Annotated in this window: 53 protein-coding genes, 1 tRNA gene and 1 pseudogene (2 of these 55 only partly in view); 32 read left to right on the plus strand and 23 right to left on the minus strand. The window is 74.4% G+C overall.

Annotated features, from left to right (window positions below):
* Positions 1-118, plus strand: the 3' end of a protein-coding gene (locus ACWG52_RS09040) for a M14 family zinc carboxypeptidase (protein WP_389809920.1). Its footprint begins 1,178 nt before the window's first position; the window shows 118 of its 1,296 coding nt (coding positions 1,179-1,296); the start codon falls outside the window, past its left edge; the stop codon is at positions 116-118.
* A 16-nt stretch (positions 119-134) separates the two neighbouring features.
* Here the strand turns inward: ACWG52_RS09040 and ACWG52_RS09045 are convergent, their stop codons facing one another.
* Complete coding sequence (locus tag ACWG52_RS09045; RefSeq protein WP_389809197.1) at positions 135-788, minus strand: 2OG-Fe(II) oxygenase; 654 nt, start codon at positions 786-788, stop codon at positions 135-137.
* A gap of 25 nt (positions 789-813) precedes the next feature.
* On the opposite strand from ACWG52_RS09045, the pseudogene ACWG52_RS09050 reads away from it, so the two are divergent.
* Positions 814-1,137, plus strand: a pseudogene (locus ACWG52_RS09050) (MerR family transcriptional regulator); the annotation flags it as partial.
* Here the strand turns inward: ACWG52_RS09050 and ACWG52_RS09055 are convergent.
* On the minus strand, positions 1,127-1,606 hold the full coding sequence (locus tag ACWG52_RS09055; protein WP_389809200.1) for a GNAT family N-acetyltransferase: 480 nt from the start codon (positions 1,604-1,606) through the stop codon (positions 1,127-1,129). The pseudogene ACWG52_RS09050 and the gene ACWG52_RS09055 sit on opposite strands and share 11 nt — an antisense overlap.
* 74 nt (positions 1,607-1,680) lie before the next feature.
* Positions 1,681-2,244, minus strand: a complete 564-nt coding sequence (locus tag ACWG52_RS09060) for an FHA domain-containing protein (protein WP_390168470.1) — start codon at positions 2,242-2,244, stop codon at positions 1,681-1,683.
* A gap of 110 nt (positions 2,245-2,354) precedes the next feature.
* On the opposite strand from ACWG52_RS09060, the gene treZ reads away from it, so the two are divergent.
* Positions 2,355-4,112, plus strand: coding sequence for a malto-oligosyltrehalose trehalohydrolase (gene treZ, locus ACWG52_RS09065; RefSeq protein WP_453128395.1), 1,758 nt, complete (start codon positions 2,355-2,357; stop codon positions 4,110-4,112).
* Between the two features lie 3 nt (positions 4,113-4,115).
* On the opposite strand, the gene ACWG52_RS09070 is transcribed toward treZ, so the two are convergent.
* The gene (locus tag ACWG52_RS09070; protein ID WP_389809209.1) at positions 4,116-5,240 is read right to left on the minus strand and encodes an aminopeptidase P family protein; all 1,125 of its coding nucleotides are present in this window, start codon (positions 5,238-5,240) and stop codon (positions 4,116-4,118) included.
* A 192-nt stretch (positions 5,241-5,432) separates the two neighbouring features.
* On the opposite strand from ACWG52_RS09070, the gene ACWG52_RS09075 reads away from it, so the two are divergent.
* A tRNA-His gene (locus tag ACWG52_RS09075) sits at positions 5,433-5,505 on the plus strand.
* Between the two features lie 76 nt (positions 5,506-5,581).
* Here ACWG52_RS09075 and ACWG52_RS09080 read toward each other — a convergent pair.
* Positions 5,582-6,337: an alpha/beta fold hydrolase gene (locus ACWG52_RS09080; protein WP_389809212.1), complete on the minus strand. Its 756-nt coding sequence runs from the start codon at positions 6,335-6,337 to the stop codon at positions 5,582-5,584.
* 71 nt (positions 6,338-6,408) lie between these two features.
* Here ACWG52_RS09080 and ACWG52_RS09085 point away from each other — a divergent pair, with 71 nt between their 5' ends.
* The gene (locus ACWG52_RS09085; RefSeq protein WP_389809215.1) at positions 6,409-7,143 is read left to right on the plus strand and encodes a hypothetical protein; all 735 of its coding nucleotides are present in this window, start codon (positions 6,409-6,411) and stop codon (positions 7,141-7,143) included.
* On the opposite strand, the gene ACWG52_RS09090 is transcribed toward ACWG52_RS09085, so the two are convergent.
* Entirely contained in the window at positions 7,130-9,190 is a 2,061-nt protein-coding gene (locus tag ACWG52_RS09090; protein WP_389809218.1) for a phosphocholine-specific phospholipase C, read from the minus strand. The genes ACWG52_RS09085 and ACWG52_RS09090 overlap by 14 nt on opposite strands.
* Positions 9,191-9,375: 185 nt before the next feature.
* Here ACWG52_RS09090 and ACWG52_RS09095 point away from each other — a divergent pair, with 185 nt between their 5' ends.
* The 8 genes from ACWG52_RS09095 to ACWG52_RS09130 are packed head-to-tail and all read left to right on the plus strand — an operon-like array spanning position 9,376 to position 20,317.
* Positions 9,376-11,775 (plus strand): hypothetical protein, encoded by a 2,400-nt coding sequence (locus ACWG52_RS09095; RefSeq protein WP_389809221.1) that lies wholly within the window; start codon positions 9,376-9,378, stop codon positions 11,773-11,775.
* Between the two features lies 1 nt (position 11,776).
* Entirely contained in the window at positions 11,777-13,069 is a 1,293-nt protein-coding gene (locus tag ACWG52_RS09100; RefSeq protein ID WP_390140286.1) for a TRAFAC clade GTPase domain-containing protein, read from the plus strand.
* Complete coding sequence (locus ACWG52_RS09105) at positions 13,066-15,516, plus strand: GTPase-associated protein 1-related protein (RefSeq protein ID WP_453128398.1); 2,451 nt, start codon at positions 13,066-13,068, stop codon at positions 15,514-15,516. Before ACWG52_RS09100 ends, ACWG52_RS09105 begins: the two co-directional genes overlap by 4 nt.
* Position 15,517: 1 nt before the next feature.
* Positions 15,518-17,218: a TRAFAC clade GTPase domain-containing protein gene (locus ACWG52_RS09110; protein ID WP_453128400.1), complete on the plus strand. Its 1,701-nt coding sequence runs from the start codon at positions 15,518-15,520 to the stop codon at positions 17,216-17,218.
* A complete protein-coding gene (locus ACWG52_RS09115) occupies positions 17,215-17,343 on the plus strand; it encodes a hypothetical protein (protein WP_326749264.1) in 129 nt (42 codons plus the stop codon). Before ACWG52_RS09110 ends, ACWG52_RS09115 begins: the two co-directional genes overlap by 4 nt.
* Before the next feature lie 36 nt (positions 17,344-17,379).
* Positions 17,380-18,042, plus strand: coding sequence for a vWA domain-containing protein (locus ACWG52_RS09120; RefSeq protein WP_386093154.1), 663 nt, complete (start codon positions 17,380-17,382; stop codon positions 18,040-18,042).
* The gene (locus ACWG52_RS09125) at positions 18,036-18,989 is read left to right on the plus strand and encodes a PP2C family serine/threonine-protein phosphatase (RefSeq protein ID WP_389809233.1); all 954 of its coding nucleotides are present in this window, start codon (positions 18,036-18,038) and stop codon (positions 18,987-18,989) included. The genes ACWG52_RS09120 and ACWG52_RS09125 overlap by 7 nt, the downstream gene beginning before the upstream one ends.
* Entirely contained in the window at positions 18,986-20,317 is a 1,332-nt protein-coding gene (locus tag ACWG52_RS09130) for a protein kinase domain-containing protein (RefSeq protein WP_390140292.1), read from the plus strand. The genes ACWG52_RS09125 and ACWG52_RS09130 overlap by 4 nt, the downstream gene beginning before the upstream one ends.
* A gap of 71 nt (positions 20,318-20,388) precedes the next feature.
* On the opposite strand, the gene ACWG52_RS09135 is transcribed toward ACWG52_RS09130, so the two are convergent.
* Positions 20,389-20,715 (minus strand): hypothetical protein, encoded by a 327-nt coding sequence (locus ACWG52_RS09135; protein ID WP_389809240.1) that lies wholly within the window; start codon positions 20,713-20,715, stop codon positions 20,389-20,391.
* Positions 20,716-20,740: 25 nt separating this feature from the next.
* Entirely contained in the window at positions 20,741-22,222 is a 1,482-nt protein-coding gene (locus tag ACWG52_RS09140; protein ID WP_453128403.1) for a hypothetical protein, read from the minus strand.
* A 192-nt stretch (positions 22,223-22,414) separates the two neighbouring features.
* Between ACWG52_RS09140 and ACWG52_RS09145 the strand changes: the two genes are divergently transcribed.
* Genes ACWG52_RS09145 through ACWG52_RS09165 form a run of 5 tightly spaced genes read left to right on the plus strand, consistent with a single transcriptional unit; the run spans position 22,415 to position 27,720 of the window.
* On the plus strand, positions 22,415-23,437 hold the full coding sequence (locus tag ACWG52_RS09145; RefSeq protein ID WP_389809246.1) for a 3-oxoacyl-ACP synthase III family protein: 1,023 nt from the start codon (positions 22,415-22,417) through the stop codon (positions 23,435-23,437).
* Entirely contained in the window at positions 23,434-24,189 is a 756-nt protein-coding gene (locus ACWG52_RS09150) for a glycosyltransferase family A protein (protein WP_389809249.1), read from the plus strand. Before ACWG52_RS09145 ends, ACWG52_RS09150 begins: the two co-directional genes overlap by 4 nt.
* Positions 24,189-25,685: an AMP-binding protein gene (locus ACWG52_RS09155; RefSeq protein WP_389809252.1), complete on the plus strand. Its 1,497-nt coding sequence runs from the start codon at positions 24,189-24,191 to the stop codon at positions 25,683-25,685. The genes ACWG52_RS09150 and ACWG52_RS09155 overlap by 1 nt, the downstream gene beginning before the upstream one ends.
* Positions 25,682-26,803, plus strand: a complete 1,122-nt coding sequence (locus tag ACWG52_RS09160) for a cytochrome P450 (protein WP_389809255.1) — start codon at positions 25,682-25,684, stop codon at positions 26,801-26,803. The genes ACWG52_RS09155 and ACWG52_RS09160 overlap by 4 nt, the downstream gene beginning before the upstream one ends.
* Entirely contained in the window at positions 26,800-27,720 is a 921-nt protein-coding gene (locus ACWG52_RS09165) for an NAD-dependent epimerase/dehydratase family protein (RefSeq protein WP_389809258.1), read from the plus strand. Before ACWG52_RS09160 ends, ACWG52_RS09165 begins: the two co-directional genes overlap by 4 nt.
* On the opposite strand, the gene ACWG52_RS09170 is transcribed toward ACWG52_RS09165, so the two are convergent.
* Genes ACWG52_RS09170 through ACWG52_RS09185 form a run of 4 tightly spaced genes read right to left on the minus strand, consistent with a single transcriptional unit; the run spans position 27,710 to position 31,494 of the window.
* Entirely contained in the window at positions 27,710-28,321 is a 612-nt protein-coding gene (locus ACWG52_RS09170) for a GTP-binding protein (protein ID WP_033217746.1), read from the minus strand. The two genes, ACWG52_RS09165 and ACWG52_RS09170, sit on opposite strands and share 11 nt — an antisense overlap.
* Positions 28,308-28,682: a DUF742 domain-containing protein gene (locus tag ACWG52_RS09175; RefSeq protein ID WP_369475488.1), complete on the minus strand. Its 375-nt coding sequence runs from the start codon at positions 28,680-28,682 to the stop codon at positions 28,308-28,310. The genes ACWG52_RS09170 and ACWG52_RS09175 overlap by 14 nt, the downstream gene beginning before the upstream one ends.
* Complete coding sequence (locus tag ACWG52_RS09180; RefSeq protein ID WP_202199133.1) at positions 28,682-29,098, minus strand: roadblock/LC7 domain-containing protein; 417 nt, start codon at positions 29,096-29,098, stop codon at positions 28,682-28,684. The genes ACWG52_RS09175 and ACWG52_RS09180 overlap by 1 nt, the downstream gene beginning before the upstream one ends.
* Positions 29,095-31,494, minus strand: a complete 2,400-nt coding sequence (locus ACWG52_RS09185) for a sensor histidine kinase (RefSeq protein ID WP_453128408.1) — start codon at positions 31,492-31,494, stop codon at positions 29,095-29,097. The genes ACWG52_RS09180 and ACWG52_RS09185 overlap by 4 nt, the downstream gene beginning before the upstream one ends.
* Positions 31,495-31,685: 191 nt before the next feature.
* Here ACWG52_RS09185 and ACWG52_RS09190 point away from each other — a divergent pair, with 191 nt between their 5' ends.
* Positions 31,686-31,889 (plus strand): hypothetical protein, encoded by a 204-nt coding sequence (locus ACWG52_RS09190; protein WP_390140361.1) that lies wholly within the window; start codon positions 31,686-31,688, stop codon positions 31,887-31,889.
* A gap of 120 nt (positions 31,890-32,009) precedes the next feature.
* Here the strand turns inward: ACWG52_RS09190 and msrB are convergent, their stop codons facing one another.
* The 4 genes from msrB to ACWG52_RS09210 form a co-directional block, all read right to left on the minus strand.
* Positions 32,010-32,417, minus strand: a complete 408-nt coding sequence (gene msrB / locus ACWG52_RS09195; RefSeq protein ID WP_030719873.1) for a peptide-methionine (R)-S-oxide reductase MsrB — start codon at positions 32,415-32,417, stop codon at positions 32,010-32,012.
* Between the two features lie 23 nt (positions 32,418-32,440).
* Positions 32,441-33,838, minus strand: a complete 1,398-nt coding sequence (gene murC, locus ACWG52_RS09200; RefSeq protein WP_389809269.1) for a UDP-N-acetylmuramate--L-alanine ligase — start codon at positions 33,836-33,838, stop codon at positions 32,441-32,443.
* 61 nt (positions 33,839-33,899) lie between these two features.
* Positions 33,900-34,367: an indole-3-glycerol phosphate synthase gene (locus ACWG52_RS09205; RefSeq protein ID WP_389809272.1), complete on the minus strand. Its 468-nt coding sequence runs from the start codon at positions 34,365-34,367 to the stop codon at positions 33,900-33,902.
* Between the two features lie 148 nt (positions 34,368-34,515).
* Positions 34,516-35,298, minus strand: coding sequence for a pyrimidine reductase family protein (locus ACWG52_RS09210; RefSeq protein ID WP_386015100.1), 783 nt, complete (start codon positions 35,296-35,298; stop codon positions 34,516-34,518).
* Positions 35,299-35,382: 84 nt separating this feature from the next.
* Between ACWG52_RS09210 and zapE the strand changes: the two genes are divergently transcribed.
* Positions 35,383-36,438, plus strand: coding sequence for a cell division protein ZapE (gene zapE, locus ACWG52_RS09215; RefSeq protein ID WP_390168489.1), 1,056 nt, complete (start codon positions 35,383-35,385; stop codon positions 36,436-36,438).
* Between the two features lie 62 nt (positions 36,439-36,500).
* Positions 36,501-36,926, plus strand: a complete 426-nt coding sequence (locus ACWG52_RS09220) for an OsmC family protein (protein WP_030719855.1) — start codon at positions 36,501-36,503, stop codon at positions 36,924-36,926.
* A gap of 51 nt (positions 36,927-36,977) precedes the next feature.
* Here the strand turns inward: ACWG52_RS09220 and ACWG52_RS09225 are convergent, their stop codons facing one another.
* On the minus strand, positions 36,978-38,144 hold the full coding sequence (locus ACWG52_RS09225) for an amidohydrolase family protein (protein WP_389809275.1): 1,167 nt from the start codon (positions 38,142-38,144) through the stop codon (positions 36,978-36,980).
* 39 nt (positions 38,145-38,183) lie between these two features.
* Positions 38,184-39,524, minus strand: a complete 1,341-nt coding sequence (locus tag ACWG52_RS09230) for a cytochrome P450 family protein (protein WP_389809276.1) — start codon at positions 39,522-39,524, stop codon at positions 38,184-38,186.
* Positions 39,525-39,771: 247 nt separating this feature from the next.
* Between ACWG52_RS09230 and ACWG52_RS09235 the strand changes: the two genes are divergently transcribed.
* From ACWG52_RS09235 to ACWG52_RS09250, 4 genes are all read left to right on the plus strand, one after another.
* Positions 39,772-40,332 (plus strand): hypothetical protein, encoded by a 561-nt coding sequence (locus tag ACWG52_RS09235; protein ID WP_389809278.1) that lies wholly within the window; start codon positions 39,772-39,774, stop codon positions 40,330-40,332.
* 20 nt (positions 40,333-40,352) lie between these two features.
* Positions 40,353-41,726 (plus strand): alkaline phosphatase PhoX, encoded by a 1,374-nt coding sequence (locus ACWG52_RS09240; protein ID WP_390140301.1) that lies wholly within the window; start codon positions 40,353-40,355, stop codon positions 41,724-41,726.
* 64 nt (positions 41,727-41,790) lie between these two features.
* A complete protein-coding gene (locus ACWG52_RS09245; protein WP_389809284.1) occupies positions 41,791-42,870 on the plus strand; it encodes a PPK2 family polyphosphate kinase in 1,080 nt (359 codons plus the stop codon).
* A gap of 59 nt (positions 42,871-42,929) precedes the next feature.
* Positions 42,930-43,847: a polysaccharide deacetylase family protein gene (locus ACWG52_RS09250; protein ID WP_390140305.1), complete on the plus strand. Its 918-nt coding sequence runs from the start codon at positions 42,930-42,932 to the stop codon at positions 43,845-43,847.
* 43 nt (positions 43,848-43,890) lie between these two features.
* Here the strand turns inward: ACWG52_RS09250 and ACWG52_RS09255 are convergent, their stop codons facing one another.
* Positions 43,891-44,088: a hypothetical protein gene (locus tag ACWG52_RS09255; protein ID WP_389809289.1), complete on the minus strand. Its 198-nt coding sequence runs from the start codon at positions 44,086-44,088 to the stop codon at positions 43,891-43,893.
* A 243-nt stretch (positions 44,089-44,331) separates the two neighbouring features.
* Here ACWG52_RS09255 and ACWG52_RS09260 point away from each other — a divergent pair, with 243 nt between their 5' ends.
* Genes ACWG52_RS09260 through ACWG52_RS09270 form a run of 3 tightly spaced genes read left to right on the plus strand, consistent with a single transcriptional unit; the run spans position 44,332 to position 47,944 of the window.
* Positions 44,332-45,693, plus strand: a complete 1,362-nt coding sequence (locus ACWG52_RS09260) for a discoidin domain-containing protein (RefSeq protein ID WP_453128415.1) — start codon at positions 44,332-44,334, stop codon at positions 45,691-45,693.
* Positions 45,693-46,961 carry an MFS transporter gene (locus ACWG52_RS09265; RefSeq protein WP_389809295.1) on the plus strand — a complete coding sequence of 423 codons (1,269 nt, stop codon included), beginning with the start codon at positions 45,693-45,695 and terminating at the stop codon, positions 46,959-46,961. The genes ACWG52_RS09260 and ACWG52_RS09265 overlap by 1 nt, the downstream gene beginning before the upstream one ends.
* Positions 46,958-47,944: a TolB family protein gene (locus ACWG52_RS09270; protein WP_389809298.1), complete on the plus strand. Its 987-nt coding sequence runs from the start codon at positions 46,958-46,960 to the stop codon at positions 47,942-47,944. The genes ACWG52_RS09265 and ACWG52_RS09270 overlap by 4 nt, the downstream gene beginning before the upstream one ends.
* Positions 47,945-47,991: 47 nt before the next feature.
* Here ACWG52_RS09270 and ACWG52_RS09275 read toward each other — a convergent pair whose 3' ends face one another.
* The 4 genes from ACWG52_RS09275 to ACWG52_RS09290 form a co-directional block, all read right to left on the minus strand.
* On the minus strand, positions 47,992-48,492 hold the full coding sequence (locus tag ACWG52_RS09275; protein ID WP_389809301.1) for a hypothetical protein: 501 nt from the start codon (positions 48,490-48,492) through the stop codon (positions 47,992-47,994).
* A gap of 141 nt (positions 48,493-48,633) precedes the next feature.
* Positions 48,634-49,284, minus strand: a complete 651-nt coding sequence (locus ACWG52_RS09280) for an ABC transporter (RefSeq protein ID WP_389809303.1) — start codon at positions 49,282-49,284, stop codon at positions 48,634-48,636.
* Positions 49,281-50,090 (minus strand): ATP-binding cassette domain-containing protein, encoded by an 810-nt coding sequence (locus ACWG52_RS09285; protein ID WP_453128418.1) that lies wholly within the window; start codon positions 50,088-50,090, stop codon positions 49,281-49,283. Before ACWG52_RS09285 ends, ACWG52_RS09280 begins: the two co-directional genes overlap by 4 nt.
* Positions 50,087-50,761: an AIM24 family protein gene (locus ACWG52_RS09290; protein ID WP_389809309.1), complete on the minus strand. Its 675-nt coding sequence runs from the start codon at positions 50,759-50,761 to the stop codon at positions 50,087-50,089. The genes ACWG52_RS09285 and ACWG52_RS09290 overlap by 4 nt, the downstream gene beginning before the upstream one ends.
* Before the next feature lie 71 nt (positions 50,762-50,832).
* Between ACWG52_RS09290 and ACWG52_RS09295 the strand changes: the two genes are divergently transcribed.
* From ACWG52_RS09295 to ACWG52_RS09310, 4 genes are all read left to right on the plus strand, one after another.
* Positions 50,833-51,585 (plus strand): aminoacyl-tRNA hydrolase, encoded by a 753-nt coding sequence (locus ACWG52_RS09295; RefSeq protein WP_389809312.1) that lies wholly within the window; start codon positions 50,833-50,835, stop codon positions 51,583-51,585.
* A gap of 177 nt (positions 51,586-51,762) precedes the next feature.
* Positions 51,763-53,121, plus strand: coding sequence for a DUF692 domain-containing protein (locus tag ACWG52_RS09300; protein ID WP_453128420.1), 1,359 nt, complete (start codon positions 51,763-51,765; stop codon positions 53,119-53,121).
* Positions 53,118-54,170: a TIGR04222 domain-containing membrane protein gene (locus ACWG52_RS09305; protein WP_453128422.1), complete on the plus strand. Its 1,053-nt coding sequence runs from the start codon at positions 53,118-53,120 to the stop codon at positions 54,168-54,170. The genes ACWG52_RS09300 and ACWG52_RS09305 overlap by 4 nt, the downstream gene beginning before the upstream one ends.
* Positions 54,171-54,303: 133 nt before the next feature.
* Positions 54,304-55,685, plus strand: the 5' portion of a protein-coding gene (locus ACWG52_RS09310; protein WP_390168486.1) for an alpha/beta hydrolase. It continues 283 nt past the right edge of the window; 1,382 of the gene's 1,665 nt are visible here — the first part of the coding sequence; it begins with the start codon at positions 54,304-54,306; its stop codon lies off the right edge, out of view.

A 55,685-nucleotide genomic window follows, 5' to 3' on the forward strand; every position in this document is an offset into this window, starting at 1 on the left:
GGACTTCGCGGACCGTTTCGAGGCCCGCTGGGTCCCGGTGGCCACCCAGGTGGAACACCAGTCCCGGACCGTCCTGGCCGCCTACGACCGTCTCGTGGCGGCCGGCCGGCCGGGCTGAGGCAGATCGGGTCAGGTCAGGTCGGGGGCCGCATGCCGCCCGGTCCCAGGCGGGTGTCGGGGCCGGGCGGCGGCAGGGCCACCGGCCTGGCTCCGTCGTGGTCCTCGGCCGCGTCGTGGAGGGGGCGGGTGCCTTCGGCCGCGTCCGCCAACCACCGCCAGACGTCCGGCCGGCGGGCGTCCGGCCGGCGCGCCTGCGGGACCGCGGCGGGCTCCCCGCCGGAGATCCATGTCGTGAGGGTGAACCGGTGGTCGGAGAAACGCCCGCTCGGGCAGGTGGACGGCACCACCTCGTGAAAGGCGCCGGAGGGGAAGAAGGCGATGGTGTCGTGCTCGGGCTCGACGGTGCGGTAGGACTCCCCCGGCCGCGCCCGGCCGTCTTCCACCACGGTGTCGTACAGGCGGAGTTGGCCGCCTCCGAAGCCGCGGGGCGTGCGGTGCAGGTAGTACACCGCGGACAGGGCCCGGCTCACGTCCCGCACGCGTGAGGCGTCCGTGTGGATGCCGAAGTGGCCGCCTTCGCCGTGCGCCGTCAGGACGGTCAAGGACTGCACGAGCTCGGCCCGGTGACCGAGGACCTCTTGGACGAGCGGCAGACAGTCCGCCAGGTGGGCGCTGAACACCTCACTGGTGACGGGAAGGACCAGCGAGTCCCGCCCCTTGCGGGACACCTGTCCGGTCAGGGGGTCCAGGACGGTCCCCGAGTTCGCCGGCGTCCTCGCGCGGTTCCCCTCGCTCGCCGCGATGGCCGACGCGATCGGCGCCCGTGCCGAGCCGGTGCCCGTCCCGTGGGACTGCGCCGACGGCCTGTTCGAGGCGTACTGGCGCCGACCGGAGGCCTATCTGGAGGAGCGGGTGCGCCGTGCGATGTCGGTGTGGACGAGGGTCGGTCCGCAGGCCGAGGGGCGGGCGGTGCGCAGCCTCGGGGACGACCTCGCCTCCGGCCGATGGGCCGAACGCAACGGCGACCTCGCCGACCTCGACGCGGCGGATCTGGGCCTGCGCCTGCTCACGGCGTGAACGGCGCGGCCTCCACCGCGAGGGCGTAGCGCAGTTTGGGCCTGCCGGTGGCTCCGAGGCGGTCGTAGAAGCGGATCGCGCCCTCGTTCCAGTCCGGGGTCTGCCACTGGACCTGGTCCAGGCCGAGGGCGCGGGCCAGGTCCGTCACGCCCTCCATCAGGGCGGCGCCGAGGCCGTGGCCGCGGGCCTCCTCCGCCAGGTAGAGGCAGTCCATGTGGAGGTGGTACCGGGCGTCCCAGAAGGCGAACTCGGCGGAGCAGGCCGCGTATCCGGCGACCGTGCCGTCCGGGGTCTCGGCGAGCAGCACCCACAGCCGGGCGTCCTCGGCGAACAGCTGCGGGCCGAGGCGTTCGGCGAGGCCCGGCGGGCGCGGCGCCGACTTCTCGTACGCCACGTGCTCGTGGACGAGTTCGACCAGGCGGGGCAGGTCCCCCACGCGTGCGCGGCGGATGACGGTGGTGTGTTCCATGACCGTCATCCTGCGCGCCCGCTCGCGGCGCCGGACCGGCGGGGGCACCGTAGGCGGACGCGGGGGCCTCGTCCTCAGCTCGACGAGAGCCGGAAGATCATGTTCCCGAAGCCGACCTGATCCCCGTCGCGGACCACCGCGGAGCCGGTCACCCGGTGCCCGTTGACCGTGGTCCCGTTGGTGGAGCCGAGGTCCTTGAGCACCCATACCCCGCCGCGCATGCTCAGCTCCGCGTGCGCCCGGGAGACCGTCTCGTGGCTGAGCCGCAGCCCGTTGCCGGGGTCGCGGCCGATCCGCAGGGCGGCCGCGCTCGGGTGCGGCAGCAGCAGCTTGGGCAGGCGCTCGGCGTTCCACGCGCGCCGTACGCCGAGCGAGACGGCCGAGGCCCGGCCGACCCAGCCGAACAGCCGACGGGTCCACGGGCTTTCGGTGGCGTCCCGGGTCCGGAGGTCGGCCGTGAGCACCGCCAGGTCCTCGGAGCGGCGTGCGACCAGGGCGAGTTCCATCCGGCGCAGGAACGTGTCATGGGACAGCTTGCCGAGGGCCGCGCCCTCCCGGAGCTGGCCCAGCGCCCGGTCGCGCTCGGCGTCGGACAGCCGCGGCGCGGGGAAGGCGGGAATCTCGAAACTGGACGTCACAGGGTGATTGTCGGCCCGTCGGGGGCGGAGTGTCCAGAACTCCCACGCCACGCCCGGAATGATGGGCACGATACGCATGCTGGACACCGCCGCCGACGAGGGGACCGTCCGTGCAGTTCGAGGTGTGGGCACCACTGACAGGGCACGTCGCCATGCTGCTCGACGGGGCGACGTACGACATGGCACGCGATCCGGACCGGGACGGCTGGTGGATCGCCGAGGCCCCGGCCGCCGACGGGAGTCGCTACGGATTCCTGCTCGACGGCGACGGCCCCGGCGCGGGCCCGCGCCCGGACCCGCGCGGACGGCGGCTGCCCGACGGCCCCGACGGCCTGTCGGCGGTGGTCGACCTGGAGGCCCTCGCCCCACGGCGGGCGCCGGCGTCGCGCACCCGCCTCCAGGACGCGGTCCTGTACGAGCTGCACATCGGCACGTTCACCCCCGAGGGCACCTTCGACGCGGCCGCCGCCCGGCTCGGGCACCTCACCGCCCTCGGCGTCACGCACGTGGAGCTGATGCCGGTCTGCTCGTTCGCCGGGCGGCACGGCTGGGGGTACGACGGGGTCGCGCCCTGGTCGGTGCACGAACCGTACGGCGGCCCGGCCGGCCTGGCCCGTTTCACGGCCGCCGCGCACGAGGCGGGACTGGGCGTGGTGCTGGACGTGGTCCACAACCACCTCGGCCCGTCCGGCAACCACCTGCCGGCCTTCGGCCCGTACTTCACCGACACCCACCACACCCCGTGGGGCTCCGCGGTGAACCTGGACGCGGCCGGCTCCGACGAGGTGCGCGCCTATCTGCTGGGCAGCGCCCTGGCCTGGCTGCGCGACTACGGGATCGACGGGCTGCGGCTCGACGCCGTGCACGCGCTGGCCGACGACCGGGCGCTGACCTTCCTGGAGGAACTGTCCGCGGCCGTGGACGAACTGGCCGCCGACACCGGCCGCCCGCTGTTCCTGATCGCCGAGTCCGACCGCTGCGACCCGCGCACCACCACCCCGCGCGCCGCCGGCGGCATCGGCCTGCACGCCCAGTGGAACGACGACTTCCACCACGCCCTGCACTGCGCGCTGACGGGCGAATCCCAGGCGTACTACGCCGACTTCGCCGCGGCCCCGCTCGGCGCCCTCGCCAAGACCATGACCCGGGTCTTCTTCCACGACGGGACCTGGTCCTCCTTCCGCGGCCGCACCCACGGCCGTCCGGTGGACCACCGCCGCACCCCGGCCCACCGCTTCCTCGGCTACACCCAGACCCACGACCAGATCGGCAACCGGGCGCTCGGCGACCGGCTCTCCGCCTCGCTCTCCCCCGGGCTGCTGGCGTGCGCCGCGACCGTGGCCCTGACGGGGCCGTTCGTTCCGATGCTGTTCATGGGTGAGGAGTGGGGCGCCCGCACGCCCTGGCAGTACTTCACCGACCATCCCGACCCGGACCTCGCCGAGGCGGTACGGTCCGGCCGCCGCCGGGAGTTCGCGGCGCACGGCTGGAAGGCCGAGGAGATCCCGGACCCGCAGGACCCGACCACCCGGGACCGCTCCCGCCTGGACTGGACGGAGCCCGAACAGGCCGTCCACGCCCGCCTGCTGGACTGGTACCGCACCCTGATCGCGCTCCGCCGTACCCATCACGACCTGCGCGACCCGGACCTGGCGGGGGTCCGGGTCGCCCACGACGAGGAGCGGCGCTGGCTCACCTTCCGGCGGGGCGACGTCCGGGTGGCCGTGAACCTCTCCCCGGACCCGGTGACCATCGCGCTGGGCCGCAACGGGGTACGGGTGCTGGCCGCCTGGGAGCCGGTCGCCCATCCGGGTCCCGACGGGCGGATCCACGTACCGGGCGAGACGGCGGTCGTCCTCGCCCCGTGAGGGTCACTCCACGACGGCCAGCTCGCGCGGGGCGTCGTTCAGGCGGCGCCCGCCGTCCTCGGTGACGGTCACGATGTCCTCGATGCGGACCCCGAACCGGCCCGGCAGGTAGATGCCCGGCTCCACGGAGAAGCACATGCCGGGGACCAGCGGCTGCTCCTCGCCCTCGACCATGTACGGGGGCTCGTGGGTGGTGACGCCGATGCCGTGCCCGGTGCGGTGGATGAAGCGGTCCCCGTAGCCGAACTCGGTGATCACCGCGCGGGCGGCCCGGTCGATCTCCTGGCAGGGCACCCCCGGCCGGACAGCGGCCACGCCGGCCTGCTGGGCCTCGCGGACGACGTCGTGGACCCGCTGCTCCTCGGCGGTGGGCTCGCCGACGTGCACGGTGCGGGAGATGTCGGAGCCGTAGCCGTACCGCAGGCCGCCGAAGTCGAGGACCACCATGTCGCCGCGGCGGATCACGCGGTCGCCGGCCTCGTGGTGCGGGTTGGCCCCGTTCGGGCCGGAGCCGACGACCGTGAAGTCGACCTGGGAGTGGCCGTGGGCGCGCAGCAGGCCGGCCAGGTCGGCGGCGACGTCGCTCTCCCGGCGGTCGGCGAAGGGGAGGTGGAGGACCTGCGCGTAGGCGGCGTCGGCGGCGGCCGCCGCCGCGGCGAGGCGCTCCAGCTCCCGCTCGTCCTTGACGGCGCGGAGCATGGGCAGGCAGTCGGTGAGCGGCGCGTAGGAGCTGTTCGGCAGTTCCCGCTGCAGGCCCAGCAGGTGCAGGGCCCAGGTGTTGTCACTCACCCCGAAGCGGCCGCGGAAGTCCAGCAGCGGGGCGGTGACGGCGTACGGGTCCTTCCCGTCGGCCCAGTCCCGCAGGGTCAGCGCGGTGGCGCCCGGGGCCCGCGCCGCGTCGGGGGCCTCCAGCGCGGGCACGACGAGCACCGGGTCCTGCCCGGCGGCCAGCACGAGCAGGGTCAGCCGCTCGGTCTCGGCGGTGGGCCGGTAGCCCGTGAGGTGCGTGAGGTCGGGGCCGGGGGAGATCAGCAGGCCGGCGAGTCCCGCGTCGGCTGCGGTCTGGGCGGCGGCGGCCATCCGGGCGGCGTAGTCATCGGCCGTGAAGGGTGCGGGTTCACGTGTCATACGGGTGATCCTGCCGTGAGCCGCGCGGCGAGGGCGGCGGCCACGCCGGTCGCCTCCCGGCCGGGGAAGCCCCGTACCCTGCGGCGGCCCGCCTCCCGGCGGGGGCCGAGGCCGATATCGCGTCGCGGGACCACCCCCCTGATCGGCTATGCTGTGCTTGCACATCGAACGGGCGGTCCGCCGCCCTTCGTGGTGGGTGTAGCTCAGTTGGTAGAGCACCTGGTTGTGGTCCAGGTGGCCGCGGGTTCAAGTCCCGTCACTCACCCTGTCGATCCCGTGGGGTACGAGATTCCTCGTACCCCACGGGATTTTTCGTGTGCCCGGCCGGACCGGCCGGGCCGCTAGATCCGGAGGAAGGCCTCCACCTCGGTGACGAAGGCCACGGGGGTCTCGTGCGGCGGGTAGTGGCCGGAGCCCGGGACCGTCACGACCCGACAGTCCGGGTACGAGGCCTGCCAGGTGTCCCGCATCACATCCGCGGTGATCGCGAGGTCGTACTCCCCGACGAGGACGAGCACCGGGACGGTGTTGCCCTTCACGGCGGCGGACAGGTCCAGCGGCTGCCAGCTCGCGAAGTAGCCGGCGAAGGCCTCGGGGCGGGAGACGGTGACGGAGTGGGCGACCATCCGGTCGAGCCAGTGGCGGCTCACGCGGTTGCCGGTGACCAGGTCGAGGATGACGCGGCGCTTCTCGGGGTCGGTGGCGGCGCCGTGGAAGAGGGCGTGGGTGGCGTCGTCCATCAGGTACGGCGCGGCCGGGACCGGGGCGAGCCCGATCAGCTTCTCCACCCGCTCGGGGGCTCGGACGAGGACCTGCTGGACCGCCTTGCCGCCCATGGAGTGGCCGAGGAGGGAGAAGGTGTCCCAGCCGAGCTGGTCGGCGAGTTCGAGGACGTCGTCGGCGATCTCGGCCAGGGTGTGGCGGCCGGGGACGTCGCGGCGGTCGCCGTAGCCGCGGTAGTCGAGGAAGACGTAACTGAAGCCCTCGGGGTCCAGGTGGTCCAGGACGGAACCCCAGTTCGCGGAGGTGCCGAACCAGTCGTGCAACACGATGACGCGGACGGGTCCGGTGCCGATCCTGCGGTGGGCGATGGCCATGCGTTCTCCCTCGGTGACGGGGGCGACGAAACGGACCCGTACGTTCTGCCCACCGGGTCTACGATCACACCGTGAAGCCGACATCGCGCACGGTGCGCATCGCCGTCACGGCCTCCCGGATCGCCGCCGACCGTCCGCACCACCCCCACCATCCGGACGCCGAGATCCTCGACCGGGCCGAGATCGCGGAGGTGCTCGCCCTGTGGCCGCGGGGCGAACCGCACGACGACTTCGCCTGCATGTGCCACGGGGACGGCGGGGTCTCGCTGTACGAAGCCGGCGGTGGGCGCATCAGGTCCGCCCCGCCGTCCGGTCCGCTCCGGCCCCTGTTCGATCCGCTGGACCCCGCCGGGCTCCCGGCCCGGCACCGGGACCGGTGGGCGGCGGCCGCCCCGGCGGGACTGCGTGAGTACGCCGCCGACCTGGCCCGCGGCACCGATCCCGGGCCCGCGCACGCGCCCGGGGTGCCGTCGGCCGTGGTGTTCGGCCGGCTGGGCGCCGTACGGGAGGAACCGCGCGACGCGGCGTGGCTCCTCGCGGACCGGGCCCCCGTCCGGCTGCCGGCCGGGAGGCCGACGGAGGAACTCGCCTGGGCGGTGCGGGAGACGGACCGCACCGGGCTGGAGGGGGCCGTGCGGTTCTTCGCGAGCGAGGAGTTCACGACCCGGCACCCGAAGCGGCGCCGGGTCCCCGACACCGCGCGGGATCTCCTGCTCCGGCACGCCCGCGGCCACCGTCCCACGGACCTCCCGGTCCTGGAACGGCGGCTGCTGCGCGCACCGGAGGACCGGATCAGACGGTCTTGATCGCAGGGTCGGAGACGCCCGGGGCGCCGGTCTCCACATGCCCGGCGAACCGGCGCAGGAAGGTGGCGTCGGCGTCGGAGACCACCTGCACGTCGTACCAGCGGCCCGAGGCGGTGAGGTCCACCGTGTGGGAGACCGTCGCACCGGCCGCCACCCGCAGGATCCGGGCGGCGCCGCCGTAGGTGTTGGTCACCGTGAGGTTGACGGCCGCCGTCCCGGAGTTGGTCAAGGTCAGGGCCAGGTTGCCGGTGGCCGCCAGGTGGCGGGCCGTGACCTCGGGACCGGCCTTCTTCGCCGGGCCCTTCCAGGTGCGCAGGAAGCCGTTCGGACCCCACACCGTGAGGTTGATCTGGTTGCCGGTCGAGCTGCTGGTGGACCAGGTGTCGACAAGGGTCTTGCCCGCCTCGACCGTGTAGGGCCAGGGGCCGTCCGTGCGGTTGCCCGAGGTGCTGTGGAAATGGGCGCCCAGGGTCGGTCCGGAGGCGAAGGTGAGGGTGAACTTGCCGGTGGATGTGGTGCGGGCACCGTCCACGTAGGGGCTGTAGCCGAGCGCGCGGGTCGGCTTGGAGCCGGCCTCCTGCCGGGGCAGGGTGCCGGTGGCCGGCGGGGTCGGGTGGTAGGAGGGGTGGCGGTCCTTGTCCGGCGGCACGTACCCGGCCGTGGACGGGAGCGCGGCGGGCGCGGCATCGGCCCGGGTGAAGTCGAAGGCCGAGGTCAGGTCGCCGCAGACCGCGCGGCGCCACGGGGAGATGTTGGGCTCCTGCACGCCGAAACGCTTCTCCATGAACCGGATGACCGAGGTGTGGTCGAAGGTCTCGGAGCAGACGTAGCCGCCCTTGCTCCAGGGGGAGACCACGATCATCGGGACGCGCGGGCCGAGCCCGTACGGTCCGGCCGCGTAGCCGCCGCCACCGGCGTAGAGGTCCTTCGACACGTCGGCGGTGGACAGGCCCCAGGCGGAGGAGGCCGGCGGGTACGGCGGGACCACGTGGTCGAAGAAGCCGTCGTTCTCGTCGTAGGTGATGAACAGGGCGGTCTTCGCCCAGACCGCCGGGTTCGCGGTCAGCGCGTCCAGGACCTGCGAGATGTACCAGGCGCCGAAGTTCGTCGGCCAGTTCGAGTGCTCGCTGAACGCCTCGGGGGCGGCGATCCAGGAGACCTGGGGCAGGGTGCCGCCCACGACGTCCGCGCGCAACCGGTCGAAGTAGCCGTCGCCCGCCTTGACGTTCGTGCCCGTGCGGGCCTTCTCGTACAGGGCGCTGCCGGGCTGGGCGCCCCGGTAGTTGTTGAAGTACAGCAGCGAGTTGTCGCCGTAGTTGCCGCGGAAGGCGTCGTTGATCCAGCCCCAGGAACCGGCGGCGTTCAGGCCGTCGCCGATGTCCTGGTAGACCTTCCACGAGACCCCGGCGGACTCCAGCCGCTCGGGGTAGGTCTTCCAGCCGTAACCGGCCTCCTGGTTGCCGAGGACCGGGCCGCCGCCGGTCCCGTCGTTGCCGGTGTGACCCGTCCACATGTAGTAGCGGTTCGGGTCCGTGGCTCCGATGAAGGAGCAGTGGTAGGCGTCGCACACCGTGAAGGCGTCGGCGAGGGCGTAGTGGAACGGTATGTCGTTCCGGGTCATGTACGACATGGTCGTGGCCGTCTTGGCCGGGACCCACTTGTCGTACTTGCCGTTGTTGTACGCCTGGTGGCCGCCCGCCCAGTCGTGGTTGAGCCCCTCCAGGAACTGCATGCCGAGGTCCTGGATCTGCGGGTTGAAGGGCAGGATGTCCTTCGTGCCGTTCGACTGGTGGAAGACCGACTTTCCGTTGTCCTGGAGGACCGGACGCGGGTCACCGAAGCCCCGGACACCCTTCATCGCCCCGAAGTAGTGGTCGAAGGACCGGTTCTCCTGCATCAGGACCACGACGTGCTCGATGTCCTGGATCGTTCCGGTGGTGCCCTGCGCCGAGATGGCGGCGGCCCGCGCGATGCTGTCGTTCAGCATCGTGAGGGCGGCGGTGCCACCGGCGATCTGCAGGAACCTGCGACGGTTGAGTTCTGCCATGGGGTGACGACCTCTGCGGGTGAGGGGGGAGTCGAGGGGCGCCCCAAGGACAGCGGTCCCGGGGTACCGGCCGGAGATCACTTCGTGACACTGCGCCGTACACCTGGAGAACGAAAAGAGCTCCCGAACGACCTGCGTATCTGCTGAAATGACCTCCCACACACTGCACGGGGGGCGCAGAACGGATGGCCGGGACCGATTTCGGGCATGCCATCGGGCTGCCCCGTGCGCTCTCCGGCCTGCCGCTGTCGCCGCTCGTGGGAGGGTACGGGGAACTCCTCTCCGCGCAACAGACCCTCGGATTAAGCCACTTGGGCGAGTTACTGACCCCGCCCGGCGGCCGCCTACGGCTCCTCGACGGGATCTTCGCCGTCACCGGGCCCGGTCGGCGCCGGCACGTGGGCCCCGAAGTGCTCCGGTCGCTGCGCCGGGACCGGCCGGAGCCGGCCGCGGCCTGGCTGCTGGAGCGGCTCGCCGCGATCCAGGACGCGGACCCCGCCGCCCTGCGCCGGATCCTGCTGTACCAGCTCACCCACCTGCTCCAGGACCATCCCCAGGGAGAGCTGCCCGCCACCGCGACCGGCTTCGGCGTGGACCGGGCCGAGGCCGCCGCGCTGGTCCGGGCGGCCGCCCGGCGGGCCCGGCTGGACGAGGGGCAACGGGCCGCCGCCGAATCCCTGCGCGACGACGTACTGGGGCACCGGATCCGCTCCGCGGCGCGCCGGGCCGCCCTGCTGCCGCCCGCGGGCGAGGACCGGCCGCTGGCGGCCCTCCTCGCCGAGCTGGCCGCCCGGACGGCCGCCGCCGACACCGTGCTCGCGGTGGCCCGGCGGGCCGAGGAGCAGGGGGATCCGGGGCGGGCCTGCCTGCACTACGAGGAGGCCGCGGCGCTGGCGGGCGACTGCCCGCGCGCGGTGCGCGGGCTGGTCCGCACCTACCGGCCCGAGCCCGGGGACCCCGGCCCGCCGGTGTCCGTCCTCGTCCCCGGCGGTGTCGAACTGCGGTGGCCGAGCGGAGACTTCGGGGACACGCGCTGGCGGGTGGTGCGGCTCACCCGCGGGGAGCCGGCCGGCGCCCCGCTCGCCGAGGTGCCGGGGCGGCCGGTCGGCGGAGTGCTCGTCGACGCCGACGCCGGGATCGGCGAGGAGATCCGCCATGTGGCGCTGCCGCTGCGGGCCGACGGCACCGTCGACGGACCGCCGCTGATCGCGGCCCCGCTGTCGGTCGCCCCGGCGGTCACCGAGCCGGCCGCCGTCGACGGCAACGGGTGGATCGGGGCCTCGTGGACCGCTCCGCCGGACGCGGTCCACTGCGAGGTGACGCTGACCGGGCCGCGAGGGCCCGTCCCGGTGCCGCCGGTGGCGCGGGCGGGCTCGCGCGAGACCTTGCGCGTGGAGGGACCGACGCCCGGGCGGTACGCGTGGGTGGTGCGGGCCCGGTACGCCCCGAAGGGCGGCGCCGAACAGGGTGCGCTGTCCGCGCCCGTGACCGTCCCGGTCACCGTGCACGCCTGGCCGGAACCCGTGCTCACCCTGACGGCGCGGCCCCGGGAGGCGGGCGGGGTGGAGTTCCGTCGGACCGGTGGCGACGGGGCCGAGGTGCGGCTGGTGCGGTGGCCCGGTACCACCCCCGCCGAGCGGGCCGAGCTGACGGCGGCCGAACTGCCGCCGCCGCTGGACTGGGCCGCCCCCGGATGGACGGACGCGGCCACGGACGACCCGACCACGAGCGTCGCCGGCACGAGCGTCCCTGGTGCGCGCGTCCCTGGCGCCGGCCTGCCCGGCACGGGTCGCCCGGCCGGGGACGGCCCGGCCTGTGTCGGGCACCCGCCCCCGGGATCGCAGACCGTCGTGTCCGCCGTGTCCGTGCTGGGCGCGCGGGCCGTGGCCGGACCCTCCGTCCTGGTCGAGGCTCCCCTGCCGGTGACCGGCCTCGTCCTGCGGCGGGCCGCGCCCGACGTGGTCGAGGTCGGCTTCGACTGGCCCGGCGCCGCCGGCACCGTCACCGCCGCCGTCACCCAGGACGGCCGGCGCACCGAACTCGCCGTGGCGCGCAGCGTGTTCCTGCGCGAGGGCCTGCGCCTGCCGGTCACCCCGGCCGCGTTGGCCGTCGAGGTCCACGCCGCACCGCGCAGCGCCCGTTCCGTACTCGCCTCCCCCGGCGCCGACGCGCGGGCCGAACTGCCCGCCGACGTGGCCATCTCCTACGAGCTGGTGCCCGGCGCCCGGCGCGGACTGCGCCGCGGGCCCGCTGTCCTACGGGTGACCGTACGGGCGCCGGGCGGCGCACCCGGACCCGACCACCCCGACCTCCCCGGCTTCGTCCTCGTGGCCCGGGGCGACGGCGGCCGCGATCCGCGGCGCCCGAGCGGCCCGGCCGACGGCCCGACCGTGTGCCGGGTGACCGGGGCCGAACTCGCGGCCGCGGCCGCGAGCACCGGGACGGGCACGGGCACGGTGGAGCGCCCGATCGACACCGCGGTCGCACCCGGCCGCCCGTACGCCCTCCGCGGTTTTCTCCTCGGCGGCGCAGCCGCCTCCGTCCGGCTCGAAGAGCCCCCTCTCCCCACCCTGGTGATCCACTGACATGACCTCCGTCGTCTGCCCCTACTGCTTCGACCGGTCCCCGGCGGCCCGGCTGCCCTACCGCTGTCAGATGTCCCCGACGGGGGTGCGCGGGGCCAAGCCCTGCGCCGCCGAACTCGACACCATATGGGCCGACTTCAAGGGGCCGAGCGTGCCGCCCGCGCTGAAGATGCGCGGCCCGGTCTTCGCCGCCGCGCGCGGCCTCGGGCGGCACCTGCCCCCGTACGGGGGCGGATCGCGCGCGGACTGCCCCGCCTGCGGCGGGTCCACCCCGGTACGGGTCTGCCGGCGCTGCCACAGCGACTTCCCGAGCGACTACTGCGACCAGGACACCCGGATCATCGCCCTGCTCGGCCCCAAGGCCTCCGGCAAGAGCACCTACGTCTCGGTCCTGCTCAACGAACTGCGCGGCAGGGTGGGCCGGGCCTACGGGGCCTCGGTGACCGCGATGGGCGGCGAGACCCAGCGCCGCGACCGCGAGCTGGCCGAGGACCTCTACGACCGGCTGCGGCTGCCGGAGGCCACCCGACCGGCGGCCCTCGGCTTCAACGACCCGCTGCTGTACCGGCTGAGCCTGCCGCTGCGGCGCCGGCTGCGCGGGGACGGCAGCCGGCACACCGCGCTGGTGTTCTTCGACGCGGCGGGCGAGGACCTCGCCGACGCCGAGGCGATGGACCGCTACACGCACTACCTGGCCGCCGCCGACGGGATCATCCTGCTCGTGGACCCGCTGCAGATGCGGGCGGTCCGCGACCGGCTGCCGGTGGACGAGGGGCCGCCGCTGCCCGTCATCGAGACCCCGCCGCAGCAGATCGCCGCCGACCTCGCCGCACAGCTGCGGGCCCACGGCCGGGGTTCCTCGCGTGGCCGGGTCACCACCCCGGTGGCGGTGGCCGTGACCAAGACGGACGCGCTGGCGCCGCTGCTGGAGCCGCATTCGCCGCTGCTGCGCAACGCCGACCACGGCGCCGGCGCGCTGGACGAGGAGGACCGGCGGGCGGTGCACGAGGAGCTGCGCACGCTCCTCGACGGCTGGGACTCGGGTTCGCTGCTGCGGCAGTTGGAGCGGGACTTCGCCCAGCTGTCGCTGTTCGGGCTGTCGGCGCTCGGCTCGGCGCCGCCCGCCGACGCGCCGGCCGACGCCCCGAAGTCGGGGCCGCGGCCGCTGCGCGTGGAGGATCCGCTGCTGTGGCTGCTGGGACTGGGCGGGCTGCTGCCGCGCACCGGTGGCGCCGCCGGCCCCGGTCGCACCGCCGGCACGGCCGGCCGTACCGGCTCCGAGGGGAACTCATGAATCTCGCGCAACTGCACTACACCTCGGCGCCGCCCGGTCCCGACGGCTCCGGTTTCCGGTTCACCGCCGTCAGCCCCGGGGTGCCGACCGCGCTGCTGCGCGAGGCGGAGCAGCTGATCGGCTACGAGCCGCCCCGGGACGCACCCTCGCGCCCCGGGCCGCAGGAGCTGGCCGCCTTCCCGCAGGCGCTCAGCCTGAACGTGCTGGCGGACGGCAGCCGGCTGCTGGCGCGCTCGGTGTACACGGGCGCGGACTACAGCGGCCGCTGGGGCAACTTCCACGCCCACGCGGTGCACCTGCCGCAGCCCGCCGGTTCCGGTCCGGCCGTGGGCGAGCTGCCGATCACCGCCTGGGGCTCACCGCAGTGGGCCACCGCGACCCCGCGGGACGGCGCTCCGGTTCTCGCGGCGGTGCCCGCGCCGGGCCGCCTCGACCGGGCCGCTCTGGCCTCCTTCGTCGCCGCCCGCGGCCCTTGGCTGGCCGGCTTCTTCGCCGACGTGCGCCGGCTCGGGGAGGACCCGGACGCCCCGCAGATCGTGCTCGTGGAGGCGGACAGCGAGGCCGTGGCCCGCTGGATCATGCTCGCGTGCAGTGTGCTGCCGCACCAGCGGGGGCAGTGGCTCACCTTCACCACCTACACCCGGCGGCCGCAGCTCGCCCGGCAGCAGATCATCGGGGTGATGCCCGAGGACGGGCCGGGCCTCGCCGGGCAGGAGCACCGCTACCGGGTCTACGACACCACCCGGTCCACCGCTCCCGCCGCCCTGGAGCCGGACGTGTGGGCGCAGACCGCCGCGCGGGTCTGGCAGGGGCAGCGCCAGGATCTGGTCGCCGAGGTGCGGCGGCTGGCCGCCGGGCCCTACGACGCGGGCCCGCTGGCCGCGCTCGCCCTGGCCGCGGACCTCCCCCTGCCCTCCCCCGGCCGGGCCGCTGCCGCCGACTGGGTCGCCGGGCACCGGGACGCGCTGGACCACGTACGGCTGCACACTCTGGCCCTGGCGCTGGGCCGCCCGGCCGAGGACCGGGACCCGGCGGAGGTCGCCGCGGCCGGGCGGCTGCTGGCCGCCCTGGACGGCTGGGCCCCGCCCGCGGTGTGCGAACCGCTGGTGGCCCTGACCCTGACCGAGGCGGTACGGACCGGCGCGCCGCCCGCGGACCTGCCCACCGCGGGCGCCCTGGGCGCGGCCGCGCGCGGCCGGCTCGCGACGGAGCTGGAACCGGGCCTGCGGGCGGCCCTGGACGGCCCCGCGGCCGAACCGGGGCATCCCGCCGGGCTGTTGCGGGTGGCGTCGGTGCTCGGGGTGGACGTGAGCGACCTGCTGCCCGGTGTCGCACGGCAGTTGGCGCTCGCGCTGCTCACCGATCCGGAGGGGACGTACGGGTCGGGGGTGCGGGCCGCACTGGCCGAACTGCCCGTGCTGCGGGCCCTCGTGCTCGACCGGCTGGATTCGCTGGCCGCAGGTGATCCGGCCGCGGGACGGCGGCTGTTCGAACGCACCGCGCTGCGGCCGACCGCGGCCGACGCGCGACCGCACCTGCGGATGTGCGCCGAGGCCGCGTCGGCGCCCGCGGGCGCCGCCGCGGACCGGGTCGGGGCGTTGAACGCCCTGCTGGCCGGGTCGGGCGTCTCGCTGTACGCGGAGCCGCTGGTGCTGCGGACCGCGATGCGACTGGTGTGGGACGGGGAGCCGCCGGGTGCGGGTGAAGCCGGGCTGGTGCTGATGGCGGCCGGGGCGCAGGTCCACCGGGAGGCCGGGACCTGGGAGCTGCTCGTGCGGGCGGCCGTGGGGGCCCCGGCCGGCGACGCCGAGGCGGCGGAGCTGGCTCCGGAACTCCTCGGGCAGTTCCAGGAGGAGATCCCGGCCGGGTTGCGGCCGTCGCTGCTGCTGCTGGAGCTCGCCCGGAACCTGCGGTCGGGCCCGGCGGGCGGGGGCTGGGTGCGCCAGGTGCTGGACCTGCGGTCGCTGGACCCGGAGCCGGGACCCCTTCGGAGCGCGTACGCGGCCCTGTGCGCGCGGCTGCTGGCCGGGGACCGCCCGGACAGCGAGCTGCGGGCGCTGATCGAGAGCAACGACGCGGAGCTGCTGGCCGCCTATCGGGCGCAGGCGCGTACACCGGCGGTCCGTGACCGGCTGCGGCTGGATCCGGACCACGCGGCGGACTGCTTCGCGGTGTGGTCCTCCCAGCCGCAGGCCGGCCCGGCCTGGCAGGAGACGCGTACGGATCTCCTCGACGGGGTGCTGCGGCCGGCCGTACGGAGCCTCACACCGGCCGAGCTGGCCGAGGTGGAGAAGTCGCTGGCCCACCTGGGCGGGCGCTGGGCGGACGAGTTCCGCGCCTGGCAGCGGCCGGGGGCCTTCGGTCGGCTGCGCGAACGCTTCGCGGGGCGCCGATCCGGCTCCGCCGGCGGCAGCGGCAGCGGCACGGCCGGTGGGGACGGGGTCTGACGTGACGGATCCGGAGCTGATCGCGCGGATCCTCGGCGCCCTCACCGGGGCGGTCGGGGTCGCCGTGTGCCTCGGGTACGGGCTGTGGCGGTTCCTGGTGCTCGCCCTGTCGGCCGCCTGGGCCGCCTTCCGGACGCGTCCGCCGGGCGGCGGCGACCCGCGGATCACCCCGTACACCGGTCCCGAGCCGGCGCGGCCCGCGTACTGGGCCGGGCAGATGTGGCTGGACGCCCGGTTCGCCGGGCAGGCCGCCGCGCTGACCGTCTGGTACCTGCTGACCCGGCACTGGCTGGGCCTGGTGGTGCGCCGCCGGCTGCTGCGCGGCCGGCACGGGCAGACCGGCGAGCTGGTCGACAACGCCTTCGGCCGGCTGCTGCTGCGCCTGTTGGCTCCCGGTACGGCGCTGGCCGCGCTGCTGTCGGCGCTGCTCGCCTCGGTCCTGCTGGCCGGTGTCGCCCTGTTCTTCGCCGCGGAGATCGCCTTGGTGGCGCTGGCCGCCCTGGCCGCCACCTGGGCGGGGCGGGCGGCGGAGCGGCTGTGGAAGCTGGCCCTGGGCATCCGGATGAAGTGCCCCTACCCGGGCTGCTACCGGCCGTTCCCGCTGGCCGTGCACCTGTGCCCGGGTTGCGACGCCGCCCACCGCGAGCTGCGGCCGGGCGCCTTCGGCGCGCTGCGGCACGTCTGCCGCTGCGGCAAGGCCCTGCCGAGCACGCTGATGACCGGGCGGCGGCGGCTCTCCGCCCGTTGCCCGCACTGCGACCGCGGCCTGCCGCCGTCCGTCGGCACCACCCGGGTCGTGCACCTGCCGCTGATCGGGGGCACCTCCGCCGGGAAGACGATGCTGCTGGCGGCCGTGCTCGACGGTCTGAGGTCCTGGTCGCACGATTCCCGGCTGACGGTGGAGTACGCCTCCCCCGACGACCTCCGCGAGGCCAACACCCTGGGGCAGCAGCTGAACGGGACCGGGTGGACCCTCAAGACCCAGGGCGGGCAGCCGCGCGCCCTGATGCTGCTGGTCGGGCACGGCCGTCGGCGCCGGCTGCTCTACCTGTACGACCCGATGGGCGAGTCCTTCCGCGACGCGGACACGACCCGCGGCCAGGGCTACCTCGCGCACGCCGACGGGGTCCTGCTGGTGACCGACGTGCTCGCCGCGCCGGTCGTACGCCGTGCCCTGCACGCGGGCGACACGGAGCGGGCGGAGGCCGCCCGGCCGGCCGACCTCGGGCCGGTGGAGACGTACGCGGGGTTCACCGGCGAGCTGCAGGGGCTCGGTGGCCGTCGCGGGCGCCTGCCCGTGGCCGCGGTGGTGACCAAGCGGGACGCGTTGGACCGGCTGGACTCGCTGCCGCGACCGGCGGAACCGGTGGAGGAGTGGCTGGCCGCGATCGGGCTGGACGAGCTGGTCCGGGCCCTCGGCCACGACTTCGCGGCGGCCCGGTACTGGGTGGTCAGCGCCCGCGCCGCGACCGGGGCGGGCGCCCTGGACAGCGAGCGGCGGCGGGCGGCGGAGCCGGTGCTGTGGCTGCTGTCCCGGACCGGACTGCGCGTCGGAGGGCTCGCCCGGGACGGGCGCGAGCGGCCGGACAGGCCCGTCGGGGCGGACACCCGGACCCACCCGGTCCCGCGACCCCGGCCGGACACGGAAGGCGCGCGGGACGCGCAGGTCGGGCACGGCGAGGAAAGGAGCAACACCCCATGATGACACCGCAGATCACTCGGGGCCGGCGGATGATGGCCGCCCTGTTCGTGTCGGCGGTCGTGATGACGGCGGCCGCCGCGGTGGCGGCGCTGGTGCGGTACATCCCGCAATGGAGCGGAAGTTGAAGGAGACACGCGGTGAGTGACATCCCCGGCGGGCCGATGGCGAACCGGCCCGTCCATTTCATCTGGCTGATCGACTGCTCGTATTCGATGCAGGGCGAGAAGATCGGCCAGCTCAACTACGCGATCAGAGAAGCGATCCCGGAGATGCTCTCCGTCGCGCAGGACAATCCGGCGGCGCAACTGCTGCTGCGCACGATGACGTTCTCCACGACGGCCCGCTGGCACCACAAAGACCCGGTGCCGGTGGAGCAGTTCACCTGGCAGGACGTCCAGGTGGACGGGATGACCAATCTCGGTGAGGCCCTCCAGCTCGCGGCGCGCGAACTGGACACCCCGCCGATGCCGCAGCGGGCGTTGAAGCCGGTGCTGGCGCTGGTCTCGGACGGGGTGCCGACCGACGACTGGAAGGCGGGGCTGCGGGCGGTGGACGCGACCCCGTGGGGCCGCAAGGCGGTCCGGGTGGCCATCGCGATCGGCGCGGACGCCGACCGCGGCGTGCTCCAGGAGTTCCTGGGCAATCCCGAGCTCCAGCCACTGGACGCGAACAGCCCCAAGCAGCTTGCGGCGGCGATCCGCTGGGCCTCGACGGCCGCGGTGAAGGCGGCCTCCCAGCCGGTGGCGGGCTTCGGGGACGCGACCGTGAAGCAGCCGCCGTACGCCCCGCCCGTGCTCGCCGACGACGATGACGACGTGTGGTGAGCGCGCCCCTGCGGATGACCCACGGGCCGCTGCCGCTCTGGGACACGCTCCAGGGCAGCGTCCAGGGCGTGAACAAGGCGCGCAACCAGGACCACCACGACGCGGAGGGCCTCGGCACCGCCGCGCAGCCCCTGATCATGGCGGTGGCCGACGGCCACGGATCGGCCGTGCACGCACGCAGTCATCTCGGGTCCCGGTTCGCCGTGGACCTGTTCGTCCAGCAGGCCCGGCAGTTCGCCGCGCTCGCCGAGCCCCGGGGCGGGACGCGGCCGCCCAGCCTGGCCTGGTTGATGAACTACGCCCAGTACACGCTGCCGCGCCAGCTGGTCAGCGCCTGGCAGGAGACGGCGCTCGGGCACTGGGAGCGCAGCAGCTCGCACGGCGAGCCCGGGCTGTCCCCGACGGACAAGCTGGTGCTGTACGGGAGCACGCTCGTCGGCGCCGTGCTCACCCCCCGGGTCTTCGCGGCCTGGCAGCTCGGTGACGGGGAGCTGGCCGTGGTGACCGAGGACGGGCAGGTGACCGTACCGCTCGCGCCGGACGAGGCGGATCTGGGCGACGAGACGGAGTCCCTGTGCTCCCCGCAGGCCTGGCTGCGGGTGCGTACGCACTGGGCGCCGGTGACGGCCCCGGGGCGGGCGCCGCGGCTGGTGTCGCTCTCCACCGACGGGCTGTCGAAGAGCTTCGCCTCGGACAGCGGCTTCCGGCAGTTCATGGCCGGACTCGACGACCGGCTGTCGGCGGAGGGTCCGCAGTGCGTCCGGGCCGTCCTGCCCCAGTGGCTGACCAAGGCCTCGCAGCACTCGGGGGACGACACCACGCTGGTGGCGGCCTGGCACACCGCGACGGCCCTGACCGAACCGGGCGGCGTGCCGCCCGCCGGCGGGGGCGCCGCCGATCCGGCCGATCCGGCCGACATGACCGACCCGTACAGGAGTGACGAATGAGCGGGATGCTCGACAGCGGTACCCGGCTGACGGCCGACAGCGGCCTGGGTGTGGAGGTCTTCGACCTGCTCGGCGCCGGCGGCCAGGGGGAGGTCTACCGGGTGCGCACCGCGGCCGGCGACCAGGCCCTCAAGTGGTACTACCCGGCCTGCGCGACACGGGAGCAGGAGGACATCGTCCGCCAGCTGGTGGACCGGGGCTTCGACGACGACCGCTTCCTGTGGCCCCGGGACTTCGTGGGCGACGGCCGCGGCGGCTTCGGCTATCTGATGGACATCCGCCCGGACCGGTTCAAGGGCCTGCCGTTGCTCTTCCGCCGCAAGCTGCGGACCACGGTCCGTGCCCTGCTCACCGCCTGCCTCTACACGGTCGAGGCGTACCAGGCGCTGCACTCGCGCGGGATCGCCTACCGGGACATCTCGTGGGGGAACCTGCTCTTCGACCCGACCACCGGCGAGGTACTGGTCTGCGACAACGACAACGCGGTGGTCGAGGGCGACAGCACGGGCATCTCGGGCACCATGGCGTTCATGGCGCCCGAGCTGGTGCGCGGCGAGCCCGGGGTCTCCCCCGGCACCCAGAGCGATCTGCACTCCCTGTCGGTGCTGCTGTTCATGCTGCTGATGAACCACCATCCGCTGATGGGCCGGCGCGAGTTGGCGATCCGCTGTTTCGACGAGGCCGCCGAGCGCAAGCTGTACGGGAAGGACCCGCTGTTCCTCTTCGACCCGCTGGACCGGTCGAACGCTCCCGATCCCGTGGAGCACGCCACGGTCCTGGCGACCTGGGCGGTGGTGCCCGACTCCCTGCGCGACCTGTTCACCAGGAACTTCACCCGGGGCCTGCACGACCCGGCCGGCCGGGTGCGGGAGTCGCAGTGGCGTGACGCGCTCCGGGCGGTCCTCGACGCGGTCGTGGACTGCGCCCACTGCGGGAAGCAGAACATGACGGAGCCGCGGTCCGCTTCCCCGGGCGCCTGCTGGAGCTGCGGGAACGCGCTGGTGCTGCCGCCCCGGCTGGTGTTGACCACGCCCCCGCCGCGCACCGAGCACCACATCCTGCTGCACCGGTCCTCACGGGTGCAGGCGCACCACCTGGCGCCGGAGCCGGCCCGGCACGACTACGGCGACGACACGCTGGTGGCGCAGCTGACCGAACATCCTCAGCGGCCGGGCAAGTTCGGGCTCGCCAACCGTTCGGGGTCGGCGTGGACGGGCACCCGCGCGGACGGCAGCACGCAGGAGATCGGCCCGGGGCAGACCGTGCCGCTGCGCTCGGGGCTGGAGCTGGACTTCGGCGGCGCGCGGGCGGTCGTACGGGCCAGGTGAGCCGGCCCGCCCGGGTGCGCCCGTCCCACCCGGGCGGGGTGCGCCGGGCCGCCCGGGCGGGATGAGCCGGGTCAGCCCAGGAGGCGGCCGAGTTCCTGGGCGAGGGCGAGACCGGTGCTGCCCGCGCCCAGCCCGAGCGTGATGGTCTCCAGCGACCGCCGGATCAGGCCCGGTTCGGCGGCGCGACCCTCCTGCCCGGCCCGGTCGAGCTCGCCGCGCAGGGCCTGGGCCGCGTCGAGCCGGTCCTGCGACGCCCCCTCCGCCCGGAGCCACCGGGCGAGTTCGGCGGCGAGGCTCAGGGTCTGCGCGGCCGTGTCCTGCTGCCCGATGTTGATGGTGCCGTGGTCCCCGATGTTGTTGGGACCGGAGACGTTCCCGTGGAAGTTGTAGGTGCTCACGCGTGTGCTCCTCGTGCTCGCTCGCTCAGGGTTGCCCGGCCGGGTTCCCCGAGCCGTGGGCCTGACCGGCCTGGTTGACGGTGCCGTGGGCGCCGATGTTGCTGGCGTGGATGTCGCCCTGGAAGGTGTAGGTGTGGGTGTTGATCACCTGCTGCGCCTGGTCGTAGGAGCTGGTGTCGACGTTGTGGTCCTTCAGGAACCGTTCGGTCGCGATCAGTACGCCCTGCTGCAGCCGCTGGAGGAAGTCCTGGGAGTCCGTCCGCTCGGAGAACCCCAGCTGCCGCCAGTCGGCGACCCGCTCGCGGAGGCTGTCCACGGCTCCGTAGTCGAAGCGCAGGTGCCGTCGGTCGATCTCGCGGCGCGTCCGCTCCAGCGACCTGGCCCGCTCGCTCCGGGCCGAGGCCCGCCGGACCAGCCGTCCGGGGGCGCCGAGCAGCGCCGATCCGGTGGTGGCGGTGGCGAAGGAGGTCAGGCTCCACCAGCGCTCCCAGCCGCCCTGGGGCAGGGTGTGCACCCGGTAGAAGCGTGCCTGGAGCGGCGGGATCCCGTACGCCGCCACCTCCCAGGTGAGGCTGGGGTGTTGGAGCCTGGCCCGGAGGTGCATGGAGACGATGACGCGGCCGCCCTCGCCGGTCCGTTCCAGGCTGAGGTAGGTGCGCATGCCGGCGCCCGGCTGTACGACCCCGGCCTGCACCAGTTGCTTGGGGATCCGGGCGCGCGGGCGGCGCTGCGCGTCGGGGAGCAGGTCGGGCCCGACGTAGGAGACGTGATCTCCTATCACGTAGAGCCGGTTGCCGGCCCGCAGGCCCTTGAGTCCGGCGATGTGCTCCATCTCGCGGGCGACGAAGCTGTGCAGGTCGACGGCGTCGAAGGGCTTGATGGTCAGTTTGCCGCCGCCGACCGGGTCTTCGGCGGGGCGGCTCACGTCGATGGGCTGCCAGACCATCTCCTTGATCTTCGAGCCGCTGCCGACGAACGGGCTGGTGCGCTCGGCGCTCGCCGTGTACGGGACGACGTTGGCCCGCTCCTGCTCCAGCAGCCGGTCCTCCGCCTCCGCCTCCACCGCGGGGGCGAGGTCCCCCGGCCGGTCGGTGCCGTGCTCGACGCCGAGCGCCCCCGTACGGGCCTCGTTCTCGGTGCGCCGGACCAGCGTCCAGGCGGTCGCGTACGTGAGGACGAGCACGGCGGCGGCTCCGAGGGCGAGCGCGGGCAGCCCCGCGACCAGCCCGTACAGCGCGACCGGTACCGCCGCCCACACGCCGACGGCGCAGAGCCCGGCGAGGCGCCGGTCGCGCAGGTCGGTCCGGCGTACGCAGGCCCGCGCGTGGCGGGCCAGGGCCACCAGGTCGATGCCGAGGGAGGGTCCGGCTGCGCGCAGTCGGTCCTCGGTGAGATCCACGTCCACCTGACGGGCGAAGTGCTCGTCGAGGTGTGCGCCCGCGCACAGCAGCCGGGTCACCGCGTCGTCCCGGTACTGCGCCAGCACCGGTAATCGGCGTGCTGCCATGTCCCACCCTCCCCCTTGGCCTGTGGTCTCACCCTATGTAAACGGGGTCCGGCTGTCCTGCAGTTGGGCAGGGACGGGCGGGTGGGCGCTCGTCCACCCGGCCGCCGTACTCAGCCGGCCTGTGCGGTGCGGGGTGCCGAACTGAGCACGCGTACTCAGGTTCCGGACCGGCCGGCTTGTCATCGTGTGGGCATGTTCATTCAGCCATGTGATCCGCTGCCGCGCGTCGGGATAACCGCCGTCGGCAGCCTGCTGCCCGACGAGGTGCGCTCCTCCGACGCGCTCCAGCGGGAGGTGGCGCGCCGCAGTGGGCTCACCCTGCCGCCGAGGCTGCTGACCCAGGCCACCGGGATCGTCTCCCGCCGGGTCGCGGGCGAGGGCGTGTACGCCTCCACCCTCGCGGTGGGCGCCGCCCGGCGGGCCCTGGACGCCGCCGGACTCGGCCCGCTCGACGTCGACCTGCTGCTGTTCGCCTCCGCCTCCCGCGATCTGGTCGAGCCGGCCACCGCGCACATCGTGCAGGCCGAACTGGGCTCGCGGGCCCACGCCGTGGACGTCACCAACGCCTGCAACAGCTTCGTCAACGGGATCGACCTCGCCCGCTCCATGATCCTGGCCGGGCGGGCGCGGCGAGCCCTGGTGGTCACGGGTGAGACGCCGAGCCGGGCGGTGCGCAGGGACCCCGCCGACCTCGCGGAGCTGCGCGACTGCTTCGCCGGATACACCTTCGGCGACGCGGGGGCGGCCGTGGTCGTGGAGGCGGTGGAGCGCGGCGGGATCATCGACGTGGACACCGAGACCCACTCGGAGCACTGGGAGGTCGGGGGCATCCCGGGCGGCGGGTCACGACACCCGCGCGGGGACGCGTACACCTACTTCCGCGGCGACGGGCACGAACTGCGGGGCGTCTTCGAGAAGGTGGGCACCGCCGTCATCGACCGGACGCTGCACCGGGTGGGGATGGACGTGGACGGCTTCGCCAAGGTGCTGGTGCACCAGGTGACGGTGCCGTATCTGGAGCGGTTCGCGGAGCTGACCGGGGTGCCGGCCGGGAAGCTGGTGGTGACGGTGCCCGAGCTCGGCAATGTCGCGAGCGCGAGCATCGGACTCCAGCTGGACCGGGTGTTCGGCGAACTGGATCCGGGGGAAAGGGTGTTGTTCGTCGGTCTGGGCGGCGGCATCAGCATCATGACGATGGTCTGGGAGAAGTCGTGACGGCCGCCGCCCCGCCGATGTGGGTGGTCGTGCCGGCTCACGAGGAGGAGGCCCGACTGGCCGACACCCTGCGGGCGCTCGCGGCGCAGCGGGACCGGGACTTCACCCTGCTGGTCGTCGACAACGCCTCGACGGACGGCACGGGCGCCGTGGCCCGCGCGTTCGCGGCCGGCGCGCCCTTCCCGGTGGAGGTGATCGAGGAGCCGGAGAAGGGGGTCGGCTCCGCCGTGGACACCGGCTTCCGGTACGCGATCGACCGCGGCGCGGCCCTGCTCGCCCGGACGGACGCCGACTGCCTGCCCGGGCCCGGCTGGACCGGGGCCGCACGCGGCGCGCTGATCCGTAGCCCCGGGCTGGTGTGCGGGCGGATCGTGGCCCGGCGCGACGAGCACGGACCGGTGGGTCGGGCCGGGTTCGGCGCGCTGGTGGCCCTCGCCGCGCTGTTCGGCCGGCTACGGCCCGAGCACGCCCGGCGCCGCGGCTACCGGGCGCCGTACCGCATGCACGCCGGGAACAACATGGCCATCACCGCCGAGCTGTACCTGACCGTCGGTGGCATGCCCCGGCGCCCGTCACCGACCGACCGGCTCTTCCTCAACGCCGTACGCCGCCACACCGACCGGATCACGCACTGCCGGGAGATGGTCGTGGAGAACTCGACGCGGCGCCTGCGGGCCTACGGGCTCGCCGGCACCGCCCGCTGGTACCTGGACCAGGGCAGCGGCACGCACGGAACGGACGACCCCCGCTGATGCTGGACCACCTCGACCACGCGCTGCGCGCCCGGCCCGAGCGGCCCGCCGTGCTCACCGCCACCCGGACCGGCGCACCCCGGGTACGGGTCACCCGCGGCGAACTCGCCGAGCTGGCGGACGCCTTCGCCGCGGCCCTGCACGCGCGCGGCCTGCGCACCGGGGACACCGTCGGCGTCGCCGTGCGCCCCGGTCCGCGCGCCCTGGCCGTGCTGCTCGCGCTGTGGCGGCTCGGGCTGCGGGGGGCCGTACTGGACCCGGGCGCCGGGCCCGACGTGCTGCGCGCCCGCCTGGCACTGGCCCGGCCCGCGCTGGTGCTGGCCGACGCGGCCGCGCAGGCGGTGGCGGGCTGGGCCCGGCCGCTGGCCCGCCGGGCCCACCTGGCGCTGCCGGACCTGGCCGAGCTGGGGCCGGTGGCCACGGTCGGGCCCCGGCTGCCGGGCTGCGCGCCCGCGCTGGACCTCGGCGCGTCCCGCCGGGGTGTGCCCGCGCCCGGCGCCGATCGGGACGGGGACGCCGATGCGGTGATCGTGTTCACCTCCGGGACCACCTCCCTGCCGCGGGCCGTCGTCCACACCCGGGCGAGTCTGGCCGCCGGCATGAGCACCGTCTCCGCCCTGTTCGACGCGCGCGGGGACCTGCCGGTGCTCGGCGGTACCTTCTTCGTCCTCGTCCCCTCGCTGGCCCGGGGCGCGGCCGTCGCCCTCCCGGCGGGCAACTCCCGCGTCCTGGCGCGCCAGTTGGACCGACTGCGTCCCCAGGACACCTATCTGACGCCGCCCCGGCTGCGGGACGCGCTGGGCGCGGGCGCCCGCTTCCACGGCCGGGTGTGGACGGGCTCGGCCCCGGCCGGCGCCGGGCTGCTGGAACGCGTCCGGGCGGCGGGTGCGGCCGAAGCCTGGGGGGTGTACGCGCTGACCGAACTGTTCCCCGCCGCCGCGGTCGAGGCACGGGAGAAGTCCGCGTTCGAGGCGGCCGGGGAGCCCGGCGACCTGGTCGGGGCGCCACTGCCCGGCGTACGCGCCGAGCCGGACGGCAGCGGGCAGCTGCTGCTGTCCGGCCCCGCCGCCCGCCACCGCTACCTCGGGGAGGAGCCCGACCCGTGGGTGCGGACGGGCGATCGGGCACGGCTGGACGGTGCGGGCCGCATCGTCCTCGAAGGCAGGACCAAGGACATGGTGCTGCGCCGGGCGGAGAACATCTACCCGGGGCTGTACGAGCCCGCCCTGCACGTCCCCGGGGTGGAGCTGGCCGTGCTCGTCGGGATCCCGGCGGGCGAAGGCGACGAACGGCTCGTGGCCGTCGTACAGCCGCGGCGCGGTACGGACGAACAGGCCCTGCGCGCCGCCCTGTCGGAGCCGGTCCGGCGGATGGGCACGGCCCGGCCCGACGCCCTGCTGCTCGCGCGGATCCCGCTGTCGGGGCGCTCGCGCAAACCGGACCGGGCGGCGACGGCCGCGCTGGCGGCCCGCCGGCTGGAGGTGTCCGGCCGATGACCGCCGTGTCCCAGACACGCGCCCGGCGGCGCGACCGCCGCGTCTATCTGCGCAGCCATCCGCTGCTGTTCGGGCTGCTGGCCGCCACCCGCGGGCGTCCGGTGCGCCGGCTCGGCCGGACCCTGCTCGTGCACGGCCCGCAGGCCTACCGGGAGGCCCTGACCCGGCTGCCGCTCGACCGGACGGCGGCCGGCACGACGGGCGCGGCCGCGCGGTCGGCCCTGGGCGACGGCGCGGCCGGGGCCGGGGGTGTGCTGTTCGACCAGGAGGGCGCCGGGCACCGGGCGGACCGGCGGGGTCTCGCCGGCTCCCTGGGCGGGGCAGGCGTCGAGGATCTGCGGTCGCTCTGGCGACCGTTGCTCGCACACGGGCTCGCGCCGCTGGATCGGGGCGGCGAGGTGGACCTCGTCGACCTCGCGCGGGAGCTGTCCGGTTCGGTGGTGTGCGCCCTGCTGGGGTCCGGCGCCGATCCGCGGGCGGTCGCGGAGGCGGCGGCGCGGGCCGCGGCCGCCTCCGTACGCAGCCATCTGCCGGGGCCGCGCCGCCCGCGCGCCGAGGCGGCCGCGGCTCACGCCGCCGACGGGCTCCGCCTGCTCCTCGGACCGTCCGGCGAAGCCCTGCCGGCGATGGTGGCGGTGGCCGCCGTCAACACCACCGTGGCCGCGCTGCCCCGGGCGGTGGCCTGGTGCGCGGACGCGGGGCTGTGGGAGCAGGCCGCGGACGAGGGCCTGCGGCCGGTGCTCGCGGACGAGCTGCTGCGGGTCACCGCGGCCTCGCCGCTGCTGCCCCGGGTGGCCGCGGCGGACGGGGTCGTGGGCGGCTGCCCGGTGCGCGGCGGCGACCGGCTGCTGCTGGTCGCCCGGCACGCGGCCGGGGCGCACCGGCGGGACCCGGACGCCCGGCGGCCCGCCGGCCCGGCCGTGGATCGGCTGGTGTTCGGCGCCGGACCGCACGCGTGCCCCGGGGCCCGGCTCGCCCGGGCCCAACTGGCCGACGTCCTGGGCGCGCTGGCCCCGTACCGGCCGGTGGTGACCCGGGCCCGGGTGGACCGGGGGGCGGCGCTGCCGGGCTGGCGCGTGCTGACCGTACGGGCCGGGCTCCGCGGGAGCCGGGCGTGATCGCGGTCACCGGCGCGAGCGGCTTCTGCGGCGGGCACGTCGCCCGGGCCGCCGCGGCGGCCGGCGCCGAGGTGGTGTGCCTGGGGCGCAGGCCGGGCCCGGTGGGCAGGCACCGCTCCTGGGACGCGGCCGCGGAGCAGCCGGACCTGACGGGCGTGGAGCTGGTGGTGCACTGCGCGGCGGCCGTCGGCGATCCGGCTCCCGGTTCGCGGGCCGCCGCGCTGATGCGCGCGGTGAACGTGGACGGCACACGGCGACTGCTCGGGGCTGCGGGCGGGCGGCCCGTGGTGTGGGTGAGCAGCGCCAGCGTCTACGACCCCCGGCACGACCGCGGCCTGGTCGACGAGGACCACCCGCGTGCCGGGCAGTTGAACGCCTACGGGCGGACGAAGGCGGAGGGCGAGGACCTGGCGCTGGCCGCCGGGGCGGTGGTGCTGCGGCCGCGGGCCGTGTACGGGCCGGGCGACACCACTTTGCTGCCCCGGCTGCTGTCCCGGGTCCGGGCCGGCACCCTGCTGTTGCCCGGCCCGGACGTACGGCTCAGTCTCACGGCGGTGGAGAACCTGGCCCGTGCGTCCTTGCGCGCGGCGGGCTGGGCGCCGGGCGCGTACAACATCGCCGACGCGGAGCCGTACGGCCGTGACGCGGCGGTCCGCGCGGTCCTGCGCGCCCACGGCGTCCGGGCCCGGATCCGGCACCTCCCGCTGCCGGTGGCCGGCGCGGCGGCCCGGATCGCGGAGGCGGTGGCGACGGTGTCCGGGACCGAACCGGCCCTCAGCCGCTACGCGGTGGACCAGTTGGCGCACCCGGTGGTCCTGGACCTCGGCCGGGCCCGGGCCCAGGGCTGGGCCCCGCACCGGAACCTGGCGGACCACCTGGCCTCGGTGACCGGATCCCGGCCGGAGCTCAGCCGCTGACGGTCGCCGGGGCCTGCGCCTTGGCGATGAGCAGGTCGAGCAGCGCGAGCAGGGAGCCGCGGACGTCCGTACGGGAGCGGGCGTCGAGCATCAGGACGGGCGTGTTCGGGTCCCGTAGGTGCAGCGCGGCCCCGATCTCCTCGGCGGTGTAGGGCTGTTCGCCGTGGAAGCAGTTCGCGCCGACCACGAAGGGCAGTCCGCGGCTCTCGAAGAAGTCCACCGCCGGGAAGCTGCGGTCCAGGCGGCGGGTGTCGACCAGCACGATCGCCCCGAGCGCCCCGTTCAGCAGGTCGTCCCACATGAACCAGAAGCGCTCCTGGCCGGGCGTGCCGAAAAGGTAGAGGACCACACCGGCGTCGGTGAGGGTGAGCCGGCCGAAGTCCATCGCCACGGTGGTCACCGTCTTGGACTCGATGCCGTCGAGGTCGTCGACGCCGATCCCGGCGGACGTCAGCCGCTCCTCCGTGCGCAGTGGCTCGATCTCGGAGATCGTCTCCACCAGGGTCGTCTTCCCGACCCCGAACCCACCGGCGACGAGGATCTTGACCGGGTCCGTTCGTCGTTCCTGATCCCGCGGGGCGGTCGTGTCATATCCGGGCAAGGCTGTCCCTGATTCTCTGGAGCAGGTGGACGTCGGTGGTCTCGGCGACCGCCAGGGGCGGCCGGTGGTGGATCAGCCCGCGGTCGGCGAGTTCGCCGAGGAGCAGCGTCATCGGGGTGAGGCGGATGTGCATCCGCGCCGCTATCTCGGCGACCGCCCGCCCGCCCGGCGGCGCGCACATGGCGAGGATCTCCTGCCACTCGGTGGGCAGGGTCCCGTCCACCTCGCCGTCGGCCGCCGCCGTGATGGTGGTGTCCATGGTGAGGACGGTGTGCGCGGCGGCCGTACGCCCGTCGGTCAGGGCGTACAGCCGCGTGCGGCGGCGGCCTGTCGGCTGCGACTGTGGCTCGTCCTGCGGCATTACGCGGACGGCTGGCCGCGCTCGGGGGTGCCCAGCCACTCGCCGAGCGCCTGGGCGGTCCGTACGGCCTCGCCGCCCAGCTCGCCGAGGCGCGCCTTGCGGGAGGTCACCACGATGAGCGTGCTGCCCTCGCCGCAGCCGACGATGCAGAGGTACCGGTCGTCCATCTCGACGAGTTGGCGGATGACACGTCCGCCGTCGATCTCCCGGGATATCGCCTTCATCGTGGACGCGATGCCGGAGGCCGCGGCCGCCATGCGCTCGGCCTGGGGCTCGTCCAGCAGGTAGGCGCTGAGCTTGATGCCGTCGTTGGAGAGCAGCACGGCTCCCTGGACGCCGGCGATCCTGCTCAGGTTGTTGTCGAGGACGCTGTAGATCGCGTCGTTGGCTGCCGTGGTGTTCGGTGAGGTGGTCATGGCTGATCCCGTCGGAGCTCTTCTTCCACTGTCTGGGTCCCCTGTTCGTAGTCCGCCCAGGCATCGGCCACCTCTTCGGGTGTCGCGGTGTCGGGCCGGACCACGCTTTCCTGCGCGCGGGGCTCGCGCAGCTGTTCGGCGATGTGGGTCTGCGGGACGCGCTCCGGGAGGGCCGGACGCGCCGCCGGTACGGGTACGGGTACGAGTGCCGGCGCGGGCGCGGGCACGGCCGCGGCGACCGCCACGGGTGCCTTCGTACGGCGGCTCGGCAGCCCGGCGCTCGTGTGCACGACCGGCTCGGGCTCGGGCTGGGCCTCGGGCTCGGGCTCGGGCTCGGGCTCGGGGGCATGCTCGGGGACGGGCTCGCGCACCGCGGGCACGCTCGACACGGAGGCGGCCGGGGCCCGGGTCGGGGCCGGGAGCAACTCCAGGACCCGGGGCTGCGGCTCGATCTCGCGCGGGGCCTGCGGGTCGGACGCCACCAGCAGGTGCCGGGGCAGGATCACCACCGCCGAGGTGCCCCCGTACACCGAACGGCGCAGGGTGACCGTCGCGCCGAGCTGGTCGGCGAGGTGACCGACCACGAAGAGGCCGAGCCGGTGCGCGTTCTGCGCCAGCACGGAGTACGGCGGAGCCTCGTGCAGGCGCCCGTTCATCTCCTCGTAGCGCTCCGGGCTCACCCGCGGCCCGCGGTCCTCGATCTCGACCGACAGGCCGTCCGTCACCAGTTCGGCGCGGATGACCACCTTGGACTTCGGCGGGGAGAACCGGGTGGCGTTGTCCAGCAGCTCCGCGAGCAGGTGGCTGATCTGGCTGATCGCGCTCGGTTCCACGCTGGTCTCGTCCAGGGCTTGGCGCTCGATGCGCCGGAAGTCCTCGACCTCCGCCGCCGCTTCGCGCAGCAGGTCGGCGACGCGCATGGGCTCGGTGTGCGGGTCGGGGACCTCGCCGCCCGCCAGGATGAGGAGGTTCTCGATCTGCCGCCGCATGCCGACCGTCAACTGGTCGGCCCGCATCAGCTCGGCGAGCAGCGCCTCGTCGTGGCCGAAGGTGTCCTGGAGGTCCTCGGTGAGGCTCAGCTGGCGGCTGACCAGGTTTCCGGTGCGCGAGGCGATACCCGAGGCGAAGAGACCGAATCCGTGCCGCTCGGCGGCGAGTCGGCGGTGTCCGTCGACGGAGACCTCGACGGCTCGGGCGAAGGCGTCGCTGATGCGTCCGACCTCGTCCCGGTCCCCGGTCACGGCCGGCAGGGCGTCCGGGTCCACGGACTGGCCGCGCTGGAGCCGGGCGACGACGTCGGGGAGGGTCTCCTCGGCGACGGTCACCGTGCGTTCGTGAAGGTCGTTCAGGCGGCGGAGCACCGACCGGGTGGTGAAGAAGACCACGACCACCACGGCGAGCAGCCCGCCGGCGCTGCCCCCGATCAGCCAGGCGACCTCGGTCTGCAGTTCCCCGGCCTTGGCCTCGCCGCGGGCGAGGACCGAGCGCGCCAGGTCGATGTTGAGCGTGGTCATCTGCACCGAGAAGTTGGCGTGCGCGGACGACCAGCCGCCGACCTCGGCGGGCAGCCTGATGCCCGTGACGATGTCCTTGTGGCCGGAGAGGACCGCGCTCTCGATGCGGGTCTTGGTCTGCCAGTCCGCGGAGCCCACGACCCGCTCGTAGAACCGCTGGTCCCGGGCCGTCAGGTGCGGCACGATCAGCGCCTCGTGCAGGTACCGCTGGGCGCCCAGGGCGCTGACGAACTGGTCGTAGCCGACGAAGGTCAGTTCCCCGGACGGCCCGGCCAGGGCCAGGACGGTGTCCTCGCGCGCCACCATCTCGGTGGCCTGGAGCATCGACACCACGGGGCGGCTCGCCTGGGCGAGTTCGGCGTCCTCGGCGTGGCTGAACTCCTGTTGGTACACCTGGATGACCTTGCCGATCACCTCGGAGTAGTAGGCCAGCGTGCTGTCGGCGGCGCCGCTGCGGGCATCGGCGCGCTGCCGGTACGCGGCCAGTTTCTCCAGTTGCCGGGTCACCTCGGAGAAGGACCGCGAGGGGTCGACCGCCAGTCGCCGGAACTCGGCCGCGGCCAGGTCCGTGGCCTCGCGCCGGACGCGCAGTTCACCCTCGGAGTTGTCGCTGCCCGCCCAACGGGCGGCGGTCGCCGTCCGCTCGGCCTGCATGTCGACCATGAGCGTGTAGAGCGGGGCGCCGACCTGCTCGGCGGCCGCCACGTCGGACCGGAGCTTCTCCGACTGGGCCAGCAACCGCTGTGCGGTCACCGTCACTTGGGTGCCCATCGCGACCGTGGGGACCACGGCCAGCCAGATGAGCAGGGTGCGCAGACGCACGGTGCGTCGCCGACGGGTCGTCGACTGCCGTCGTATGCCTTCGGGTTCTGTGGGAGACATCGGTCCTCGCGAGCGGGGGACGGCGGGAGGCCGATCATAACCAGACATGGCGGAGTTTCGGATAGGTGTCTTCCGAGCCCGAAGCGTGCTAGTTCCGGGAAATCATCGCAGGCCAGAGATCGGATCGGAATCGAACCGCGACGTACTCGACACCAAGGCCGCCCCGGCCGGTTCCGGCCGCCGGTCAACCGGTGGAGGAGACCGGCCTGGTTCACCTCGGAGGTGATCGTCGTGGCGGGCCCGAGCGCATCGCCGCGTTGTACGCCGAGCGCGGCGACCGGAAGCTCGACCGGCCGGAGGCCGAGCACGGTCGCGGCGCCACGCCGTGGATCCGGCACCACGTCCATGAGGACAGCCTGGCCGTCGCCCGGGCGTTCGCGGCCCCGGGCGGGTGAGGTGACCTCCCGAGGCGGGCGTACGGACGCCGCCGGGGTGCGCGAGAGCCCCGGAACCCGTCGGGGTCCGGGGCTCGTCGAGGCGGCCGGGGCGCGCGGCCCGGGGACCGCGCGTGCGCGTCAGCCCTCCGTCGGGGACAGCCGCAGGGAGATGCTGTTGATGCAGTACCGCTGGTCCGTCGGGGTCGGGTAGCCCTCGCCCTCGAAGACGTGGCCCAGGTGGGAGCCGCACTTCGCGCAGCGGACCTCCGTGCGGACCATCCCGTGCGAGGTGTCCGCGATCAGCTCGACCGCGTCGGTGTCCTTCGGGTCGTAGAAGGACGGCCAGCCGCAGTGCGACTCGAACTTCTCCGACGAGCGGAACAGCTCGGACCCGCAGCCGCGACAGGAGTAGACGCCCTCGGTCTTGGTGTCCGTGTATTCACCGCGGAAGGCCGGCTCGGTGCCCGCCAGGCGCAGTACCTGGTACTCGGACGGGGTCAGCTCCGCCTGCCACTGCTCGTCCGTCTTCTCGACCTCGTAGGACATGACTCTCCCGCTCCCTCGTACCTTCAGCTCGACAGCCGGGCGAGGATGGCCGGACCGAGGTCCGTGACGTCGCCCGCGCCCATGGTGAGAACGAGATCACCGGGCTTGGCCATTCCCGCGATGGCGTCGGCGACGGCCGCCTTGTCGTGCTCGGCGGTCACGTCGGCTCCCGCCGCCCGGGCGGCCGCGATGATGAGCTCGCTGGTGACGCCGGGGATCGGGTCCTCACGGGCCGGGTAGATGTCCAGGACCAGGGAGGCGTCGGCGAGGGCCAGCGACTCGCCCATCTCCTTGCCGAGCTCCTGGGTGCGGGAGAAGAGGTGCGGCTGGAAGACGACCAGGATCCGGGAGTCGCCGGCGGCACCGCGGATGGCTTCCAGGTCGGCGGTCATCTCGGTGGGGTGGTGCGCGTAGGAGTCGATCACCTGGACGCCCGCGGCCTCGCCCTTGAGCTGGAGGCGGCGCTTGACGCCGGTGTACTTGCCGAGGGCGCTCGCCAGGTTGTGCGCCGGGATGCCGAGGGCCACGCCCGCGGCGAGGGCCGCGACGGCGTTGTGGGCGTAGTGGCGGCCGGGGACCGAGACGGTGAAGGTGAGCATCCGGCCGTCCAGGATCACGGTGACCTCGCTGGTCAGGCCGCGCGGGGTGATCTTGGTGATGCGGACGTCGGCGCCCTCCTCCTCGCCGTAGGTGACCACGGTGAGGCCCTCCCTGCCCGCGACGCGGCGGGCGATCTCGGCGGCGCCCTCCTGCCCGTGGGCGACGACGAGGGTGCCGCCGGGCACGACCTTGCCGACGAAGGTCTCGAAGGACTCGTAGATCTCGTCGATGGAGGCGTAGTTCGCGTGGTGGTCGAGCTCCGCGTTGAGGATGATCGCGACCTGCGGGGTGTACTTGTGGAAGGTGCGGTCGCTCTCGTCGGCCTCGGCGACGAAGATGTCGCCCTCGCCGTGGTGCGCGTTGGAGCCGGGGGCGTCCAGGTCGCCGCCGATGGCGTACGAGGGGTCCAGGCCCAGGGCCGAGAGGGACACCGCCAGCATCGAGGTGGTGGTGGTCTTGCCGTGCGTGCCGGCGACCGCGATCGGCCGCAGCCCGTCCATCAGGGCGGCCAGCGCGTCGGAGCGGTGCACGACGGGGATGCCCAGCTCGGCGGCGCGGGCCAGCTCCGGGTTGTCGGCGCGGATCGCGCTGGAGACGACCACGCAGGTGGAGTCGGCGGCGAGGTTGTCGGCCGCGTGGCCGCCGTGCACCGTGGCGCCGTGGGCGCGCAGCGCCTCGGCGGTCTCGGAGTCACCGCGGCTGTCGCTGCCGGCCACCCGCGCTCCGCGCTGGGCCAGGATCTTCGCGATGCCGGACATGCCGGCGCCGCCGATGCCGATGAAGTGGGGCCGTTCCATGGCGGTCGGCAGGCCGGGCTTCATTCAGGTCGCTCCAGGATCGTGTTTCTTGCGGGTGCGCGTGGGGCTCTGACTGGCCCCAAGCCTATTCGTTGTGGGCGAAGAGCTTGAGCACGGGAACGCCGACCTTGTGCCGGGCCCGCGAGGCCCAGTCCCGGTGGAAGAACTCCTCCACGAAGTGCGGGGCGGTCAGGACGATCACCTCGTCGGCGTCGTGCTCGTCCACGACGGACTTCAGTTTGTCGAGCGGGTGGTCCTCGACGAGCTGTCCGACGGCCTTGGCGCCCTTGGCGCGCAGCGCGTTCAGGGAGTGCGCGAGGGCGTGCGCGGCCGGGCCGAGGGCGGCCTCGCCCTCGGGCTCGTCACCCTCACGGATGGCCTCCGGAATCTCACCGAGCGCTACGTCGTCGATGGCGCGGAGCAGTCGGTCCTGGTCGCCCCGGGGTTGCATGAGGACGATGAAGGAGACCGCGTCGTCCCCGTGCAGGGTGGTGACGAAGTCCACGTCCACCGCGGTCAGCGGCTGCTCGATCATCAATACGCTCGTGAACACGGACGCCCTCTCCTTCATGGGCCGAGGCCGGCCGGCCGACCCCTGCGGAAACCATCCTGCCCCGCTGTCGCACGGGGCCCTGCGCAGACATACCTGCCCAGTTCTGTACCCGGCGGAAGCAAAGCGGAACGACAAATTCCGCGTCTTGTCAGATCCGACGGTAGCTCGTGAAGAGGAACCCGGCCTCTTCCAGTACGCAGGCGGGCGCGAGCCGGTGCGGAACCGTGACGGAGGGGCCTCCGGCGATCCGCTGGGCGCCCCCCGCCACGAGCATCGGGGAGATCGTCAGACACAGCTCGTCCAGTGCGTCGGCGGCCACGAACTGGCCCAGGAGCCGGGGCCCGCCCTCGGTGAGCTGGCGGCGCAGCCCGCGCGCGGCGAGCTCCCGTACCACGCGGGCGGGGTCCACGCCCGCGCCGTCCCCCGCCACCACGACCTCGGCCCCGGCCCGCGCGGCCTCGGCCACCCGGTCGGCGGGCGCGGCGGCCCCGGTGACCACCAGGGTCGGCACCAGCGGGGAGGTGAACAGGGGGAGCGAGAAGTCCAGGTCCATGCCGGCGGTGACCACGGCGATGGCGGGCGCCGGGCCCTGGCCGGAGGCGGCGCGGCGGGCGGCGAAGGCCTCCCGGGCGCGTGCCGGACGGTAGCCCTCCTGGCGAACCGTTTCCGCGCCGACGACCACCACATCGGCCAGCGCCCGCAGGGTGCCGAAGATGCGCATGTCGCTCTCGCCGGAGATGGGCTGCGAGCGGCCGTCGTGCTGGGCGCCCCCGTCCAGGGTGGAGACCATGTTGGCCCGAAGCCAGTGGCCGTCCGCCTTCAGTGCGGGGTACGCGTAGGCGTCCGCCAGCTCGTCGAGCGACCACTCGCGGTCGTCCCGCTCCTGGGGCGAGGCTGATGTCTGATCGGTCACAGGGAACAGGCGTCGCATCGGTGCAGTGTGCCACGCCCCGTAGAGTTGAGAGCTGTGTCGACATCTCTCTCCACCTCCGGTTACACCTCCGGCCGGCCCTCCATAGCCGACGCGGGGCCCCAGGCCCTCTGCGCGCGCGAGCCGCGGGTGCCCGCCGAGCGGCTGGTGGCCGAGATGGTCCCGCCGCCGCGCTTCGACTCGGTGCGCTTCGACACGTACAACCCGGACCCGACCCAGCCCAGCCAGGCCGAGGCCGTCACCGTGCTGAGCGGCTTCGCCGCAGGTCTCGGCGGCGCGCACGCCAGCGGTGCCGGCAAGAAGCGCTGGTTCGCGAAGAAGCCGGCGGCCCCCACCGGGCCCCGCGGGGTCTACCTCGACGGCGGCTACGGCGTCGGCAAGACCCACCTGCTGGCCTCCCTGTGGCACGCCACCCCGGCCGAGCCCGCGCTCAAGGCCTTCGGCACCTTCGTGGAGCTCACCAACCTGGTCGGCGCGCTCGGCTTCCAGCAGACCGTGCAGACCCTGGGCGGACACCGGCTGCTGTGCATCGACGAGTTCGAGCTGGACGACCCGGGCGACACCGTCCTGGTGTCCTCGCTGCTCAGCCGCCTCGTCGAGCAGGGTGTGGCGCTGGCCGCCACCTCCAACACGCTGCCCGGCAAGCTCGGCGAGGGCCGCTTCGCCGCCGCCGACTTCCTGCGCGAGATCCAGGGACTGTCTGCGCACTTCCGGCCGCTGCGGATCGACGGCCAGGACTACCGCCACCGCGGTCTGCCCGAGGCCCCGGCGCCCTTCTCCGACGAGCAGGTCACCAAGGCGGCGTACGCGACCGAGGGCGCGAGCCTGGACGACTTCCCCGGTCTGCTCGAACACCTGGCCAGGGTGCACCCCAGCCGCTACGGCGCGCTGACCGACGACCTCACGGCCGTCTGCCTGACCGGCGTCGGCCCGGTGCCGGACCAGTCGACGGCGCTGCGGCTGGTGGTCCTGGCCGACCGCCTGTACGACCGCGAGATCCCGGTGCTGGCCTCCGGTGTCCCCTTCGACGAGTTGTTCAGTGAGGACATGCTGAACGGCGGCTATCGGAAGAAGTACTTCCGCGCCATATCGCGGCTCACCGCCCTGGCGCGCGACGCGAAGCCCCTGGTCTCCCAGTAGGTTTGGGGACGCCGGGCCCTTTCGGGAGCCCGGCCGTTTCCCACATCTTCGAAGGGATCACCATGGCCACCACGCGTACCGCGCACACCGTCTGGGAAGGCAACCTGCTCAAGGGCGCCGGCACGGTCAGCCTCGACTCCTCGGGCCGGGGCTCGTTCGAGGTCTCCTGGCCCTCGCGCGCCGAGGCCGCGAACGGCAAGACCAGCCCGGAAGAGCTGATCGCCGCCGCGCACTCCAGCTGCTACTCGATGGCCCTCTCGCACGGCCTGGACGGCGCCGGCACCCCGCCCACCCGCCTGGAGACGAAGGCCGATGTGACCTTCCAGCCGGGCGAGGGCATCACCGGCATCCACCTGACGGTCCGCGCCGAGGTCCCCGGGCTGGACGCGGAGGGCTTCGCCGCCGCCGCCGAGGACGCCAAGAAGAACTGCCCGGTCAGCCAGGCCCTGACCGGTACGACGATCACCCTGAGCGCCGAGCTCGTCTGATCGTCCCGCTCCGGCGGGGCTGCGGGCCGCCGCGTGCGGCCCGCACCCCCGTCAGGCGGTCGCCAGCTGCGGAATCAGGCGCAGCGCGTTGCCGTGGTAGATCCCCCGCAGCTGCTCCGGCGTGAAGGCCGGGTCGGCTTCCAGGGCGGGCAGTGCCAGGTCCGTGACCGTGTCGGCGGGGGCGGCGGGCCAGTCCGTGCCGAAGAGGATGTGGTCGGCCGGGACGTGCTCCAGCAGGGTCGCGGCGGGCGCCATGGGGCCTGCCGTGTCGTAGTAGAAGCGGCTGAGGTGGTCACGGACGGCGGCGGGCTCGACGCGCGGTTCGCAGAACCGCCCGAGGGCCTGCAGGCGCGTGGCGATGTACGGCAGGAAGCCCCCGGCGTGCGGCAGGACGACGGAGATGTCCGGGAAGCGGTCCAGGGTCCTCCTGCTGATCATGTTCACGGCGGCGCGTGTCGTGTCCAGCAGGAAGTCGCACATGAAGTTCGGGATGCCCGGGACCGTCGACCCACCGGGCGGACCCGACGCACCGGGCCGGGACGGCGGGCCGGACGCACCGGACGGGCCGGACGGCGGGCCGGACCCGGCGGGCGGGCCGCACGGGCCGTCCGGGAGGTTGTGGGGGTGGGTGTCCACCACGGCGGAGAAGTCGTTCAGCTCGTGGAACAGCCGGTCGTAGGCGGGATCACCGAGGTAGACGCCCCCGTAGTTGGCCGTCACGTTCACCCCGACGGCCCCGAGCTGCCCGAGCCCACGGCGCACGGCCCAGGACGAGGCCTCCACGTCGTCCAGGAAGAGCGGCACGTAGTACGAGAACCGCCCCGGATGCGACTGCGCCACCTCGATCATCGACTGCAGCGTGATGTTGACGGCTTCGCGCAGCTGCGCCGACGACCGGTAGCGCGCCGGCAGCATCGGCTTGAGGACGGCGGTCGTGATGCCCACGTCGTCCATGAAGCGGATCGCCGCCTCGGTGTCGAGCCGGGACCACGGGGGCAGGCGGTCCGGGTGGATCAGTTCGTGGTGCGCGGCCCAGTCGCGCCACTGCGGCGCGCAGAAGTGATGATGCATGTCGATCTTCGGTTGGACCGCGCGTGCCGCGTCCGTGCCCGGCGCGGAGGAACCCCGCGCGACCCGGATGACCTCGCTGGTGCCCACCGCGGCGATGCGCAGTTCGTCCGCCGGCGTCCCCAGGAGGCGCAGCGCGGAGGTACTCATGGAATCCGTCATGCCGATCCACCGCCCGTCGGGTCTGGGTTACCTACCGGAGGCCACGGAGGCGAGGGACGCCTCGCCCGGGTCCGCGTCGGGTCGGACGGGGGCCGGCTGCCGCTCCCGTGCCGGCTCCAGGACGAGCCGGAGGTGTTCGAGGCCCCGGAACGCCGGAACCGGCCCCTTGAGCCACGCCTTCCCGGTCTCCCGCGCGTCGGCGAGCTCCATCTCCGGGAACTCCCGCAGGAGGGTGGCGAGCGCGATCTCCAGTTCGAGCCGTGCCAGCGGCGCCCCCAGGCAGTAGTGGGTGCCGTGCCCGAAGCCCAGGTGCGTGCCCTGCAGGCCCTCGCGGGTCACGTCCAGCTCGTCGGGGAGGTCGAACTTCTCGGGGTCCCGGTTGGCCGAGGAGATCGCGATCTGCACGAGGGAGCCCTCGGGGATCCGCGTACCCCGGATCTCGGCGTCCTGCGCCGCGTACCGGAAGGTCGAGGTCTCCACCGAGCCCTCGAAGCGCAGCATCTCCTCGACCGCCCGCGGGATGAGCGCGGGGTCCTCGCGCAGCAGGGCCGCCTGATCGGGGCGCAGCAGCAGGTTGAGGACGGAGTTGCCGATCTGGTAGGCGGTGGTCTTGTGGCCGGCGAAGAACAGCACCCACAGCGACGCGACCAGTTCGGGATCCTCCAGCTGTTCCTCCCCTTGGAGGAGGTCGCTGAGGAAGGAGTCCGACGGGTGCGCGCGCGTGTCCGCGATGAGCCGCTCCAGCCGGTGCTGCAGGCGCTCCTCGGCCGCCTTCAGCTCCGCCTTCCTGCTGGGGTCGAAGCGGGAGCGGGTCACCACCGCGAACTGCTCCAGGATCTCCGGGCGGTCCTCCTGGGGGATGCCCATCAGTTCGCACAGGACCGCGACGGGCAGCGGGAACGCGAAGGAGGTCATGAGGTCGACCGTGCCCGCCGCCGCTCGGCACTCGCGCAGGATCTGCTCGGCGATCTCGGTGATCCTCGGACGCATCTGCTCCACCCGTCGGGGGGTGAAGGCGCTCCGCAGGACGCGCCGCAGCCGTGTGTGCCGCGGCGGGTCGGAGAAGAGCACGTTGTCGTCGAGGGCGTCGAAGAAGCTGCCGTACACCGCGTGGTAGGTGTCGATGGCGCCGTGCATGTTCTTGCTGAACCGGGGGTCCGACAGCGCCTCGCGGGCGTCGTCGTGACGGGTGATGAGGTACGTGTCGATCCCGTGGGGAGGGGTCAGCCGGCACACCGGATCCCGCTCGCGCAGGGCGGCGTACATCGGATGGGGGCACTGCCGGTACTCCGGCGCGCCCCTGGACACGGCCGACACGATCTCGTGCAGCTCTCCGCCGCCGTCCGGTGCCGCATCCTGCTGCGCCATGGTCCGTACCCTCCGTTGCACTCGCCTGCTGGGGACAACACCGGTTCCCCGCGCGGGTACGTCGCGAAACGACGCCGTTCCCGTTCGAGTGAGCCGGCGGCGTCGGGTGCCGGGGCGGGTCGGGGTACGGGTGCGGGCGACCGTCAGCCGATCGGCGGTCGACCGTCCGGGCCGAGTGTGTGGCGGGCGCGGCGGCCCGGGGAAGGGCTGCAGGTGCCCCAGACAGCCCGTCACAAGGAGCCCGCGCATGGCCCGTAGTCTCGCCCTGGCCCTCACGGCAGCCGCCTCGCTCACCCTGGCGGCCGTCGCCGCTCCGCTCGCCGCCGCGGACCCGGGCCCCGGCCGGGCCCAGGGCGACCGGGCCCTCACGTACGCGGCGACCGCCAGGTATCAGGTCCACGCCAACGCCGTGGCGGACGGCTACAAGCCCGACCAGTACTGCGTCGTCGACAAGGCCGGCCCCGGCGCGCTCGGTTACCCGCACTTCAACCACAAGTACGACAACTCCCTCGACCCGAAGAAGCCGGCCGCGCTGTTCTACGAGGACGACGGGCGCGGCGGCAAGCGGCTCGTGGCGGTCCAGTGGCTGCTCTACGACCGCGACCAGAAGCTGACGACGGACGACGACCGCCCCAGCATGTTCGGGATCCCCTTCAAGGGCCCCAAGCCCGGCAACTTCCCCGGCCAGCCCGTGCACTACGCCTTGCACATGTGGCTGTGGAAGAAGAACCCCGACGGCCTGTTCGAGACCTTCAACCGGGCGGTGACCTGCCTTCCGGGCACCACCCGCCCCAAGCCCGCGCTCTGATGCCGCGCCGGGAGCCGCCGATGTCCCTCACCCGACGCAGCCTGCTCGCCGCGGGCGGGATCGCCTTCAGCGGTGCCCTCGGCGCCCTGTTCGCCGGTGGCGGCTCCCGGGCCGCCGCCCGGGCCCCGCGGACCCGTACCCCCGGCACCGGCCGGGGGTACGGGCCGCTGGTCGCCGATCCGCGCGGGCTGCTCGACCTGCCCGCGGGGTTCACGTACCGGGTGCTGTCCCGGGCCGGCGATCCGCTGCGCTCCGGTGAGGGACCCGTACCCGCCAACTGCGACGGCATGGCGGCCTTCGGGGCGGACGGCGGCCGGGTACGCCTCGTCCGCAACCACGAGAACCGCACCACCGCCGCCCTGCGCGTCCCCGCGGTCCCGGGGCTGACCTACGACCCCGAGGCCCTCGGCGGCTGCACCGCCCTGGAGCTGGACGCGGCCGGGCGGGTCACCGGCGAGCGGGTCGCCCTCGCGGGGACCGCCGTCAACTGCGCGGGCGGCCGCACCCCCTGGAACACCTGGCTGAGCTGCGAGGAGACCGAGGACCGCGCGGGCACCACCGGCTACACCCGCGACCACGGCTACGTCTTCGAGGTCGACCCGGCCGACCCGCACCGCTCGGGCGCGGTCCCGCTCACCGCGATGGGCCGCTTCGCGCACGAGGCCGTCGCCGTGGACCCGTACCGCGGGGTCGTCTACGAGACCGAGGACGCCTTCGTCCGGCCGTTCGGGCTGTTCTACCGGTTCCTGCCGGAGCGACCGCTGGGCGGGCTCGGCTCGCTGCGCGCCGGGGGCCGGCTGGAGGCCCTGCGGGTGCCGGGGCTCGCGGACCTGGCGGTGGTGGACGAACCCGGGGCGGAGTTCCCGGTGGAGTGGGTCCCCGTACCCGACCCGTCGGCGGCCGGGACGCCGATCCGACTCCAGGACTTCGGGCCCGGCGGGATCACCCACGCGCAGAAGCTGGAGGGCTGCTACTGGGGCGACGGCGGGGTGCACTTCGTGTCCAGCTTCGCGCGCAGCGGCGAGGGCTCGGCTGCCGACCACCACGGGCAGGTGTGGTTCCACGACCCGCGGCGCTCCACGATCCGCCTGGACGTGCGCTTCGGCCCGGCCGCCGACATCGCGCTGCCCGGGGACTCCCCCGACAACATCTGCCTGGCCCCGGACGGCGGACTGATGGTGTGCGAGGACGGCGGCGGCGCGCAGTACGTCTTCGGGGTGACGGAAGGCGGTGAGGTCTACCCGATGGCCCGCAACGCCGAGGACATCGGAGGCCCCGGGGCCCCGGAGTGGGGGGAGTTCGCCGGGGTCACCTTCTCCCCCGACGGGCGGACGATGTTCGTGAACGCCTACGCGCCGGGGACGACGTTCGCGGTGACGGGGCCCTGGCACTGATCTCGCGCTCCCGTTCGGTCTGCTGGAAGATCGGACGGAACCGACGGGACAGGGGTGGTCAGCGATGGCCGGGAAGCAGAACGAGAAGCGGAAATCGGCGAAGTCGTCCGAGAAGCGGCTGGAGGAGCCGGACAAGCGGGCGAAACGGGAGACGCGGGAGAAGTCCGCCGAGCCCGCGAAGAACGCGAAGAGCGTGAAGCACGCGAAGAACGCGAAGAACGCCGAGCCGACGAAGGACGCGGAGCACGGGAAATCGAAGAAGCCCGGGAAGTCCGGTGAGCGGTCCGCCGCCGAGGGCTTCGGGGCCCGCCCGCTGCGGGAGCTGCTGCGCGTCACCCCGGGCGAGCGGCCGGACCTCGGCGGCATCGACCCCTCCGCGACCCCCGGCGGCCCCGTCGACAAGGCGGCCGGAGTGGCTGCCACCGCTCTGCTGGCGCCGCCGCTCGGCTCCCTCCAGGAGCGGCTGTACGCGGCGAGCACCGCCGGCGACCGCCGCCGGGTGCTGCTGGTCCTCCAGGGCATGGACACCAGCGGCAAGGGCGGCACCCTCAAGCACGTGATCGGCCTGTTCAACCCTTCCGGCTGCCGGATCAAGGCCTTCAAGGCACCCACCGAGGAGGAGCTGGGCCACCCCTTCCTGTGGCGGATCAAGCAGGAGCTCCCCCGGCCGGGCGAGATCGGTATCTTCGACCGTTCCCACTACGAGGACGTGCTCATCGCCCGGGTCCGCGAGCTGGTGCCCCGCAACCGGGTGCGCGCCCGGTACGCCCAGATCAACCGCTTCGAGAAGGCCCTCGCGGACGACGGCGTGACCGTGGTGAAGGTCTTCCTGCACATCGGCTACGAGGAGCAGCGGGCCCGGCTCCTGCAGCGGTTGGACAATCCGGACAAGCACTGGAAGTTCAACGTGGGCGACATCGAGGAGCGCACGGTGTGGCCCGCGTACCAGGAGGCGTACGAGGTGGCGCTGGAGCGCTGCTCCACGGACGAGGCGCCCTGGTACGTGGTGCCCTCGGACCGCAAGTGGTACCGCAACTGGGCGATCAGCACACTGCTGCGGGAGCACCTGGACGACATCGATCCGCAGTACCCGAAGGGGGAGTTCGATGTCGAGGAGTGCCGCAGGAGGCTGCTGGCGAGCTGAGTTCCGCCCGACCGCCTGTCGTTCATTCTTCTGATCAGTTAGTCATATATTTTACGTACGTGACCAATTCCGTACGCAAAGTAGCTGCCGCAGCTGCCACCGCGGTGCTCGGCGCCGCGCTCGCGGGATGCGGGGGCGGCGCCGGCGCGCCGGACGCCGGCCGCGAAGCCCGTATGGGCACCCCCGTCGCCTCGACCTCCGCCTCGGCCTCCGCCTCCACCTCGGCGTCCGCCGCCGGAGCGCCCGCCGCGTCCCCGCAGGCCGGTGCGCCCGCCAAGCCCCCGACCATGGCGCCCGGCCCGAACGGCCTGACCCCCGTCTTCGAACGGGCGAAGCAGCGGACGGACAAGACCGTGGCGCTGACCTTCGACGCCGACATGACCTCCGATCAGGGGCCGCGCGCCGCGGACGGGGAGCACTTCGACAACCCCGCGCTGATCTCGACCCTGCGCACCCTCAAGGTGCCCTCGACGATCTTCATGACGGGCCGCTGGGCCGAGGAGTACCCGGACCAGGCCAAGTCGATCGGCACCGACCCGAACTTCGAGATCGCGAACCACTCGTACAGCCACCACGCCTTCACGTCCCCCTGCTACGGGCTGCCGGCGCTCGACGGCGCGGCCGCCCGCGCCGATGTCGACCGGGCCTTCGCCGCCTTCAAGCAGGCGGGCGCCGTCAACACCGTCCCGTACTTCCGCTTCCCCGGCGGCTGCTACGACGACCAGGCACTGCGGGCCCTGTCCACGGCCAAGGTCACGGCCGTCCAGTGGGACGTGGTCAGCGGGGACGCCTTCGCCAAGGACCCGGTCGCCGTCGCCGAGCAGGTGCTCGGCGGCGTGAAGCCCGGCTCGGTGGTGGTCATGCACTGCACGCGCAGCGCGGCCCCGGTCACGGAGGAGGCCGTCCGCCGGATCGTCCCGGAACTCCGCAAGCGCGGCTACCGGTTCGTGAAGGTCTCCGAACTGATCGGCAGATAGCGCGGAATCACCCGCGGGCCCGGCAAGGTCCGAAAGGGACGGCCTAGCCCGAGCAGGCGGTGCGCTGGGCCTCCTGCCACTCGCACACGGGGCAGAGCACCACGCCCGGGGTGGCGACCCCGTACTCGGTGGGCTTGCCGCACTGCGGGCAGTCCGCGTAGGGCGGGCCCGGCACCCGGCCGTCCGGGGCGGGTTCGGCGGGGGCGGGGCAGTACGACGGGGTCTCGTCCGACCGGTCCATGCGGACGAGCCTACCGGTCGACGGCTCTCGGACATGTGGTGCGCACACACTGGTAGGAAACTTTCCTTCCTGTTAGTGTCCCGGGCGGCGGCTTGGCGCGGTGCCCACCCCCACGGGCATGACGCGCTCAGTGAGAGCTCTGACCCGGCCGCCGTGGCGCCGCCCCCGCGCGTCCGCGGGCGGGTGCGGCGTCCCGCGCCAGTGTCCAGCTCTCGCCGCCCCTCAAGGCAGGGAGTTCCAGGTATGCGCCTGAACGCCTCCGCTCGACCCCCTCTTCTGTTACGCGGCAGACTCCGCACCTTCCTCCTCACCGGCCTCACCGGCCTCGCCGCACTCACGCTCGTCGGCGGGCTCCTCCTGGCCTGGCCCGGCCGGGCCGGGGCCGCCGCCGACCCCCTCATATCCCGCGGGAAGCCCGCCACCGCCTCCTCCACCGAGTCCTCCTCGCTGGGCGCCAGGAACGCCTTCGACGGCGACCCCGCCACCCGCTGGGCCAGCGCCGAGGGCAAGGACCCGCAGTGGATCCGGGTCGACCTCGGCGCCGGGGCCACCGTCTCGCGGGTCCGGCTCACCTGGGAGGCCGCCTACGCCAAGGCGTACCGCGTCGAGGTCTCCGCCGACGGCGCGGCCTGGACCCCGATCGCCGTCGAGAGCGCCGGCAACGGCGGCGTCGACGACTGGACCGGCCTGTCCGGCAAGGGCCGCTACCTGCGCGTCCAGGGCACCGCGCGCGGCACCTCGTACGGCTACTCGCTCTTCGAGGCCGAGGTGTACGGCACCGTCGGGGGCGGGCCACCGCCGGGCGGCTCCTTCACGGTCGTCGCGGCAGGCGACATCGCCGCGCAGTGCACGGCGTCCGACAGCGGCTGCGCGCACCCGAAGACGGCGGCGCTCGCGCAGCGCATCGACCCGAAGTTCTATCTGACGATGGGCGACAACCAGTACGACGACGCCCGGCTGTCCGACTACCGCGCCTACTACGACAAGAGCTGGGGCGCCTTCAAGGCCAAGACCCGCCCGGTCCCCGGCAACCACGAGACGTACGACCCGGCCGGCCCGCTCGCCGGGTACAAGTCGTACTTCGGCAGCATCGCCTACCCGCAGGGCAAGAGCTACTACAGCTTCGACGAGGGCAACTGGCACTTCGTCGCCCTCGACTCCAACTCCTTCGACAAGGCGGCCCAGATCGACTGGTTGAAGGCCGACCTCGCCGCCAACACCCGGCCGTGCGTGGCCGCCTACTGGCACCACCCGCTGTACTCCTCCGGCGGACACGGCAACGACCCCGTCTCCAAACCGGTCTGGAAGATCCTCTACGCCGCCAAGGCCGACCTGGTCCTGAACGGGCACGACCACCACTACGAACGGTTCGCCCCGCAGGACCCCGAGGGCCGGGCGACGGCCGACGGGATCGTGGAGATCGTCGGCGGGATGGGCGGCGCCGAGCCCTACCCGATCGAGGAGGTCCAGCCCAACAGCCAGAAGCGGATCAGCGGACCGTACGGCGTGGTGAAGCTGGACTTCACCGACTCCGGCTACGGGTGGACCTACGTGGCCACCGACGGCCAGGTCAAGGACACGAGCCCGAAGTACAGCTGCCACTGATGTACCTGGCCGCCAACGGCCGCCCGGACGCGCCGCCCCGCCCCCCAGGGGTCCGGCGGCGCGTCCCCGCCGCCGTCCTCGCGCTCGGCACGGTCAGCCTCGTCACCGACATCTCCTCCGAGATGGTCACGGCGGTGCTGCCCCTCTACCTCGTCCTGGGTCTGGGCCTGACGCCCCTGCAGTTCGGCTTCCTGGACGGGATGTTCAACGGGGCCACGGCCCTCGTGCGACTGCTCGGCGGGCGGCTCGCCGACCGGGGCGGCCACCACAAGCGGGTCGCCGGGGCCGGCTACCTGCTCTCCGCGCTCTCCCGGCTCGGGCTGCTGCTCGCCGGCGGCGCCACGGCCGGGATCGCCGCCGCGCTCGCCGCCGACCGGCTGGGCAAGGGCGTCCGAACCGCCCCGCGCGATGCCCTCATCTCGCTCAGCGGGCCCCCCGAGAGCCTCGGCCGCTCCTTCGGCGTGCACCGCGCCATGGACACCACGGGCGCCCTGCTCGGGCCGCTCGCCGCGTTCGCCGTGCTGTGGGCGACCGCCGACGCCTACGACGCGGTGTTCGCCGTCAGTTTCTCCATCGGCCTGCTCGGCGTGCTGCTGCTCGTCGCGTACGTCCCGGCGGCGCCCGGGCCGGTGACGCGAGGGCCGGTGGCGTCCGGGCCGGCCCCGGCCCCGACTCCCCCGCCTCGGCGTCCGGTCCTGCGCGACCCCGTGTTCCGCCGGGTGCTGTACGCCTCGGCCCTGCTCGGCGCCACCACCATCGGCGACGCCTTCCTCTACCTGCTGCTCCTGCGCGAACTCGACCTGCCGCCCGCCCTGTTCACGCTGCTGCCGCTCGGGGCCGCCGCCGTCTACCTGCTGCTCGCCGTCCCCGCGGGCCGGCTCGCCGACCGGACCGGCCGCCGGACGGCCTTCCTGATCGGGCACTGCGCCCTGCTCGGTGCCTACGCCCTGCTGCTCGCCCCCGTCCGCGTGCCGACCGTCGTGGGGGTGCTCGCCCTGCTGGGGATCTTCTACGCGGCCACCGACGGGGTGCTGATGGCGCTCGCCGCCCCCGCGCTGCCCACGGCCGGCCGGGCGGGCGGGCTCGCGGTGCTGCAGACCGGCCAGGCGCTGGCCCGGCTGCTGGGCGCCGCCGGCTTCGGGGCGGCGTGGACCCTCTGGGGGCAGCGGCCCGCCCTCTGGGCAGCGGCCCTCGCGCTGGCCGGGGCGCTCGCGGCCGCCTCTCGGATCCTGCCCGCCGCTCCCGCCGCCCCCCAGGAGGTCCCGTGAATCCCCCGTCCCGCCGGCTGCGCCTGGCCTTGGTCGTCACCGCGGTACTGCTGCTGGCGGGCGGCTCCCTGGGCTACGTACTGCACGCGCGGCACCGCGAACGGCCGCCCGCACAGCAGGCCGACGCCTCGTTCGGCGCCCTGGAGCCGGGCCTCTACTTCCGGGACGCGGCCGGCGGGCGGATCGCGCGCCAGGGCGGCCCGGGCCTGCCGCGGGTGACCGGCGGCCCGTCCTGCGACCGCTTCCACACCGCCGGGGGCCATGCCCTGTGCCTGCGCAAACTGCCGGGGGCGCCGGCGCGTACGGAGGCCCTCGTGCTCGACCGGCGCCTGCGGGAGGTCCGCAAGGTGACCGTGCCCGGCATCCCGAACCGGGCCCGTGTCTCGGCCTCGGGCCAGATCCTGTCCTGGACCACCTTCACGACCGGCGACTCCTACAACACGGCCGCGTTCTCCACCCGGACGGCGATCCTGGACCTGCGCACCGGCTATCTGATCAAGTCGATCGAGCAGATCCCGCTGACCCTCGACGGGGCCCGGCACCACGACTCCGACGTCAACTACTGGGGCGTGACCTTCGCCGCCGACGACAACCGCTTCTACGCCACCGTCTCCACCCGGGGCGCCACCCACCTCGTCGAGGGCGACCTGCGCGCCTGGTCGGCGAAGGCGCTGCGGGAGAACGCCGAATGCCCCTCGCTGTCACCGGACGGCACCCGCGTCGCCTTCAAGAAGAAGGTCTCCGACGATCCCCGGTCCCCGTGGCGGCTGTACGTCCTCGACCTGGCGACGATGCGCGAACACCCACTGGCCGAGCCCCACAGCGTCGACGACCAGGCCGCGTGGCTGGACGACACGACCCTCGCCTACGCCCTACCGGGCCGAGGCGGCCGCGCGAGCGACATCTGGTCCACCCCGGCGAACGGCACGGGCGAACCCTCCCTCCTCGTCCCGGGCGGCTCCTCCCCCGCCGACGTGGACTGAGGGGTGCCGTGCCGCTTGTCGGCACGACACCCCTCGGCGTGCCGGCCTTACCTCATGATGACGGGGGTGTTCGGGAGGAGCGAGAACCCGCTGCCGCACGCCGCCACGATGTTCGACGGTGTGAACGCCGTGCTGCTGGTGGTGCACACGGCCTCGTGCTGTGCCCCGTTCTCGGTCAGCAGCGTGACGACGAGGCGACCCACCGCGGCCTCGGTGACCGAGGCCGCGGTGCCGATGACGCACGTCGGCGCGCCGGCGAGAGCACCGAGGTTGATCCACACGCCCGGGGTCCGGCTGTCGTTGAGGAAGGAGTTCCCTTGCGCGTCGCTCGCGACACGGAAGACCACGCCGCTCAAGGCGACGAAGTCCGGAGCGGCAGAGCTGACGTCGCGTGCGCCGCACTTCTTGCCCGCCACCATGGAACTACTGGGATCCATGGTGCTCCCCGGGCCGTCGTCGGCGACCGCGGACGGGGCCATGAGCGTCCCGAGCAGGACCGCTCCCGATACGACCGACATGCCCCGCGCAGCCCAAGCCAGCTTCTTCATGTGCGTCCTTTCCTGGAGGGGAGGCCCTCCGTCGTTCGGACGGAGCGGCCACAACTACGGGAACGGACATCCCCGCCCACGAACGGATATTCACTCAAAGTTACATATCGTCACTCTCCGGAGCCGCGAATGGCGGCCGGTCTAGCTCCGCCGCGCGGCGGTCAGGCAGGCCGCCGTGCCCGCCCCGGCGGCCAGCAGGAGCGCGCCCGCCAGGGCCGTGAGCGGGAGGGGCACCGGCCCCGAGCGGCCCGCCGTGACCAGGGCGGACACCGCGCCGCGGGCCGGCGAGACCGCGAGGATCAGGGCGAGCAGGGAGCCGAGGGTCGCTGCGAGGATCCCGTGGCCCCGGCGTCGGACCAGGGGCCGGCTGCACAGGGCGCCCACCGCCGCGCCGGTCAGCGCGCAAACCGCCACCGCGAGGGCCCCGGCGAGGGCGGCCCGACCGGGGGCCGTGCCGGACCGGTCGCCGGTCAGCAGGGCCGCGGCGGCGGCCGCGGCTCCGGCGAGCAGCGCCCCGGTCGACGCGGTGAGCAGGGCCGCCGCGTGCACCCGTACGGGACCGGCGGCGGCCGCCGTGCAGGCGCGGGCCGCGTCGGGTTCGACGCCCACGCAGATCCGGACCAGCCAGGCGGCGGCCGGGACCAGACCGGCGGCCACGAGCCCGAGGGAGTCCGACACCGGGTCGCCCGGCCGGATGCCGACGGCCACGAGGGCGGCGTAGGCGATCAGGGGTGCGAGCCAGCGCTGGGAGCGCAGCAGCAGGGCGCCTTGGTAGCGGAGCAGGGCGGTCACGGGAGTTCCTCCACGGCGCGGATGTGCCAGGGCGGCCGGGCGGTGAGCAGGTCGTACAGGACCGCGTCGGAGCGTGCGGCGTCCACGGTGAGCAGCACTCCGCCGCCGGGTGCCGGCGCGGCGGGGAGGTCCGGCGGCGGTGCGCATCCGGGTGGGCCGACGGCGTGGATCCGCACCCGGGGCCCGGCCGCCGCCGACACCGGTACGAGCGTCCCGCCTTCGAGCCGGTGGTGGGCGTCGGCCGCGCCCGCGAGCCGCCGAGGGTCGTGGTCGACGAACACCACCGTGCCTCCGGCGGCGGTGCGTTCGAGGACGGCCCGGTCCAGCTCCGCCCGGGCGGACGCGTCGAGTCCGGTCCACGCCTCGTCGAGGACGAGCAGCCCCGGCTCCGCGAGCAGGGCCTGTGCGACGGCGACCTTCTGGCTGCTGCCCTTGGACAGCTCGGCCATCGGTGTGCGGGCGTACGCGGCGGCGCCGAACCGCTCCAGCCCGTCGGCGGCGCGGCGCACCGCCTCGGCGCGCGGGAGGCCGTGCACCCGCCCCAGGTGGGTCAGGTAGTCGGCGGCCGTGAGCGGCAGCGCCGCCGGGAAGCGTTCGGGTACGTAGCCGGTGCGCGGCGGGCGGCCGGCGACCCGCCCTTCGGTCGGGGCCTCGATCCCGGCGACGAGCCGCAGCAGGGTGGACTTGCCGCCGCCGTTGCCGCCTTCGACGCGGACGAGGGCGCCGCGCGGGAGTTCGAGTGTGACCGCGCGCAGCACCCAGGGCCGGCGCCGTCCGTAGCGGCGGCCCACGGCCGTCAGGTTCAATGCGCGGTCACCGTCTCGACGGCCTCGCTCGGGCGGACGATGACGAAGCCCTCGCCGCTCAGCTTCAGCTGGACGGCCTCGCCGGAGCCGCCGCGGATCATCGAGCCGACCGACTGGGAGCGGTGCAGGCCGGTCTCCAGCTGGGCGCTCCAGCCGACCACCGCGTCCGTGTCCACGTGGACGGGGGCCTGGGCGGTGACCGGGATGATGATCGGGTTGCCGTCGCAGACGACGGCGAGCTTGCCGGTGCCGGTGAAGAGGCTGTTGAAGAGTCCGCCGCCGGTCATGCCGGCGCCCTTCACCATCTTGATCTCGTAGGACAGGGTCGGGTCGAAGCAGAGCACGTTGCGGCCGTTGACGGTGAGGGCGTCACCCGGCTCGAAGTCGATGATGAAGCAGTTGCCCGCCCGGTGCGCGAACCAGGCCTCGCCCTGGCCGCGTACGGACATGAGCGCGAGGCCCTCGCCCGTCACGGCGCGCTTGAGCATGCCGCCTATGCCCTGTCCCTTGCGCTCGAACTGGAGGTTGCCGCGGAAGGCGACCATCGAGCCCTGGCGGGCCAGCATCTCACCGTTGACGGTGTACTTCACGGACTTGGCGTTCTGCAGGGTCATGCCCGGGGCGACGGCGGCCTGGGCGAGGTTCTCGGACGCGAAAAGATCACTCTTCATGGCTCCGATCCTCACCCGGGCCGACCACCCGGGGCATCAGCCTGAAGGCGGAGGCCGGCATCCTTGGCGGGATGAGCAGCCAGCACACCGACGACATCTCCGGCCGCCCCGCGGTCGGGGCGGACAGCCCCTTCCGCCAGGAGCACGTACTGCGCGACGAGGCACCGCAGTTCGTGCTGCCGCTGGTGGTGCGGATCGAGAAGGCCGAGCCGCCCGCCCGGACGGACGCCCTGGAGACGGCGGCCCGCGCCGTACTGGTCCTGCTCACCGACGAGCGGGCGCACGGCGAGGGCGCATGGGCCCAGGCCGTCCGCGACTGGCAGGACGCCCGGATCCGCAAGGTGGTCCGGCGGGCGCGCGGGGCGGAGTGGCGCAAGGCCGAGACCCTGCCGGGCGTCACGGTGGCGGGGGACGGCGCGCTGGTGCGGGTCTTCCCGCCGGTGCCCCTCGACGGGTGGCCCAAGGAACTGGCCAAGCTCCAGGTGTCGGGCACCGATCTGGACGACCCGGAGCCGGTCGCCGCCACCGTGGAGCCGGGGCTGCCGGTGCTGTGGCTCAACCCCGGCCTCGACATGTCGGCCGGCAAGGCCATGGCCCAGGTCGGGCACGCGGCGCAGCTGGCGTGGTGGGAGCTGGCCGGGGCGGAGCGGGCCTCCTGGCAGGACTCCGGTTTCCGGCTGGCGGTACGGACGGCCCCGCGCGAGCGGTGGGCCGAGCTGAGCGGGAGCGGGCTGCCGGTGGTCCGGGACGCCGGGTTCACCGAGATCGCGCCGGGCAGCGCGACGGTGGTCGCCGACCATCCGGCGCTGCGGGCCCGCCTCTGAGGGGCGAACTCCGAGGGGTGGGATCCGCCGGGTCGAGCCCCGCGGGGCGGGCTCCGGCGAGGTTCCCCGGCCGGTGGGAACCTCAAATGTTCCTCTGAACGTCCCCTCCAGCGATTGGCGCGACTCCGTCGGGGCCATGACACCGGCACACGGTACGACGAGAGGGGGCGAGGGGACATGAAGCCCATGGCACACCTGGGGGTGGGCATCGGCTGGCGGCCGGAGATCGCGGACGCCGTCGAGCGGCTTTCCGGCCTGGACTGGGTCGAGGTGGTGGCCGAGAACGTATGCCCGGGCCACCTGCCCGAGTCCCTGCTGCGGCTGCGCGAGCGGGGCACGCGCGTGGTGCCGCACGGGGTCTCGCTCGGCCTCGGCGGCGCGGACCGCCCCGATGCGGCGAAGCTGGCGGCGCTCGGCGAGCGGGCGGTGGCGCTGGGGGCGCCGCTCGTCACCGAGCACATCGCCTTCGTACGGACCTCCTCGCCGGTGCTGGAGGCGGGGCACCTGCTGCCGGTACCGCGCACCCGCGACGCGTTGGACGTGCTGTGCGAGAACGTGCGGATCGCGCAGGACGCCCTGCCGGTCCCCCTCGCCCTGGAGAACATCGCCGCGCTGTTCGCGTGGCCGGGCGAGGAGCTCACGGAAGGGCAGTTCCTCACGGAGCTGGTCGAGCGGACCGGTGTCCGGCTGCTCATCGACGTGGCCAACCTGCACACCAACCGGGTCAACCGGGGCGAGGACCCGGCCGCCGTGCTGGACGCCATCCCGCTGGAGGCACTGGCGTACGTGCACGTGGCGGGCGGGATCGAGCGGGCCGGCGTCTGGCACGACACCCACGCGCACCCGGTCCCGCCGGTGGTCCTCGACCTGCTGGCCGAGCTGCGCTCCCGGGTGGAACCGGCGGGCGTCCTGCTGGAGCGGGACGACGACTTCCCCTCGGAGGCCGAGCTCGCGGGCGAACTGGCCGCGAGCCGCGCCGTGGTGACGGCCGGACCGGCCGCGCCCGCGGCCCCGATCACCGCCGGGTCCGCGGACGCGGCGCGCACCGAGCCGGACCCGGAGCAGGCCGCGGAGCCGGACCGGGTCGCGGAGTCGGGCCCCGTCGCGGAGTCGGGTCCCGTCGCGGAGTCGACCCGGACCCGGGTGGCGCTCGGCCAGGCCGCGCTGCTGTCGGCCCTGGTGGCCGGTACCCCGGTACCCGAGGGCTTCGACCGCCGGCGCATCCGGGTGCAGGCCCGGGCACTGGCCGCCAAGCGGGCCGACGTGGTCGCGAAGGTGGCTCCCGAGCTGCCCGTGATCCTGGGCGGCCCGGACCCGTACCGTGAGGCCTTCCTCTCCTACGCCAAGGGCCGCCCGATGACCTCCGGATACCGTCGGGACGCGCTGGACTTCGCCGAGGACCTGCTGATCCGGGACCTGCCGGCCGATCCGGCCGCCCGGCGTCGGCTCACCACCTGGTGGCGGGACCGGGCCGGGGCAGAACCGCCCCGCCGGATCGTGCGCTGGGTCCGGACGCTGTCGGGGAGAGCCGCATGAACTTCCTCGCCGTGGCGATCTGGATCGCCGTCGTCCTCTCCTCCGTCCTGCTGATGGTCAGGCTCGGCGTCGCCCGGTCCGCGCCCGCGGGACCCGCGCCCGTGCTGCACGACCTGTCCGAGGCCGCCTTCCTGGTGGGCGGCCCCGGCACCGTCGTGGACGCCGCCCTCGTCTCCATGCTCGGCGACGGCCGGCTGGTGGCCGGCGGCCCGGGCATCGTCCAGGTACGCCCCGGGGCACGGGCCGTCGACTCCGCCGAGCGGGCCGTCCTCCAGGCCCACCGGGCGGCACCTTCGGGATGGCTCTACCAGGTGCGCTACGGCGCCATGTGCGACCCGGCCGTGCAGGAGATCGGGGGCGCGCTGGCCGACCGCGGGCTGATCACCCCGCCCGGATCCGGGCTGCGCCGCGCGCGCCGCCACGGGCTGATCCAGGCCGTGGTGTGCGCGCTGCTGCTGTTCCCGGTGTCGCTGGTGCTGACCGTCGTGGGGCTCGCCCTCGATTCCGGTTCCGGGATTCCGTTCATCGGGAAGGTGGCGGTCGTCCTGGTGGGCGGCATCGTGGTCGGCCTGGTCTGCGCGGCCCGTGCCAAGAGCCGGGTCACCAAGGCCGGGGCGCGGGCGCTGCGTGCGATCCGCTCCGCCCACGTGACCGACCGGACCCCGCACGTGCAGACGGCGCTGTTCGGGCTCCGGGGTCTGCGGGACCCGTACCTGCGGCAGCAGTTGGTGCCCGCGGTGCGCGGCACCCGGCTGGCCGCGGCCCAGTCGCACACCCGCTCCCACAGCACGGACAGCTCCTCGCAGTGGTCGGGGGCCGAGGTGCTGCCGATCGTCTGGTGCGCCGGAAGCGACGGCGGTGGTGGTTCCAGTTGCGGCGGCGGTTCGGGCTGCGGGTCCTCGGGCGGCGGCTCCGGTTGCGGCGGGTCGTCCGGTTCGAGCTGCGGTGGTTCGTCCGGTTCCAGCTGCGGCAGTTCCTCCAGCTCCAGCTGCGGCAGTTCGTCGAGTTGCGGCAGTTCGTCCAGTTCCAGCTGCGGCAGCAGCTCCTGACCCCCGGGCGTACGGCAACCGGGGTCGGAATCCGCGGCAACGGGGCCATCGACGCCGACACCGGCCGGTGATCCTTTACAAGGAGGGCGCCCCGACCTCTCATCGGTTCATCGGATGAGAGGGAGGGGCCGCCATGCGGACGGGACTCGCGGGTCGGGCGGCGGCCGGCGCGGCGCTCTCCGTACTTCTCTGCGGACCGGCCCATGCCGCGCGGCCGAGCCCGCCCATCCCGACCGGCGATACCGGCGAGACGGCCACCGCGGCCGCGGGCGCCGCCCTGGTCGCCCGCCGCGCGGCGGCCCGGGCCACGGCCGGAGGCAGCGGCGGCCTCGACTTCCGCCGCTGCCCCGACGCCGAGGAACTGCCCGCCCCGGTCCGGTGCGCGACCCTGCGCGTCCCGCTCGACTACGCCCGCCCCGACGGCCCGCAGATCTCCCTCACCGTCAGCAAGGTCGCCGCGACCGGCGCCCGCGGCGCCGTCCGCCAGGGCGCGCTCGTCCACAACCCGGGCGGCCCCGGAGCCTCCGGCATGTACTTCCCGCTGCTCGCCGACCTCCCCGGCTGGGAGCGGATCGCCGCCGCCTACGACCTGGTCGGCTACGCCCCGCGCGGCGTCGGCCGCTCCGCCCCGCTGTCCTGCCAGGACCCCGCCCGGGGGGCCAAGGGTCCGACCCAGGTCCCGGCCGACCCCTCGCCGGTGTACAAGGCGCAGCGTCTGGCGGCCGCCCGGGCCTACGCCCGCGGCTGCGCGCGGCGGGCCGGCGCGGCCCTGCCGCACTACACGACGCTCAACAACGCCCGCGATCTGGACGTCCTGCGGGCCGCGCTCGGCGAGCGGAAGCTGAGTTTCATGGGCGCCTCGTACGGCACCTACCTCGGCGCCGTCTACGCCACCCTGCATCCGGGGCGCGTCGGACGGATGGTCCTGGACTCGGCGGTCGACCCCGACCCGCGCCGCGTCTGGTACCGCAACAACCTCGACCAGTCGGCCGGCTTCGAGCGCCGCTGGTACGACTTCCGCGCCTGGGCGGCCCGGCACCACGCCACGTACGGCCTCGGCACCACCCCGGCGGCCGTGCAGGCGAGTTACGCGCGCGTGCGGGACGCCGTGGCCCGTACTCCGGCGGGCGGGGTCGTCGGCACCGGCGAGCTACGGGCCGCCTACCTCCAGGCCGCGTACTACGACGACGTGTGGCCGGACCGGGCGGCGGCCCTCGCGGCCTTCCTGCGCGGCGATCCCGCGCGGCTGACCGCCCAGGCCGCCCCGGACCCCCGGGCGGCGGCCGAGGCGGAGAACGCGACGGCGGTGTACACGGCGGTGTTGTGCAACGACGCCTCCTGGCCCGCGGACTGGGAGACCTGGGACCGCGACCACACCGAACTGGCGCGCAGGGCCCCGTTCGAGACCTGGGCCAACGCCTTCCTGAACCTCCCGTGCGCCTCCTGGCCGGTACGGGAGCGGCAGCGGCCGGTGGCGGTCGGGGCGCAGCCGGAGCGGCTGCCGGGGACCCTGGT

This window comes from Streptomyces sp. CLCI03 (assembly GCF_053615355.1).

Bases quoted from the DNA above. Each gene is read 5' to 3' on its own strand.
- ACWG52_RS09055 (WP_389809200.1), bottom strand. From the start codon at position 1,606: ATGGAACACACCACCGTCATCCGCCGCGCACGCGTGGGGGACCTGCCC.
- ACWG52_RS09070 (WP_389809209.1), bottom strand. From the start codon at position 5,240: ATGACACGTGAACCCGCACCCTTCACGGCCGATGACTACGCCGCCCGG.
- ACWG52_RS09080 (WP_389809212.1), bottom strand. From the start codon at position 6,337: ATGGCCATCGCCCACCGCAGGATCGGCACCGGACCCGTCCGCGTCATC.
- ACWG52_RS09090 (WP_389809218.1), bottom strand. From the start codon at position 9,190: ATGGCAGAACTCAACCGTCGCAGGTTCCTGCAGATCGCCGGTGGCACC.
- ACWG52_RS09095 (WP_389809221.1), top strand. From the start codon at position 9,376: ATGGCCGGGACCGATTTCGGGCATGCCATCGGGCTGCCCCGTGCGCTC.
- ACWG52_RS09100 (WP_390140286.1), top strand. From the start codon at position 11,777: ATGACCTCCGTCGTCTGCCCCTACTGCTTCGACCGGTCCCCGGCGGCC.
- ACWG52_RS09105 (WP_453128398.1), top strand. From the start codon at position 13,066: ATGAATCTCGCGCAACTGCACTACACCTCGGCGCCGCCCGGTCCCGAC.
- ACWG52_RS09115 (WP_326749264.1), top strand. From the start codon at position 17,215: ATGATGACACCGCAGATCACTCGGGGCCGGCGGATGATGGCCGCCCTG.
- ACWG52_RS09120 (WP_386093154.1), top strand. From the start codon at position 17,380: ATGGCGAACCGGCCCGTCCATTTCATCTGGCTGATCGACTGCTCGTAT.
- ACWG52_RS09130 (WP_390140292.1), top strand. From the start codon at position 18,986: ATGAGCGGGATGCTCGACAGCGGTACCCGGCTGACGGCCGACAGCGGC.
- ACWG52_RS09140 (WP_453128403.1), bottom strand. From the start codon at position 22,222: ATGGCAGCACGCCGATTACCGGTGCTGGCGCAGTACCGGGACGACGCG.
- ACWG52_RS09145 (WP_389809246.1), top strand. From the start codon at position 22,415: ATGTTCATTCAGCCATGTGATCCGCTGCCGCGCGTCGGGATAACCGCC.
- ACWG52_RS09155 (WP_389809252.1), top strand. From the start codon at position 24,189: ATGCTGGACCACCTCGACCACGCGCTGCGCGCCCGGCCCGAGCGGCCC.
- ACWG52_RS09160 (WP_389809255.1), top strand. From the start codon at position 25,682: ATGACCGCCGTGTCCCAGACACGCGCCCGGCGGCGCGACCGCCGCGTC.
- ACWG52_RS09175 (WP_369475488.1), bottom strand. From the start codon at position 28,682: ATGCCGCAGGACGAGCCACAGTCGCAGCCGACAGGCCGCCGCCGCACG.
- ACWG52_RS09180 (WP_202199133.1), bottom strand. From the start codon at position 29,098: ATGACCACCTCACCGAACACCACGGCAGCCAACGACGCGATCTACAGC.
- ACWG52_RS09185 (WP_453128408.1), bottom strand. From the start codon at position 31,494: ATGTCTCCCACAGAACCCGAAGGCATACGACGGCAGTCGACGACCCGT.
- msrB (WP_030719873.1), bottom strand. From the start codon at position 32,417: ATGTCCTACGAGGTCGAGAAGACGGACGAGCAGTGGCAGGCGGAGCTG.
- murC (WP_389809269.1), bottom strand. From the start codon at position 33,838: ATGAAGCCCGGCCTGCCGACCGCCATGGAACGGCCCCACTTCATCGGC.
- ACWG52_RS09210 (WP_386015100.1), bottom strand. From the start codon at position 35,298: ATGCGACGCCTGTTCCCTGTGACCGATCAGACATCAGCCTCGCCCCAG.
- ACWG52_RS09220 (WP_030719855.1), top strand. From the start codon at position 36,501: ATGGCCACCACGCGTACCGCGCACACCGTCTGGGAAGGCAACCTGCTC.
- ACWG52_RS09225 (WP_389809275.1), bottom strand. From the start codon at position 38,144: ATGAGTACCTCCGCGCTGCGCCTCCTGGGGACGCCGGCGGACGAACTG.
- ACWG52_RS09230 (WP_389809276.1), bottom strand. From the start codon at position 39,524: ATGGCGCAGCAGGATGCGGCACCGGACGGCGGCGGAGAGCTGCACGAG.
- ACWG52_RS09235 (WP_389809278.1), top strand. From the start codon at position 39,772: ATGGCCCGTAGTCTCGCCCTGGCCCTCACGGCAGCCGCCTCGCTCACC.
- ACWG52_RS09240 (WP_390140301.1), top strand. From the start codon at position 40,353: ATGTCCCTCACCCGACGCAGCCTGCTCGCCGCGGGCGGGATCGCCTTC.
- ACWG52_RS09245 (WP_389809284.1), top strand. From the start codon at position 41,791: ATGGCCGGGAAGCAGAACGAGAAGCGGAAATCGGCGAAGTCGTCCGAG.
- ACWG52_RS09255 (WP_389809289.1), bottom strand. From the start codon at position 44,088: ATGGACCGGTCGGACGAGACCCCGTCGTACTGCCCCGCCCCCGCCGAA.
- ACWG52_RS09260 (WP_453128415.1), top strand. From the start codon at position 44,332: ATGCGCCTGAACGCCTCCGCTCGACCCCCTCTTCTGTTACGCGGCAGA.
- ACWG52_RS09265 (WP_389809295.1), top strand. From the start codon at position 45,693: ATGTACCTGGCCGCCAACGGCCGCCCGGACGCGCCGCCCCGCCCCCCA.
- ACWG52_RS09275 (WP_389809301.1), bottom strand. From the start codon at position 48,492: ATGAAGAAGCTGGCTTGGGCTGCGCGGGGCATGTCGGTCGTATCGGGA.
- ACWG52_RS09290 (WP_389809309.1), bottom strand. From the start codon at position 50,761: ATGAAGAGTGATCTTTTCGCGTCCGAGAACCTCGCCCAGGCCGCCGTC.
- ACWG52_RS09295 (WP_389809312.1), top strand. From the start codon at position 50,833: ATGAGCAGCCAGCACACCGACGACATCTCCGGCCGCCCCGCGGTCGGG.
- ACWG52_RS09300 (WP_453128420.1), top strand. From the start codon at position 51,763: ATGAAGCCCATGGCACACCTGGGGGTGGGCATCGGCTGGCGGCCGGAG.
- ACWG52_RS09305 (WP_453128422.1), top strand. From the start codon at position 53,118: ATGAACTTCCTCGCCGTGGCGATCTGGATCGCCGTCGTCCTCTCCTCC.